Origin of the sequence: Mitsuaria sp. CC2 (assembly GCF_048957715.1) — a bacterium.
Classification (GTDB): Bacteria; Pseudomonadota; Gammaproteobacteria; order Burkholderiales; family Burkholderiaceae_C; genus Roseateles.
In genome coordinates this window covers 1-56,273 of record NZ_JARVXN010000031.1, presented here as the reverse complement: position 1 = coordinate 56,273, position 56,273 = coordinate 1, and the positions used below count along the sequence as shown (strand labels likewise).

The following is a 56,273-nucleotide window of genomic DNA, read 5'->3' as shown; positions in this document are numbered from 1 at the left end:
TGCGGCGCGTGGCGCTTGATGTGGGCCATCAGCTGCTCGAGCTGGTCTTCGGCGCGGTGCGCGGCGAAGTAGGCGATCTGCGGCTTGTACGAGCTCACCACGTCCTTGGTGGCGTCGACGATGGCGGCGCAGAAGTCGTAGATCCGGCCGGCGTCGCCCCGCCAGTGGGTCGGGAACTTCGCGGGATCGGGGTCCAGCCCGACGCACAGCAGGGAGTCGTTCAGGCGCTCGGCCGCCTGGAGCTTCGACATGAATTTCATGTGCGGTATTGTCCCGCTTTTGCTTGAGAACACATCCGGGGGCGGCTCCGGGCGCTGGGAGGCGGGAATGGACGTGTTGAGAACGGCGCGACTGCGCCTGCGGTGGTTCCGGCAGTCGGATGCGGCTTTCGTCCGCGGCCTGCTCAACGAGCCGGCCTGGATTGAGCACATCTACGACGCGCAGGTCCGCACCGACGAGCAGGCCGCCGCCTGGATCCGCGAACGGCTGGAGGCGCGTTACTGGCTGCTGGGCTACGGGTTCTGGGCCGTCGAGCGGCTGGAGGACGGGGAACTGGTAGGCCTGGCCGGCGCGATCCAGCGCGACGGACTGCCGCATCCGGACATCGGCTACGGCTTCCCGGCGCGGTTCTGGGGTCACGGCTACGCGCGGGAGGCCGCGGCCGGCACCTTCGACTACTGCCGGCAGGTGCTCGGCCTGCGGCACCTGCTGGGCACGACGGCGCCGGACAACCATCCGTCGGGGCGCGTGCTGCTCGCGATCGGCATGACCGACGAGGGCCTGCAGCAGACCGAGGCCCATGAGGGCGAGTCGCGGGTGTATTCCTGGCACGACCCGGCACCGCCCGGCGACGCCGAGGAGATCGCCGCGCTGCGACGCCGTTGGCATGCCGCGCTGAGCGGACCGGCCCGTGCGGCGCTGATGGCCTGCGTGACGCCGGAGACGGTCGAACGCGTGATGGCCAGCCGTACCGACCTGTCTCCGCAGGCGCTGGATCACCTGGCGCAGCGCTGGGCGCCGCTGGCGGACGATCCGACGCTGCGGGCCGTCCGCACGCCCGCGGGATGGCGCTTGGACGTGCCGGCGGACCGCTGAAGCCCGCACGCGTGCGCAGGCGCGCTTAAGCGTGGCTGAAGTCGGCGGGGCGGGGGCTCGCCTATGCTGGGCGCCATGGACATTCCCGCTCATCCCGCCGCGCGCATCCTGCTCATCGAAGACGACGAACGCCTGGCGCAACTGGTCGCCGACGCGCTGGCGAAGGCCAACTACGCGGTGACCGTCTGCGGCGACGGCCTGGCCGGCGAGGCGATGATGCGGCAGGAGACTTTCGAGCTGGTGCTGCTGGACGGCCACCTGCCCGGCAAGGACGGCTTCGACGTGCTGCGCGACACGCGGCGCGATTTCGCCGGCCGCATCGTGATGCTGACGGCGCGCGACGACGACATCGACCAGGTGCTCGGCCTGGAGGGCGGCGCGGACGACTACATCGCCAAGCCGGTGGCGCCGCGCGTGCTGCTGGCGCGGCTGAAGGCGCTGCTGCGCCGTGACGCGATGCCGGCCGCGCATCCCATCGGCGAGGCGCTGCACTTCGGACCGCTGACGCTGCTGCCGCAGTCGCGCGAGCTGCGCCTGAACGGCGAGCCGGTCGTGCTCACGACCGCCGAGTACGAGCTGCTGAACTTCCTGGCGCATCGCGCCGGGCAGGTCGTCAGCCGCGACGACATCATGCAGGGGCTGCGCGGACTGGAGTTCGACGGGCTGGACCGCGCGATCGACGCACGCATCTCGCGGCTGCGCAGGAAGATCGGCGACGACGCGCAGGCGCCGGTGCGGATCAAGACGGTGCGCGGGCAGGGCTACCTCTTCGCGATCGACTGATGGCCGCGATCACGCTGCGCGCCTCGCTGCTGCGGATGGCGCTGGGACTCGGACTGGCGGTGCTGGCGCTCATCCTGCTCGTCGAGGCGCTGGTGCTGATCGGCGCGTCCGAGGTCACCAACGACTACGTGCGCAACTTCATGCGCGGCACGGTGGACCTGCTGGTGCGGGATCTCTCGCCGCTCGATCCGCCGGCGCGGCGCGAGCGCGTGCAGCAGCTCGATGCGCAGTTCGACTATCCGGTGCGGCTGATCCGCACGGATCTCGCGAAGCTCAGCGCGGACCAGCGCCGCCGGCTGGAGCGCGGCGAGGTGCTGGTCACCGGCTTCAACCGGCGCATCTACGCGGCGCTCCCCGGCGAGCCCGATCAGCTGCTGCTGCTCGGGCCGCTCGATTCCAAGCGGGCCGGCGAGCTGCCGAAGGAACTCGCGGCGCAGCTCGGCGTGGCGGTCGTCATCGCCCTGGCGGTCGCGCTGATCGCGTGGTGGCAGTTGCGGCCGCTGTGGCGTGATCTGCGCGGGCTGCAACGCGCGGCTGAGCGGTTGAGCGCGGGCCGGCTCGACACGGAGCTGCCGCCGTTGAAGAGCACGCTGTTCGCGCCGGTCGCCGCGGCGACGCGCGCGATGCTGGAGCGGTTGGCCGCCGCGATGGCGACGCAGCGTGAGCTGACCGGCGCGGTGTCGCATGAGTTGCGGACGCCGCTGGCGCGCTTGCGATTCGCGGTGGATGCGCTCGTCGACGAGGACGACCGCGATCGGCGCGAGCAGGCGGTGATGGCGTGCGAGCGAGACATCGCCGAACTCGATGAACTCATCGACGCAAGCCTCACGCTGGCGCGGCTCGACATGGGCGCGCTGCAGCCGAATGTGATGCAAGGCAATCTGGGCGACATGTTGACGAAGGAGGCGGCGTCGTTGGCGCCCTTGCTCGACGGCAAGGCCCTGGACACCGATCTGCGTCTGCCGGATCAGTTGCCTTTCGATGAAAGGCTGCTGCCTTACGCGATCCGCAACGGGTTGCGCAACGCCGCGCGGTACGCGAAGGGCCGCATTCTGCTGAGCGCGTGGGTGGAGGCGGGGCAGCTCTGGCTCGCGATCGACGACGACGGCGAGGGCGTGCCGCCGTCGCTGCGCGAGGCGGCTTTCGAGCCGTTCAAGCGCCTCGAACGCAAAGGGCGCGGCACGCGCGGTTTCGGCCTGGGGCTCGCCATCGTGCGACACGTCGCGCACGCGCACGGCGGCCATGCGCGACTCGGCGAAGCGCCGCGCCTGGGCGGCGCCCGGCTCCTGCTGTACTGGTCGGCCGAAGCGGCCTGACTTCGCCTGAATCGCTGACGCAGTGGGCGTTCTCCGCCCCGCGTGAAGCTTCGTCAAGCGCCGCGTGCGCGGCTGTCATCGACCGTCACACAAGCGCTCAACTCGCGCCACAGACGCGGCGGGGTCGAATTCCCAGAATGAGCTCCATGTCGAACGAGCCTGATCACTGACCCAGGCGACCCGGAACGACAGATCGATCAACAGCTCTGAAGGAGTTCCAGATGAACAGCAACAACAACACCCGCCCCTCGATCAACGGCAAGAAGGCCGGTCTGCTGGCTGCCGCGACCGTCGCACTGACGCTGGGCGTGGGCGTGGCGCACGCCGATCCGGTGACCCCGTATTACATCGGCGGCGACGTCGGCAAGTCCTCGCAGCGTGTGGACGGCAATTCCCAGAAGCGCTCGTCGGACAGCTACAGCATCTTCGGCGGCTACAAGTTCAACGAGAACTTTGCGGCTGAAATCGCCTACACCGACCTGGGCAAGGTCGACTTCGGCGGCGTGACCGCGAAGAACAAGGTGTACTCGCTGGACGGCATCGCCCGCGCCCCGCTGGGCAAGGGCTTCGGCGTCTACGGCAAGGTCGGCGTGGCCTACGCCGAGCGCGACTTCAGCAACGGCCTGGGCGACAAGGACAAGACCGGCCTGAAGCTGGGCGTCGGCGTCGACTACGCGCTGACAAAGAACGTCTCGCTGCGCGCTGAAGCCACCCGCTTCAACAACCTGCCGGACGCCAACGGCTTCAACAAGAAGGACGATCGTCTGAGCATGGGCCTGGCCTATCAGTTCTAAGACGGCCGACTCCGGTTGACCGGTGCCGATTCCCCCCGGCACCGGCGCCTGACGGGGCTGCTCCGAGCGACACCCGACCCCCGATTCCCCGGCAGGTGCGAGGGCAGTGCAGAAATGCACTGCCCTTTTTTCATTGCGATCGGACAACCGCGATCCGTGTTCACGGTCCGTGCCGGGACCGTCGCACGCACACCCGGGTCATGGGCGTCGTCGCCCGTTCTCGATGGAATGCGAACGCGCCGTCACCCGACGGTGTGATCCATCGAATCCAACTTCGTGGATCTCCTTTTCCTCATCGAGACCCTCGACATGAACAACACTTCTCTTGACTCGCGTGACCTGGAATTCCGCGAGCTGACCGACGCGGAGATCGACACCGTGCACGGCGGCGATTCCTGGGCCGGCACGCCCGAAGGCCGCGCCACCGCGGACGGCGCCGCCTGCGCGAACACCATCCTGGCCTGGAGCGGCATCGGCGCCACCGTCGGCGGCATCGGCGGCAGCTTCCTCAGCGTGATGGGCGGCTGGGCCATCGGCGGCGGCCTGGCGGCGCAGTACGCCAAGGCATGCAACATCACGCGGTGAACGCCGACGACGCCGGACGTCCGTCGGCGCCGGGGCTGCTGCGGACCGCGGCACGCGTGATCGCCGCGAGCGCGGGCGCGCGTCTCGTGCTGGCGCTGCCGGGCTGCTGCGCGGCCTGGTCGTACCCGGAGCTCTTCCTCGCGATCATGGGCGCGATGCTGTGGGGCGCCGTCGTGTTGCGGGTGACGGCGGTGTTCCTCGCGGCCGCCGTCGACGGCACCCGTCCCCGCGTCTCGCGCAGCGCCGTCGCCCTGCTCGGACTCGTGGCCGCCGCGATCGGCGCGGAAGCCTTCTGGGCCCTCGCCGCCGCCGCGCCGGACGCCCTGGCGGGCATTGCGCTCGAGGTCATCGCCGGGGCCTGGATCGCCTGCTGCGCCGTGCTTGTCGGTCACCGCTGGCGTCAGCCCGCAGCGCCCGATCCGGACGCCTGAACGGAAGGCTTGAACGAAACCCTTCAACAGGAGGTCGATAGCAAAAGGGGGCAGTGCACGAATGCACTGCCCCCTTGTTGCGATCCGGCCGATCAACCGATCAGATCCGCTTCGCCAGCGCCTCCGCCGTGCCGGTGTAGTTCCCCGGCGTCATCGCCAGCAGGCGCTGCTTCTCGGCTTCCGGCAGTTCCAGTCCCTGGATGAAGGCCTGGATCGATTCGCGCGTGATCGCCTTGCCGCGCGTCAGTTCCTTCAGGCGCTCGTACGGGTTGGGCAGCGCGTAGCGGCGCATCACCGTCTGGATCGGCTCGGCCAGCACTTCCCAGGACGAATCCAGGTCGGCGTCCAGCGCGGCCTGGTTGAGTTCCAGCTTGTCGAGGCCCTTGGTCAGCGAGTCGTAGCCCAGCAGCGCGTAACCGAGCGCCACGCCCATGTTGCGCAGTACCGTCGAGTCCGTCAGGTCCCGCTGCCAGCGCGAGATCGGCAGCTTCTGGCTCAGGTGCGTCAGCACGGCGCTGGCCAGGCCGAAGTTGCCCTCGGCGTTCTCGAAGTCGATCGGGTTGACCTTGTGCGGCATCGTCGACGAGCCGATCTCGCCGGCCTTGGTCTTCTGCTTGAAGTAGCCCAGCGACACATAGCCCCACACGTCGCGCGACCAGTCCACCAGGATGGTGTTGGCGCGCGTGACGGCGTCGAACAGCTCGGCCATGTAGTCGTGCGGCTCGATCTGGATCGTGTACGGATTGAAGGTCAGGCCCAGCTGCTGCTCGATCACCGACTGGCTGAACGCTTCCCAGTCCTTCTCCGGATAAGCCGACAGGTGCGCGTTGTAGTTGCCCACGGCACCGTTCATCTTGGCCAGCAGCTTCACCTCTTCGATCACGGTGCGCGCGCGGCGCAGGCGCGCCACGACGTTGGCGATCTCCTTGCCGACGGTCGTCGGGCTGGCGGTCTGGCCGTGCGTGCGGCTCAGCATCGGCGCGGCGGCGTGGGCCTGGGCCATCGCGGTCATCTTCTCGATCACGCGGTCCAGCGCCGGCAGGATCACCTGGTCGCGCGCGGCCTTCAGCATCAGGCCGTGGCTGGTGTTGTTGATGTCCTCGCTGGTGCAGGCGAAGTGCACGAACTCGCCCGCGCCCTCCAGCTCCGCCTTGCCGGCGAACTGCTGCTTGATCCAGTACTCCACCGCCTTGACGTCGTGGTTGGTCGTCTTCTCGATGTCCTTGATCGCCTGCGCGTCGGTCTCGGAGAAGTTCGCCACCAGCGCCCGCAGGAATTCGCGCGAGGCGCCCGACAGCGGCTTCAGTTCCGCCAAACCCCCGTCGGACAGCGCGATGAACCATTCGATCTCCACCTGCACGCGGCGGTGCATCAGACCGAACTCGGACAGCAGCGGACGCAGCGCGGCCATGCGCGACGCATAACGGCCATCCAGGGGCGACAGGGCGGTGAGGGCGGAAAGATTCATGGCGCGCGAGGGCCGGAACCGGCCATTCAGGGGGTGGGACAAACCCGGGGATTCTACAGAGCGGGTCACAATGGCGCCGCTTCGGCCCGCCGACGCCCGGGGGAGGGCGGCCGCGGGGCCAGCGGAACGGCATAGAGGGAAGGTTCGAGGGAAGGCATGCAAGAGAGAAGTCAACGCAGGGGCGCCGTCTGGATGACCGCCCGGACGGCCACCCTGGCCGCGGCGTCCGCCGTCACGATGACCCTGCTGGGCGGCTGCCAGCCGTCCGGCGATGCGCCCCGGCCGCTGGCGCCGGTGGAGGCGGCTTCCGCCAATCCGGCCGTCAGCGCCACGCTGCTCAGGCAGAGCGACGAGGTGCTCGCGCGCTATCGCCAGATGATCGTGCTGATGGACGGCGAGTCCGCGCTCAAGCCCGCCGAGCGCGACGCCGTGCGCGCCGTCGGCATGCTGCTCTTCCACGACATGCAGGACAGCATCCGGGCGCTCGGCGAGACCGCGGGCAGAAGCACCGACCCGGCCGGCCTCGCCGCGCTGGCGGAACTGCTGGACCGCGTCGAGCAGGAGCCCTCGTGGTTCGACGCCGACCGGCTCGCGTTCAAGGAATTCCTGGCGCAGCTGTCGCAGCAGTTCTCGACTTCGCAGAGCATCGCCGGCCTGAAGCTCGCCAAGCGCGCGGGCGAGGACCTGGGCGTGCTGGCCGAGATCGAGAACGCTTACGAGCAGGAGCTGCGCGACACCTTCGGCCGCTTCGCGCAGCGCGGCATCGTGCCCAAGCGCGAGAAGTGGACCGACTATGTCGCCAAGCTCAAGGGCCTGTACGCGCGCGACCGCATCCTGAAGGACTACGCGACCATCCTGCCGGACCTGCAGGCGCGTCCCAGCGTCACGGAGGGCCCGGACGACGCCACGCCCTCGACGGCCGCCGCGCCCGCTGCGCAGAGCGCGCAGACCGCTGCGGCCCCGGCCCCGGCCGCGACCCGCGGACCGACCAAGCAGGAACGCGAATTCTTCGGCCGCCAGCTGCCGCCCAAGACGGTGCTGCTGACCTTCGACGACGGCCCGCACCCGCGCTACACCGACGAGATCCTGGAGATCCTCAAGCGCTACCAGGCGCCGGCCGTGTTCTTCGAGCTGGGCCGCAACCTCGGCAGCGTCGACGCCGACGGCAAGGTCAAGCCCGGCCCCGGCAGCGAGGTCGCCAAACGCGTGCTCGCCGCCGGCCATCCGATCGCCAACCACAGCTTCAGCCACGGCGTGATGTCGAAGTTCGAGCTCGCCAAGGTGCGCCAGGAAGCCAGCTCGACCGAGGCGCTGCTCGACGCCGCCGGCCGCGACGGCCAGGCGCTGTTCCGTTTCCCCTACGGCGCGCGCAACGACGCCGCGCTGGGCGCGATCGAGTCGCTCAAGCTGCGCTCGATGATGTGGAACGTCGACTCGCTGGACTGGTCGGACCCGATCCCGAAGTCGATCGCCGCGCGCGTGCTGGGCGAGCTCGGCAAGCAGCAGCGCGGCATCGTGCTGTTCCATGACATCCACGCGCGCACCGTCGAGGCGCTGCCGCTGGTGCTCGACCAGCTGAAGGCCGAGGGCTACAGGTTCGCGGCCTGGAAGGACGGCAGGATCGTCGCGGCCGACACGCCGGCCGCGGACGCGACGCCGCCGGATCTCGCCGGCGCGAACCTCTATCGCGACAGCGTGGCGCTGGTGATCGGCATCGACCAGTACAAGGCCTGGCCGCGGCTGCAGCATGCGGTGCGCGACGCCCGCGCGATCCAGGAGACGCTGCAGACGCAATTCGGCTTCCGGCCGGAGAACGTCACCACGCTGACCGACGGCGACGCGACGCGCGCCAACATCCTGCGCGCGCTCAACGGCATGGCGCGCAAGGGCGGCGACGGCAAGCTCAAGCGCGACGACCGCGTGTTCGTGTTCTTCGCCGGTCACGGCAGCACGCGCAAGCTGCCGAGCGGGCGCGACGTCGGCTACATCATCCCGGTCGACGCCGGCACCGACGACCTGCAGACCGACGCGATCGCGATGCCGCAGCTGCAGGAGCTGAGCGAGGCGCTGCCGGCCAAGCATGCGTTCTTCGTCATCGACGCCTGCTACTCCGGGCTCGGGTTGACGCGCGGCGGCGCGCCGGGCGGCAGCTCGAACTTCGTGCGCGACAACGCGCGCCGGCTGGGCCGCCAGATGATGACGGCCGGCGGCGCCGACCAGCAGGTCGCCGACGACGGCCCGGGCGGGCACTCGGTGTTCACCTGGACGCTGCTGCAGGCGCTCTCCGGCAAGGCCGACCTCAACGGCGACGGCCTCATCACCGCGACCGAACTGGCCGCCTACGTGGCGCCGGCGGTGTCGGCGATCGCGCACCAGACCCCGGCCTTCGGCAGCCTGCCGGGCAGCGAAGGCGGGGAGTTCATCTTCGAGCTCGCCTCGGCGCAGGAGCAGGCGCTGAGCGGTGACAGCAACCAGCTCGACGCGAAGGCCAGCGCCCTGGCGAAGCAGGCGGACGAGGCCCGCAACGCGCAGCTGCAGCCGGTGGCGCAGGCCTCCGCGCCGACCGGCGCCGCGCCCAGTTCGCCCGCGGCCAGCGCGACGTCGGTGCAGGTCACGCTGAAGGGCCTGGACGGCGCGGACACGGCGATCGCGACCAGCGCCGCGCCGGCGCCGGCCAGCGCGCGCGTCGCGGCGCAACGCGCCAACGACCGCGGCCTGCAGCTCTACAAGGAGCGCCGCTACGACGAGGCCGAGGCCGCGTTCACCGAAGCGCTCAAGCTGCAGCCGAAGTTCGCGCTGGCGGCCAACAACCTGGGCTTCATCTACTACAAGCGCGACAAGCCGGCCGAGGCCGCGCGCTGGTACCGCAAGGCGATCGAGATGGACGGCAGCCGCGCGCTGGCGCACCTGAATCTCGGCGATGCGCTGCTGCGCGCGGGTGACGACACGGGCGCGCAGGCGGCGTACCGGGCCTTCATCGAGCTCTCGCCGAAGCACGCGCGAGCCGCGGAGCTCAAGGCCTGGATCGAGCATCCGGACAGCGCGAAGAAGCCCGAACCGCCGCGGTGATCAGGGATCCCGGTCGTCGACCCGGCGGCCGGCGGAACCTCTGCGGAGGCCATCGGACGAGCGTTGGAAAGCACCGACGGCGGGCGGGTTGTCCCTGATGCGAGGGGCATTCCGCCTGCTGCTTAATCCGTCCTTTCCCGATCGGATGACCCGATCGATTGACCGCCTGGTCGGCGACTGATTACCGTTTCGTTCGATGCTTTCCCTGGCTTCCGATGGCGTCGCACCGCGCCTGATCCGCGTGCATCAGATGGATCCCCTCGCCTGGGCGCCGCTGCTCGCGGCCAGCGAGAGCGAGGGGCGGCAGATGCTGCGCCGCCTGATGGACGAATGGCGCAGCGGCGCCAACCGCTACGAGCAGCCCGGTGAATCGCTGTGGGCCTGGATCGATGCGCACGGGCAGGTGATCGCGGTGGGCGGGCTCAACGTCGAGCCGCCGCCCGGACGGGCCGGCACCGGCCGCATGCGCCGCTTCTACGTGCATCCCGACTGGCGCGGCCACGGCCTGGCGAAGCGCCTGGTGAATGCGGTGCTCGCGAGTGCGCAGGGGCACTTCAGCCGACTGCATGTCAACTGCGAAGGTGACGATTCCGCGACCTTCTGGACCCGCTGCGGTTTCGCGCCGATCGATGCGAACGTCGATGTCATCGAACGTCCCGCTCGATACACCCACGTGCGGCTGCTGCCGCGGTTCGAGGCGGCCTGATCTCCGGATCAGCCCATCACGGGCTGACCATCCACGATGATCTTGAACTGCATCGTGGGGCTGAGCATCTGCAGGCGATTCATCAGGGTGCCGTCGACCGGGACCCGCACCTCATCGATCTCGACCCGGTCATTCGCATCCAGCCGGATCTCCAGCGTCTCCACGGCAAGGTCGCTCAAGGTGCGTGCCGTGAGCTGGAGCGTATTGGTTTCGCCGTTGTCCAGCCAGAACTGTTCGACGTTCTTGATGCCCGCGCTGAATCGGGTGAGGTCGAGGGTCGCCGTCCCCGCGACATACAGCGTGTCATGGCCAGCCAGACCATCGATGCGCTTCAGGTCCTGCTCGCCGGCGTAGCTGAGGACATCGTCCTGCGCCGTGCCGATCAGGTTCTGCAGGGAAGGCGTGCTGTTGTCCTTGGCGAGGTAGACGAGGAATTCGTTGTACATCGCCTGCTGGTAGTAGGTGCGATCTCCAGAATCGTCATGCGAGGCGAGTCGCCAGCGGGAGGTCGTGGCGAACTCGCCCGGCGTACTTTCTTTCCCATGCGATGCCACACGATGACCGTTCTGGAAGATGGCTTCCGAGGCATCGGTGTAATTGAGCGCCTCATTCCCGGCGGTACGGTTGCCGCTGTGAATCTCGAAGACCATGTCGTTGGCACTGTCGAGGAGCGCTTCAGGCGCTCCTGACGTCGAAGCTGACCTTGTCCTGTGCTGGAAAGTGGACGCTCAAGCGCCCGATCTTCGCTTCGCCCAAATTGAACAAGGTGCCGTTCTGCGTGCCCTCGCTCTGCACGTTGGCGTAGATCACCGCGCTGCGCCAATCGTCGGCGGCCAAGCCGGTCGCCGTCATCGTGTCGAAGTTCTCCCCGTTGCGGCCGGCGTTGAAACTGATGGCCGCAGAGGTGTCCGCCCGGGTGACGATCTTGCCGCCGTCGACGATGACGCCCTGAAGCGCAGGCACCGACGCCGTCATGTCGCGGGAGTTTCCGGACTGGTCGTACCAGCGCGTCACGTATCCCTTTGCGCCGGAGTCGCTCCCGACGAAGTCCAGCAACTTCCGGCGATCGAGTTGCCCGTGGGCATCGAAGCCGATGTCGAGCTCCATGCTGTCAGACGATCGACGCACACAAATCGCCGGTCCATCCAGCTCCGGGTTCAAGTCCCGCAAGCCGTAGGCGGCCTGCAGGCGCGTGACGTCGACTTCATGGATCGTGCCGTCTCCCTCCGCCCGACCCAGCGTTCCAGCCACCGGATCGTGCAGTTTGACCGAGACCCGCTCGTCGGTCTCACGCAGGTAGTCGCCCTTCAGCGTCAGGCGAATGACCTGCTGGGACTCGCCAGGTTTGAATGAGACAGTGCCAGTCTGGTCTCCGACCAGCTCGTCCCTGGAGGTCGTGCTCTGGCCCGACTGGGCGGAATAGCGGACGGAGCCGCGCTGGCTGATGTCGCCCGAGCGTTGAACGAGGAAGACCAGCTCCCGCGTGCCCTCATGAGCTTCGATGACGTGAGCGTTGGAGATCGAGAATGTCGATTGAGCGGGAGCGACAGGGTCAACCGGCTTTACCGGGTCGACTGGATCCACCGGCTTCACCGGCTTCACCGGATCGACCGGCTTCACCGGGTTGACCGGATCGACCGGCTTCACCGGGTTGACCGGATCGACCGGATCGACCGGATCGACCGGCGTGACCGGGTTGAATGGGTCGACTGGCCTGACTGGATTCACCGGCTTGATCGGCGTCACCGGCGATGGAACCGCCGACGCCTTGGTGCTCGCGCCGACGGCGATGGCCCCGAGCAGGCCCACGACGCCGAGCCCGATACCGGCTTCCACCAGCGAGGGCAGAGGCGGCCGTGCCTCGCCATCCGCAGCGGACCCTCCCGCTCCCGGCCCCGACGTCGCGGCTTGCGAGCCGGTCGCATACCCCGCGGAGGCCACGGTCCACCGGCCATGGTCTGCGTCGGCCGGTGCGACGACGTCCTCCGCATCGACGGGCGTGTCGACTGCTTCGGCCGAGGCGTGCCTGGCGACAGGCGTCGGCGCGTCATCGTCTTCCTTGCGGCGACGACCGGGTGCCGGGCGGGGTGCGGGAGCGTTCTTGGATGCTGAGGAGCGCATGAGCGTTATTCGCGAGGGTCAATGAACAGCCAGACACTGTGCGGGCATGCTCAGGTTCCCAAAATTGCTCCGATAGATCGCCGGGCCCCGATCCGTGCTCATCAGTGGTGATGCCGTGGGACCTTTGAGTGAGTCCCGTGCCCTCGCCGAATATCACACCGCCGGCGTCCGCTCGCCGGACGCCGGTGGGCTCAGCCGGACTTCGGCGGCCAATGCTTCGCGCACACCGCGGGGACCTGCGGCGTCGCCTCGATGCGTTGAAGCAGCGCGAAAAACTCTGGCCGGTTCGCCTCCAGATGCTTGCGCGCGCCCGACCACTTCGACACGATCACCGCCATCGCGTCGAGCGCGCCCGGCGTGCCGCCGCTGAGCCAGGGCTGTCCGGGGAACATGTCCGCGAAGATCTCCCAATGCTTGTGCAGCCGCGCCTTGGTGCCGGCGACGATGGCCTCGCGGTCGTCCTTGTCGGTGCGCGTCGAGTAGCGCTCGGGGTAGTCGATGACGCTGATGCAGCTGTAGCAGTTGGCCGCGATGTAGACGAGGCCGCGCAGGATCTGGTCGCGCCGTGGCGTGCTGTCGCCGAGCAGGCCCGCATCCGGGAACCGCAGCCCGAGGTGCATCAGGATGGCGCCGCTTTCGGTGAGCACGTCACCTTCGGGCGTGCGCAGCGTCGGGATCTGCATCAACGGATTCAGCGCGCGCAGCGCGTCCTGCGCCGACGCATCCTCCCACGAGGACGCGTGCACGGTCCGGTACGCCTGACCGCACCAGCGCAGGCCGATCTCGACGATCGCCGAGCCGGAGCCCTGTGTGCCGTAGAGGACGTAGCCGATGTCGGAAGTCGAGGGGGAAGCGCTCATCACGATCTCCGCGGAAGTGGAACGGAGAGTGTAGGAGCGCCCGTCAGCGTTCGAAGAACCGCATCCGCTCCTCGTCCGCGGGGTGCGAGTTGAAGGCGATGCGCAGCAGCGCGTCGGCGCCGGCCTTGGCCTGCTCGCCGACGTCGCGACCGAGGCTCTTCGGCTCGGAGGCGCGGTCGGCGCGAGCCTTCGCGGAACGCTGCGCTCGCCAGTCGCCGATGCGCTCGAACAGCACCAGCATCGCCCGCGGCGACCGCCCGCTGTCGACGAGCAACCGCTTGGCCTGCACGTCGGCCGCGCGTTCGAAGTCGCGCGAATAGCTCGCCTGCATCAGCACCGCCGGCGCCCCCGCCAGCAGGCTGGAGAAGTCGCCCACGGCGAAACCGAGCAGCACGCCCATCAGGCTGGCCCGCATCGTGAGCCGCAGGCCGTGTTGTTCGCGGACGTGGCCCAGCTCGTGCGCCAGCACGCCGAGCACCGCGTCGGGCTCGTCGCCCAGCAGTGTCAGCAGTTCGTCGGTGACGACGATGTGCCCGCCCGGCAGCGCGAAGGCGTTCGGGCCAAGGCGTTTGCCCGCGTCGCGGAAGTGCAGTTCGTACGGTGTCGATTCGGCCGGCTGGCTCGCGACCATCGCGGCGAAGCGTTCGCGCCACCGCTGCTGTTCGTGCGCGGGGACCTGGCTCGGCTTGAGCATCAAACTGTCGACCTGCTCCATCGCGCCGTCGCCGATCGATTGCTCGATGGACGCGGGCAGATGCCGCGCGATCCCGTCCGCCGCCGCGGGCACGCCCCAGTGCCAGGTCGCGCCTCCGACGGCCACGACGACCGTCAGCGCCACGAGCGAATGCCGCCAGCTGGAGAACCAGCGCGCCGCGAGCCCGCCGCCGAGCCCGCGCCCCTGCGTCGCGGCATCGGCCCAGTCGTCCCAGTCGGCGGCGTCACGGGCCATCAGCACGCCGCCGTCGGGCAATTGCGCCTGCCGCTGGCCGTGGCGCGTGCGCTCCGGCCATTGCACGTCGCGGACCGGATAGCGGCGCTCGACGCCTTCCAGGTCCTGGTCGTGGACGACGAGCTGCTCGCGATCCAGCCAGAGCCGGACCGGCCGCGCGCGGGCGCTGCGGCCGTCGAACCAGTCCGCCTGGAGCGTCGCCGGTCCGTCCGCCATCACAGGCCCATGTCGATGCCGAAGAAGTCGCCGGCGAACTCGCCGGTGGCGTCCTGGTTGGCGCCGGCTTCGCCGGCCACCCAGGTCTCCGGATCGCCGTCCATCGTGAGGCTGACCGCCTCCAGCCGCAGGCGCGTGGTGTGCACGACCGCGAACGGACGGTACAGCCCGAGCGTGATCGCCATCAGCAGCCAGTTCTTCAGCGTCAGGACCGCCAGCGCGCGCATGCGCAGCTGGCTGGTGAACGACAGATCGTCGGAGGTCGTGCCGTTCCAGACCATGTTCTGCAGCCGGGCGGTGAAGAACGGGCCGACGACCACGAAATAGGCCAGGTAGCCCAACGCGATCGACACGATCATCGCCACCCCGGCGACCGCCGAGCGGCCCGAAAACGCGGTGACGCCCATGGTCAGCAGCAGGACGAGCGTGACCGCCGCGGTGACCAGCAGCCCGAGGCCCAAGGCCTTCAGGCTCAGCCAGTAGACCGCGCCGGTGGGCAGGCGCAGCTCCCCCTGCTGCGACGCGATGCGATAGCCGTTGTGCTGGTAGCGCTTGGCGGCAGCGATGATCCAGGGGGTCGCGAGCAGACCGGCGAGCATCGCACCGTTGATGATCCACATCACCTGGCTGAAGACGTTCACGAAGGCCTGGGGATCGCGCTTGAAACCCTCCAGGTAGACCTGGGTCAGGAGGATGGCGCCGCTCATGCACCAGATCGGCAGGAAGGGGGCGTAAGCGCCCTTCAGCGAGCCGGTGAAGCCCAGGCGCAGGCCGCGCCAGCCGGTGTTGCCCAGACGGAACTGCATGCCGGCACGCCACAGCGCGGGCCAGATCGCGGCCATGAGGGCGAAGGCGACGAGTCCCGCCACCGGCGAGAAGCGCCCAGCCGCCGAATACACGCCGCCCAGCACCAGCAGCAGCACATGGCCGCGGAACATCTTCCACGGGTCGCCGTGGAAGGACAGCGCGTGGCCGTCGACCAGCGTGTTGGCGTAGAAGTAGCGGATGCGCCGCGCCTTCGCGAACGGCCAGTACAGGCTGGCCGTGACGATCGTCAACAGCAGGTTGACGATCCAGATCCGGAAGTATTCGCTGCCCGACCCGGTGAACCGGATCTCCAGCTTGCGCTTGCGGTACTCCGACAACGGCCATCCGGTCAAACCGCCGGTCGCCGCCCCCTCCTCATGGTGCTGCATGGTTTCCCTCTCTCTGTCGCTGTGGTGGCCGGTCTCCTGCGGAGCCGGTCCGTCTTGTGGGCGCTCCGCTTGCCGGAGTCGCCGTCATCGGCCCTCCGGCCGCGACATCGCTGTCCCCGCCTTTTGTCTAAAGACGGGACGGGCGGGAGTGTGCGTCACCGGCGCAGGGGACGGCAATACACCCAAATGAGGGCTGCGCCACTGTCGCGTCCGGGAGTCAGTCCCCGGAGTCGACTCGCTAGAATCCCCCGACACCATGAAGCTCATCGGATCCCTCACCAGCCCCTACGTCCGCAAGGTCCGCGTCGTCATGGCGGAGAAGAAGCTCGACTACCAGTTCGAGCTGGAAGACGTCTGGGGCAGCGACAACATCCTCAAGATCAACCCGCTCGGCAAGGTGCCGTGCCTGGTGATGGAGGGGCAGGATTCGATCACCGGCGCGGTGTTCGACTCGCGCGTCATCGTGGAGTACGTCGACACGCTGTCGCCGGTCGGCCGCTTGATCCCCGAACGCGGCCGCGAGCGCTGCGAGGTGCGCACCTGGGAAGCCCTGGCCGACGGCTTGATCGACGCGTGCGTCGCCGCGCGCCTGGAGCACACCTGGTCCGGCCGCGCGCCCGCCGAGCGCAGCGACGCCTGGGTGGATCGCCAGATGAACAAGGTCATGGCCTCGCTGCAGGCGATGGCCAACGGGCTGGGCGAGAAGCACTGGTGCTCGGGCAACCACTTCACGCTGGCCGACATCGCGCTCGGCTGCGCGCTGGGCTACCTGGACTTCCGCTTCGCCCAGATCGACTGGCGCGCCGCGCATCCCAACCTCGCGAAGCACTTCGACAAGCTCATGACGCGTCAGAGCTTCCAGGACACGGTGCCGCCGGCGAACGCCTGATCCGCTGACTTCCCGCCGACGTTTCCAACTGGCCCCACAATCGACCGGTCCGGCGGGAGATCGATCCTGATCGCCGCTGTCCTGATATTCCATTGACGGATCCCGGGAGGATTGGATGGGTGTGAAGCGGGTGCTGGCGCCGGTCGGGCGCTTTTTCGGTGGCGTGTGGTGGTTCCTGAACGGCACGCGGCGCGTGGTGTTCACGCTGCTGTTCTGGGTGATCCTGATCGCCCTGATCTGGGCGGCGGTGCATGGCGGCAAGCCTTTGCAGGACAAGACGACGCTGGTGCTGGACATCCGCGGCGATGTCGTCGAGCAGTTCTCCGGCTCGCCGCGCGAACAGGCGATCGCGCAGATCAAGGGCGAGGCGCGCGCCCAGACGCGGCTGCGCGACATCCTGCGCGCGCTGGACGCGGCGGCCAAGGATGACCACATCGTGCAGGTCGTGCTGAACCTCGACCAGATGGGCAGCGCCACGCCGGCCGCCCTGCATGAGATCGAAGCCGCGCTGACCCGCTTCAAGGCCAGCAAGAAGCCGGTGGTCGCCGCCGGGCTGGCCTTCGACCAGCGCTCGTACTACCTCGCCGCGCAGGCCACCGAGGTCTACGTCCACCCGATGGGCGGCGTGCTGATCGAGGGCTACGGCCGCTACCGCAACTACTACAAGGACGCGCTGGACCGCGTGGGCATCTCGCCCAACGTGCTGCGTGTCGGCACGTACAAGAACGCGGTCGAGCCCTACTTCGCCAACGGCCCGTCGCCCGCGACGATGGAAGCCGACGCCTATCTGTACGACGAGCTCTGGGCCCGATACCAGACCGGCGTCGAGACGGCGCGCAAGCTGCCCAAGGGGTCCCTCCAGCGCGCGATCGACGAGCTGCCGGAGCGCCTGAAGGCCGTGGGCGGCGATCCCGGCAAGTTCGTGCTGGCCGAGAAGCTGGTCGACGGCCTGAAGACCGAGGACGAGGTCGAGGCGCTGCTGGAAAAGCGCGGCGTCAAGGATGAGAAGCGCCTGCGCCAGATCGGCCTGGGCGCCTATGTCGCGCAACTGCCGCCCACGCTGCCCAAGCCTGAAGGCCAGGTCGGCGTGATCGTGGCCGAAGGCGAGATCGTCGACGGCAGCGCCGGACCCGGCAAGATCGGCGGCGAGTCGATGTCCAAGCTGATCCGCCAGGCGCGCGAGGACGAGAAGATCAAGGCCGTCGTGCTGCGCGTGAACTCGCCGGGCGGCAGCGCGTTCGCCTCCGAGCTGGTGCGCCGCGAGCTGGAACTGACGCGCGCGGTGGGCAAGCCGGTCGTCGTGTCCATGGGCGGCGTGGCGGCCTCGGGCGGGTACTGGATCTCGATGTCGTCCGACGAGGTGATCGCCGACGCGTCGACGATCACCGGTTCGATCGGCGTGTTCGGCATGCTGCCCACCGGCGAGAAGCTGCTGGACAAGCTGTCCATCCACACCGGCGGCTACACGACCACCTGGCTGGCCAACGGCTATGACCCGCGCCGTCCGCTGGATCCGCGCATGGCGCAGGTGGTGCAGTCCTCCATCGAGCACATCTACGCCGACTTCACGGGCAAGGCGGCGCAGGCGCGCAAGAAGTCCTCGCAACAGATCGACGCCGTCGGTCAGGGTCGCGTGTGGACGGGCTCGCAGGCGCTGGAGCGCGGGCTGGTCGACAGAAACGGTCTGCTGGCCGACGCGATCGCCAGCGCCGCCAAGCGCGCCAAGCTGGGCGACGAGCCGACCGTGCGCTACGTCGAACCCGACCGCAGCACCGTCGACCGTCTGCTGTCGAGCATGGGCGACGCGGCGGCGCCGTCGCTGCGCGGCATGGTCATGCACGCGCTGGGCGGTATCCCCGCGATGCCGGCATTGCCGGCGCCCCTGCGCGACGCGCAGGTCGACATCACCTGGCTGGCCGAACAGGCCGAGGCGGGTCCGGCAGGCTCGAAGCCGCCGGTGCGCGCGATCGTCCACTGCCTCTGCACGGCGCCATAGCTATACTTCTCCCCGATGGCGCCGATTTGTCCGGCTTGCGGGCGCCCAAGAAATGCAGCTAAAGAGGGACACCCGATCCACGGATCGAGACCCGGTGTTCCGCTTCAAGCAGCGGCGCCGGGTTTTGTTTTTTGGGGTGTTCCATGGGATCTGTCGGTGACGTCACACCGCAGCGGCTGTTGTTCGACGAGCCGCTGAGCTTGCGCAGCGGCGCCCGCATCGGCGGGTACGAATTGATGGTCGAGACCTACGGCCGGCTCAACGAGGACAAGTCCAACGCGGTCCTCGTGTGCCATGCGCTCAACGCCAGCCACCATGTGGCGGGCACGCATGCCGGCGTCGAGAAGAGCGAGGGCTGGTGGGACAACCTGATCGGTCCCGGCAAGCCGCTGGACACGGACCGGTTCTTCGTCATCGGCATCAACAACCTGGGCTCGTGCTTCGGCTCCACGGGGCCGATGCACCTGAATCCGGACACTGGCCGCGTGTACGGCAAGGACTTCCCCGTCGTCACCGTGCAGGACTGGGTGGACGCGCAGGCGCGCGTGCTGGACCGCTTCGGCATCCAGAAGCTGGCGGCGGTGCTGGGCGGCTCGCTGGGCGGGATGCAGGCGCTGGACTGGTCGCTGCGGTATCCGGAGCGCATGCGTCACTGCATCGCGGTGGCGACCGCGCCCAACCTGTCGGCGCAGAACATCGCGTTCAACGAGGTCGCCCGGCGGGCCATCATCACCGACCCCGAGTTCCACGACGGCTTCTTCTACGAGCACGGCGTGGTGCCGCGCCGCGGGCTGCGGGTGGCGCGGATGATCGGCCACATCACCTACCTGAGCGACGACGTGATGGAGGAGAAGTTCGGCCGGCAGATGCGTTCGGCGGAACTGGGGTATTCGACCTCGGACATCGAGTTCCAGATCGAGAGCTACCTGCGCTACCAGGGCGACAAGTTCAGCGAGTACTTCGACGCCAACACCTACCTGCTGATCACGCGGGCGCTGGACTACTTCGACCCGGCGCGCGAGCACGGCGGCGACCTGAGCCGCACCTTCGCCAGCGCGCTGTGCAAGTTCCTGGTGGTGAGCTTCACGACGGACTGGCGCTTCTCTCCGGCGCGCTCGCGCGAGATCGTCAAGGCGCTGCTCGACAACAAGCGCGAGGTGTCCTACGCCGAGATCGACGCGCCGCACGGCCACGACGCCTTCCTGCTCGAGGACCCGCGGTATCACGGCGTGCTGCGCGCCTACTTCGACCGTATCGCGAAGGAGCATGAGAAGCCGATGCCGGGCGGCGCGTCCGCGCCGGTCTCCCACCGTCTGCAGGGAGTGTCGGTATGAGCGATCGTGCGGTGATGGACATGATTGCCGAGCTGGTCCCGACCGGCTCGCGCGTGCTCGACCTCGGCTGCGGCACCGGCGAACTGCTGGCGCATCTGCAGGCGACGAAGGGCTGCACCGGTTATGGCGTCGAGCTGGACGATGCGAACGTGCTCGCCTGCGCGCAGCGCGGCGTCAACGTGATCCAGCTCAACCTCGAAGAGGGCCTGGCGATCTTCGAGGAGCAGAGCTTCGACGTCGTGCTGCAGCTGGAGACGCTGCAGAACCTGCGCAACACCGAGGCGATGCTGCGCGAGACCGCGCGCGTCGGCCGGATGGGCGTGGTGAGTTTCCCCAACTTCGCGCACTGGCCGAACCGCCTGCAGGTGCTGGCGGGCCGCATGCCGGTGACGCGCGTGCTCCCGTACCAGTGGTACGACACGCCCAACATCCGCGTCGGCACCTACGCCGATTTCCAGATCCTGGCGCGCAAGTGCGGGCTGCGGGTGCTGGACAGCTTCGGCGTGCAGGACGGCCGTCAGGTCCGCGTGATGCCGAACCTGATGGCAAGCATGGCGGTGTTCAAGTTCGATCGGGATTGAGCGTCGGCGACCCCGCCCCCGCGTTCAATCCTCGTAGCGTCCCAGCCTCACCATCGTCTGTCCGCTCAGGCCGGCGCGACGCGATGGCATGATCAGGACGCACTCGTCGTGCGGCGTGCTCCATCGTCGATCGCCGTCTTCGGCCAGCGGCGTGCCGGCGTCCGGGATCACCTTCAAGTGGTGCGTCGGCACCAGGAAGCGGAACGCCGGCGTCACCGCCGTGACGCCTTCGCCGACACGCACGAGCCGCTGCTGATCGGGCGCCGGCACGCGCAGTTGCGCGTCCGCCCACGCCGAGTCGACCATCTCTAGGTGGCGCAGGAAACGCAGCGTCACATCCAGCGCCATGTCCGCGCTCGCGGGTTCCCAGTGCGAGCCGCATTCGACCAGCACCGCCTGCCGCTCGCTGCGCGGATCGCCGAAACCGCCGCGATCGATCATCCGCAGTCCCGCCGCGTGGCCGGTGTCAACCAGCAGGGTCGCCGGCTGACCCAGCGCGCGCGCCAGCGGCACGCTCTTGTCCGTCATGCCGCAGATCGTCAGCGCCGGCGCGCCCGCCTCCTGCATGGAGTGCAGGTCCAGCAGCACGTCCGCCGCGTCGACGAAGGGCGCCAGCTCGCGCGCCCGCCGCAGCTCCACCGAGTCGCGCGTGCCGCGCAGCACGGCGTCGTCCCAGAGACGGTTCATGTCCTCGTCGACGCAGCGGGACAGGAAGGGCTCCAGCGCGTTGAATCGCCCGAAGGCCTCGACGTTGGCGAAGGCCAGGATCAGCCTGCCGCGCAGCGGTCTCACGTCCTGGCGCAGCAGCGTGTCCAGCGCGATCGCGCCGCACAGCTCGTTGCCGTGCGTCAGCGCCACCACCATCGCCGTCGGGCCGGGCAGGCCGGACTCCAGCACATGCACGAACTCGACCTCGCTCCCCGGACCGTGCCGCCAACGCTCGATCGCCGGCGGCTGGAGCCGGACTTCCGGGTGGAAGGGCGGGAAGGGCGGGAAGGTCTCGAGCAAGGCGGGCGTCATCGTCTTCGACACGTGGGGTCGCCCACGACGGGTGGACGTCCCAGTCGATCCTACACTCCGGCCCCATGAAGACTCTCACCGGCCATGACGGCCTCCCGCTGCACTGGCGGGAATGGGGCGCCGACCTGTCGCTCCCCACCCGCGGCACCGTGCTCATCGTCCACGGCCTGGGTGAACACATCGGCCGCTATGAAGCCGTCGCCGGGCGCCTGAACGACTGGGGCTGGCATGTCGCCGGCTTCGACCAGCGCGGGCACGGCGCCTCGGGCGGTCCGCGCGGCGACATCCCGACGCACGACAGCCTGCTGCTCGACCTCGCCGCCACCATCGACTGCCTGCGCGCCGACGACCGCAAGGGGCGGGGACCGCTGATCCTGCTCGGGCACTCCATGGGCGGCGCGGTCGCCGCCCGCTTCGTCGCCGGCGCCTTGGAGAACGCACCCTGGTCCCGGCCGGTCGACGGCCTGGTGCTCAGTTCACCGGCGCTTGATCCGGGGCTGTCAGCGCTCCAGCGGGGCCTGCTCGGCGCCACGCTGCCGCTGGTGCCGCACCTGGCGGTCGGCAACGGACTGAATCCGTCCTGGATCTCGCGCAGCCCGGTCGTGGTCCAGGCCTACAAGGATGATCCGCTGGTGCACAACCGCATCACCCCGACGCTGGCGAAGATGATCGCCAGCTTCGGCGCAGAGACGCTGCCGCTGGTGCCGCGCTGGACCACGCCGACGCTGCTGATGTGGGCCGGCGCCGACCGCTGCGTCGCCCCCGCCGGCAGTGCCGCCTTCGCGGCGGCGGCCGCCGCGGGCGGCGCGGTGCAGGCCGTGCCCTTCCCGGGCCTGTCGCACGAGATCTTCAACGAACCTGAGCGCGAACAGGTCTTCGCCCGGCTGCGCGCCTGGCTGGGCACTCGCTCCTAGAATCGACGGTACCGACCCCGCAGGAGACTCGCATGAACGCACGTGATCCGTCGTTGCCGCTGCAGACCGATGAAATCAGCGCCCTGGGCGCCTTCGCCGAGAAGGTCTGGGACCAGGAGATCGTCCCCGCGCTGACCGACTACATCGCCATCCCCGCCAAGAGCCCGATGTTCGACGCCGACTGGCAGGCCAACGGCTACATCGAGCGCGTCGTGCGCGACGCCGCCCAGTGGGTGGAGGGCAAGAAGATCCCCGGCCTGACGCTGGAGGTCATCCGCCAGGACGGCCGCACGCCGGTCATCTTCTTCGAGCTGCCGTCGACCAAGCCCGAGAGCACCGACACCGTCGTCCTCTACGGCCACCTGGACAAGCAGCCCGAGTTCAACGGCTGGCGCGCCGACCTCGGCCCGTGGACGCCGAAGTACGAGGACGGCAAGCTCTACGGCCGCGGCGGCGCCGACGACGGCTACGCGATCTACGCCTCGATCACCGCGTTGCTGGCGCTGGACCAGCAGGGCATCCCCCGTCCGCGCTGCGTGGGCCTGATCGAGGCCTGCGAGGAGTCCGGCTCCTACGACCTGCCGGCCTACATCGACCTGCTCCGGCCGCGCCTGGGCAACGTGTCGCTGGTGGTCTGCCTGGACTCCGGCGCCGGCGACTACGACCGCCTCTGGATGACCACCTCGCTGCGCGGCATGGTCTCCGGCGTGCTCAAGGTCGAGGTGCTGACCGAAGGCATCCACTCCGGCGATGCGTCGGGCGTGGTGCCCTCGTCCTTCCGCATCCTGCGCCAGGTGCTGGACCGGCTGGAGGATTCCAAGACCGGACGCCTGCTGCCCGAATCCTTCCATTGCGACATCCCCGGCGTGCGCTTCGAGCAGGCGCAGGCCACCGCCGCGATCCTGAAGGAAGAGGTGTACAAGCGCCTGCCCTGGGCCTGCGGCGCGGACGGCGCACCGGTGCTGCCGGTGACCTCCGACCCGGTCGAGGTGCTGCTCAACCGCACCTGGCGGCCGACGCTGTCGGTGACAGGCGTGGACGGCTTCCCCGAACTCAAGAGCGCCGGCAACGTGCTGCGCCCGTACACCGCGTTCAAGCTGTCGCTGCGCCTGCCGCCGCTGATCGACGGCAACGAGGCCGCGCTCAAGCTCAAGGCGCTGCTCGAGGACAACGCGCCCTACAACGCCAAGGTCAGCTTCGTGCCGGACGGCCGCGCCGGCGCCTACGGCGCCACCGGCTGGAACACGCCGGAGCTGTCGCCGTGGCTGAGCCAGGTACTGGACGACGCCAGCCAGGCCCACTTCGGCCAGCCGGTCGGCTATATCGGCCAGGGCGGCACCATCCCGCTGATGAGCATGCTGCAGAAGGGCTTCCCCGCCGCGCAGATGATGGTCTGCGGCGTGCTGGGCCCCAAGAGCAACGCCCACGGCCCCAACGAGTTCCTGCACGTGCCCTACGGCAAGCGCCTCACCGCCGCCGTGGCGCAGGTGATCGCCGCGCACCCCTGACCGCCGCGGACCCGGTGGACGGCCGGCAGGTCGTCAAGGTCCGCTGATCGACGCACAGCGAGGCGGCCCGCGGCGACGCGGCGCCCGCCCGGAGGAGACGGGATGGATCAGGTCAAGGCGATGCGGGTCTTCACCCGCGTGATCGACGAAGGCAGCCTCGCCGGCGCCGCGCGGGCCATGGACCTGGCACCCGCCGTGGTCACGCGGCTGGTGGCGGATCTTGAGGAGCACCTCGGCGCGCGGCTGCTCAACCGCACGACGCGGCGGCTGTCGCTGACCGACGTCGGCGAGGGCTACCTCGAACGCTGCCGCCGCATCCTCAGCGACATCGAGGAGGCCGAGGCGCTGGCCTCCGCGGCGACCAACGAGCCGCGCGGCACGCTGCGCGTCCTCATCCCGCCGGCCATCGCGATCCATCAGCTGGCGCGGCACATGGCGCGTTTCCACGCGCTGTACCCGCTCGTCAGCGTCGAGCTGGTCGCGCCGGGGCCCGTCGACACGCTCGACGAGAGCTTCGACATCACCGTCATCTCCACCCGCAGTCCGCTGCAGGGCGACTTCATCGCCCGCAAGCTGGCCCGCACCGAGGTGATCCTGTGCGCGTCGCCCGAGTACCTGGGCCGGCGCGGCAAGCCGCAGCATCCGTCCGACCTCAAGCAGCACGACGTCATGCTGCCGCCCATCCATGAGCTGACCCGCGGCGTGACCTTCGAGCGCTGCGGCGCCGACGGCCTCACCACCGAGAGCTTCTTTGCGATCCCCAGCCGGCCGGTGATGACGACCTCCTCGGTCGACACCAAGTACGCCTGCGCGCTGCACGGGCTGGGTGTGGCCGGGCTGCCGTCCTTCGTCGTCGGCGACGCGCTGATGGAGGGCGCGCTCGAGCGCGTGCTGCCGCAGTGGCGCATCTACAGCTACGCGCTGTGGGCGGCGATGCCGACCCGCAAGTTCGTCCCGGCGCGCACCCGCGCGTTCATGGACTTCCTCGTCGAGATCTTCGGCGGGAAGGACGAGGATCCGTGGCTCACCGCCGCGGGGTGCCCGTCGTATCGGGCGGCGCAGGAGTTGCTGGCCGCGCAGGCGGCCAAGGCGGCCGCGGCCGGGGATTGAGGGCGCTCAGCGCAGGCTGAAGCCGACCTGCGTGTACTGCGGCTGCAGATCTTCGATCAGGCGCAGCAGCGGCGAGAGCTCGACGTAGCGCGTCGCCGTCTTCACGACGTAGGCGTAGAAGCGCGGCAGGTCCTCCGCGTAATGCGGCTTGCCGTCGCGGTGCTTGAGCCGGCAGAAGATGCCCATGATCTTCAGCTGCCGCTGCAGCACGGTCCATTCGAGGCGGCGCCAGAACAGGCCGAAGTCCAGCGCCATCTCGTGCGGGTCTTCGCCGTTCGGGTCCAGTCCGAACAGGCCGGCGCGCTTCGCGCCTTCCCAGTAGCGCACCGCCCAGTCGAGCTCCTCGGCCTCTTCCCAGGAGATGAAGGCGTCGCGCAACAGCGACGCGATGTCGTAGGTGACCGGGCCCATCACCGCGTCCTGGAAATCGAGGATGCCGGGCGTGGCGAAGGCCGCGGCATCACCGCCCCCGGCGCCCCCGGCGTTCCCCGCCGGGCAGACCATCAGGTTGCGCGGCATGTAGTCGCGGTGCATCGGCACGCGCGGCTGCGCCAGGACGTTGGCCGACAGCAGCGCCACCGTCCGGTCCCAGTACCCCTGCTGCTTCTCGTTCCAGGTCTTGCCATGGTGGGCCTGGACGCACCAGTCGACGAAGATCTGCAGCTCGCGGCGCACGAAGGCGTCGTCGAACAGCGGCAGCGCGCCGTCGGCGCGGGCCGCCTCGCTGGTCTGCCAGCGCAGCAGCGCGGCGGTGGCGTCGCGCATCAGCAGCCGGGGCAGGGCCTCGTCGCCGTGGCGCTGGGCCTCCAGCAGCGCCGCGATGTAGGACCGGCGGCCCAGGTCCTCCATCAAGGCGAATCCCAGCCCGACGTCATGCGCGATCACGCGCGGCACGTGCAGGCCGCGGTCGGCCATCAGCGCGCCGACGCGCAGGAACGCGGCCAGCTGGTTGGGTGAGGCCGGGTCGTCCATGACGATCAGCGTGCCGCCGTCCGTCGTCTCCAGGCGCAGGTAGCGCCGGAACCCCGCGTCGCTGCTGGCGACGGCGAGCGTGTCCAGCCGCAAGCCGAGCGTCTCCACCAGCGGTGCGGTCCAGGCGTGGAAGCGATCGGCGCGGGCGGCGTCGGGCCAGAGCGGAATCGCGGCGTGCGGAGCAGGAGCGGTCATCGGAAGCTGGGGGTCGCGAGCAGGGGCTCGGGCGAAGAAGCGAAAGGGCCGCTGCGCGAGCGGCCGCCAGGTCGGTGACAAGGCGCCGACGCGGTCCTGCCGGCGCGCGAGCCTCGTGGATAATGATTCTACAAACCCCCGGGCAGCGCGGCGCGATCGACGCGCGGCCGCCTGACCTCTGCAAGACGCTGCCCGCCTGATGCGCCCACCGGTTTCCCGTCCCCGTCCGATCTCGCTGGCCGCCGCGCTGGCGGTCGCGTTGCCCGCTTTCTCCTCATCGTCCGCGCAGGCGCAGGAGTCCGCCGGCCAGCCGCTGATCCTCAAGTCGGTCAAGCAGCTGCACCAGACCAAGCGCAAGGACGCCCGCCCCGCGCTGGCGCTGAGCGCCGACCGCATCACCAGCGAGATGGACCAGACCTCGACCGCCGAAGGCGACGTCCAGCTGCGCTACGGCGGCATGCTGCTGAGGTCCGACACGCTGCGCTACGACTATCCGCGGGATCTGGCCACCGCCGAGGGCGGGGTTGAACTGAGCCAGAACGGCGCCGTGCTGCGTGGCCCGAAGCTGGAGCTCTTCGTCGACAAATTCGAGGGCCAGCTCCAGAGTCCGACCTACTTCTTCGCCGCCACCGGCGGCAGCGGCAGCGCCAGGGCGATCCACTTCCTTGGCGACCAGCGCATGCGCGCCGACGAGGCGACCTACTCGACCTGCCCGGTGTCGGAAAAGGGCGAGCAGGACGCGGCCGATGCCGCCAACGGGGGAAAGGACGGCAAGGGCAAGCGCGACTGGGAACTGGTCACCAGCAGCCTGAACCTGGACTTCGACGCCGGCGAGGGCGTGGCGAAGAACGCCGTGGTGCGATTCCTCGGCGTGCCCATCCTGGCGGCGCCATCGCTGAGCTTCCCGCTCGGCGACCAGCCCAAGTCCGGCCTGCTGCCGCCCAACGTCAACATCGACAACCGCAGCGGCGTCGAGTACAGCCAACCCTTCTACTGGAGCATCGCGCCCAACCGCGACGCGACGATCACGCCCTTCGTGATGACGCGCCGGGGTCCCGGCGTCGACACGCAGTTCCGCTACCTGGAGCCGGGCCACCGCGGCCAGATCGACTACGCGCTGCTGCCGCACGACCGCGTCACCGGCATCTCTCGCTGGGACCTGCGGCTGAACGCCGACGGCGACGTGATGCCGAACTGGACCTACAACGTCCACACCGAGCGCGTCTCCGATGACGACTACTGGAAGGACCTGCGCAGCCGCATGCTGACGCAGACGCCGCGCCTGCTGTCGACGGACCTGCGCACGCAGCGCGACTTCAGCTTCAACTGGGGCGAGATGCAGACCTATGCGCGGGTGCAGAAGTGGCAGCCGCTGCAGGTCGCGCAGACGGAAGACCAGTTCGCCTCGCCCTACCAGCGCTCGCCGCAGATCGGCGTGCGGCTGCAGACCGGCGCCGATGAATCGGTGCTGGCCGGCTACCTGCCCACCGGCCGCCGCGCGCGGCTGGAAGGCGGCCTGGAGCTCGAATACAACCGCTTCGACCTGCCCGGCGGCGCGCTGGGCTCGCAGACGCAGACGGGCGAGCGGGTCCACATGCTCGGCCACGTGAGCCTGCCCTTCAGCGGCGCGGCCTGGTGGCTGATCCCGAAGATGTCGATCAACGCGGCGAGCTACCAGCTCGACCAGGCGATCGACGTCACCGGCCGCCGCTCGATCGGCCGCACCATCCCGACCTTCAGCGTCGACCACGGCTGGATCCTGGAGCGCAACACCTCGCTCTTCGGCAATGCGATGCGCCAGACGCTGGAGCCGCGCCTGCTGTACGTCAACACGCCTTACCGCGACCAGAGCGCGATGCCCAACTTCGACGCGGCGCCGCGGGACTACAACTTCGATTCGGTCTTCGCGGAGAACCAGTTCTCCGGCGTCGACCGCGTCAACGACGCCAACATGCTGGCCTTCGGCGCGACCACGCGCTGGATCGAGGACGAGCGCGGCGAGGAACAGCTGCGCCTGGGCATGGTCCAGCGCTACCTGTTCCGCAACCAGCAGATCACGCCCGACGGCACGCCGCAGACGCACCGGCTGTCCGACGTGGTGCTGCTGGCTTCCGCGCACTTGAACCAGGCCTGGTGGACGGACAGCACGCTGCAATTGAATTCCGCCGACGGCAAGGTCGAACGGACCGTGCTGCGCCTGCGGTATTCCCCGGGTCCGTTCCGGACCGTCAGCGCGTCCTACCGCCTCGCCCGCGGGCAGAGCGAGCAGGTCGAGTTCGCCTGGCAATGGCCGCTGTTCGGGCCGGATCGCAAGTCGATTTCCGGCGGCGCGGGCTGCGCCGGCGCCTGGTACGGCGCGGGCCGCCTGCAGTATTCGATGCGCGACAAGCGCTTCACCGATTCCGTGATCGGCGCCGAGTACGACTCGGGCTGCTGGATCCTGCGCATCGGCGCGGAACGCCAGGCCACCGGCCGCGCGGAAACCAACACCCGACTGATCCTCCAACTGGAGCTGGTCGGCCTGTCGCCGCTCGGTTCCAATGCCCTGAAGGTGTTGAGAGACAATATTCCGGGTTACCGTTCGCTGAGCTCCGAGCGCTCGGCTTTTGGCACATATGACTGAACTGCGTTCGATGCGACATCTCAAGCCGGTGGCGGCCACCCTTCTGTCCCTGACCGCCGCCCTGGCCGGCTCGGCATCCCTGGCGCAGACAACGCCCGCTCCAAGCGCCGCAGCCGCTGCTGCCGCTGCCTCCGCGCCTGCCGCGGCGGCCTCGACGCCCGCGGTCAACCGTCCGGTCGTCGAACAGCGGCAGCTGAAGCCGGGCGACTACATCGCGGTGATCGTCAACACCGACATCGTGGCGGCGTCCGAAGTCCTCCAGCGCACCGAGCGCATGCGCGAGGAAGCGCGTCAGCGCGGCCAGACCGTCACCAACGAACTGCTGCACAAGCAGGCGGTGGACAGCCTGGTCGACGAGCGTGTCGTCGTCACGTATGCCCGTGAGAACGGTCCGCGCGTGGACGAGCCGGAACTGGATCGCGTCGTCGGCAACGTCGCCACGCAGAACAAGCTGACGATGCCCGAGCTGCGCCAGCGTCTGGCCGCCGAAGGCATCGACTTCAAGCGTTTCCGCGAGAACCTGCGCGACCAGATGCTGAGCGAACGCGTCCGGGAGCGCGAGGTGCAGGGGCGCATCCGCATCACGGATGGCGACATCGACAAGTACCTGGACGAGCGTCAGGCTGCGATGCAGGGCCGCGCGCAACTGAACATCGCGCAGATCCTGGTGCCGGTGCCCGAAGGGTCGAACCCGGCCGTGGTGGCCGAGCGCAAGGCGCGGGCCGAGGCCGCGCTGGCCCGCATCAAGGCGGGCGAAGACTTCGCCAAGGTCGCCCGCGAGGTGTCGGAAGACGCGAACAAGAACCGCGGCGGCGAGATCGGCCTGCGCGCCGCGGACAAGCTGCCCGATGTCTTCGTCGACGCGGTCAAGGACCTGAAGGACGGCGAGGTGCGGTCCGAGCCGCTGCGCTCCGAAGCCGGTTTCCATGTGCTGAAGCTGGTCGAGCGCCAGTCCGGCAAGGCGTCGATCAACGTCGTCGTCCAGACCCACGCGCGCCACATCCTGCTGCGTCCGTCCGAGCAGCTGAGCCCCGAGCAGGCAACGCGCCGCCTGGTGGAATTCAAGCGTGCGATCGAATCCAAGCGCGCCACCTTCGAGCAACTGGCGCGCGCCAACTCGGAAGACGGCAGCGCGCAGGAAGGCGGCGACCTCGGCTGGGTCTCGCCGGGCGGCTTCGTGCCCGAGTTCGAGCAGGCCATGGACACGTTGCCGATCAACGGCATCTCGGACCCGGTGCCCTCGCGTTTCGGCATCCACCTGATCCAGGTGATGGAGCGCCGCGACGTGGTGCTCGACATGAAGCAGCTGCGCGAGCAGGCCCGCAATGCGCTGCGCGAGCGCAAGTACGAAGACGCCTACAACGACTGGATGAAGGAAATGCGCGCCCGCGCCTTCATCGAGACGCGCGAGTGGCTGGACTGACCGGCCGGGGCTGACTTCATGGGACATGTCGCGCGCAAGCGCTTCGGCCAGCACTTCCTGACCGACAAGGCCATCATCGACGGCATCGTCGACGCGATCGCGCCGGGCGAAGATCAATCGATGGTCGAGATCGGCCCGGGCCTGGGCGCGATGACGCTGCCGCTGCTGCAGCGCCTGCCGGCGTCCAGCCGGCCGCTGACCGTCATCGAACTCGATCGCGACCTCGCCGCCCGCATGCGCAAGCGCGGCGACGTGACCGTCATCGAGTCCGACGTGCTGAAGGTCGACTTCGCTGCGCTGGCCGCGGAGCGCGGGCGCAAGCTGAAGGTCGTCGGCAACCTGCCGTACAACATCTCCTCGCCGATCCTGTTCCATCTGCTGGGCTTTGTGGACCACGTCGTCGACCAGACCTTCATGCTGCAGAAGGAGGTCGTCGACCGCATGGCCGCCGGCCCGGGCACCAAGGACTTCGGCCGGTTGAGCGTCATGCTGCAGTGGCGCTACGACGTCGAGGCGCTGTTCGATGTGCCGCCAGAAGCCTTCGATCCGCCACCGCGGGTGGATTCGGCGATCGTGCGCATGGTGCCGCTGTCGGCGCCCGCCAGGATCGACGAGGCGCTGCTGAGCGAGCTGGTCGCATCGGCGTTCTCGCAGCGTCGCAAGCTGCTGCGGCATTCGCTCGGCAAATGGCTGGACGCCCGCGGCTTCCAGGGCGAATTCGATCTGCAGCGTCGCGCCGAGGAAGTGCCGGTCGACGAATTCGTCGCGCTGGCGTTGGCGGTCCAGGGCTGAGCCAAACAAAAAGGCCTTCCGTCGCCGGAAGGCCTTTTGCATCGGACCCGAAGGTTCAGTCGTTCGTCAACGGATCACGCGGCGCTGAGCCACATGGACGTGTCGAAGGCGCTGCACATCATCGGCATGTTCATGCCGAAGTTCGGATTCGGATTCGCCTTGGTGCTCTTGAGCACCGGCTTCGCCTCGGGGGCCACTTCGGTCGCCCGCTCCCAGGAACCTTGTTCCTGAGAGCGGGCTACTGAAAAGAATAGAAACACCGGAATGAGACCTTCCGCTCGGCCCAGAAATCGGCCGCCTCGCGGAAGACGTCGAGCAACTGCTCGCGCGCCTCACGATCGAATTTCGCATGGTCCGGCAACTGGTCCAGCACCACGACGAAACCCGGTTGCGTGCCCGACTTGTTGACCAGGTTGGTCATGCAGTCGTACAGCGCTTCCATGTTCTTGCCGAAGTGGGCCGGGAACAGGAAATTGCTGGCAATCAATTCCAGCACGTCCTGTTTGGTCTCCGCTGGAGACAGGTCGGCGTACAGGAAGTGTTGGCCGGCGTCCTGCGCGGCCTGCATCAAGTCCTCGACCCGGTAGGCTCTGATCGCCTGCACGATGTTGGGACGGACTGTCTGCAAAAGCATTGTCGCGTTCCTCCTAGATGGGGTTCCGAGTTCATGTCCAACCGTGCCCGCCGCCCCGGACAGAACCCGCTGGGGAGCCTGCAATCGTCGGTGGCGTGGGGGTGGTCAGAGAGGGTTAACCCTGAACTCTGAAACCGAGATGGTACAGAAACGGGCCCGAATGCTCAAGCCAGGGGGGACCAGAATGCCCTAAAAAGCGGCATTGTGAGCGTGCGCACACATACGCCGGGGGCTCTGCGGATCATGGCCGTCATCCCACAGAAATTCACTGGTGAGCCGCTACAAACTTTTTCTATAGGCCGGGGCGCAGGTCGGGTTTAAGGGCCTTCCGGCCCTTCTTCGGAGGGGCTCGGAAGGTCCTGAACCGAATATTCTTCGGTCCTCCGACGAGGCCGGTCAGCGGGCGGCGTTCGCGTCCGCGACGGTCAGCGCCGTCATGTTCACGATGCGACGCACCGTGGCCGATGGCGTCAGCACGTGCACCGGCTTGGCCGCGCCGAGCAGCACCGGCCCGATCGCGATGCCGCCGCCGGCCGCCGTCTTCAGCAGGTTGTAGCTGATGTTGGCGGCGTCGATGTTCGGCATGACCAGCAGGTTGGCCTCGCCCGTCAGCGAGCTGTTGGAGACCAACTGCTCGCGGTAATGGGGGTCCAGCGCGGCGTCGCCGTGCATCTCGCCGTCCGCTTCCAGCCAGGGCGCCTGTTCCTTGATCAGGGCCAGCGCCTCACGCATCTTGACCGCGGACGGGCAGTTGCTCGATCCGAAATTGCTGTGCGACAGCAGCGCCGCCTTCGGACGCAGGCCGAAACGCATCATTTCCTCGGCCGCCATCTGCGTGATCTCGGCGAGCTGCTCGGCGGTCGGGTCGTAGTTGACGTGGGTGTCGACCAGCATGACCTGGCGACCCGGCAGGATCAGGCCGTTCATGCACGCGAAGGTCTTCACGCCGGGCCGCTTGCCGATGACCTGGTCGATGTACTGCAGGTGCATCGCGGTGTTGCTCCAGGTGCCGCAGAGCATCCCGTCCACCTCGCCCTTGTGCAGCATCATGGCGCCGATCAGCGTCAGGCGGCGGCGCATCTCGATCTTGGCGAGCTGTTGCGTCACGCCCTTGCGCTCGGTCATCGCCAGGTAGGTCTGCCAATAGTCGCGGTAGCGCTGGTCGAACTCGGTGTTCACCACCTCGTAGTCGCGACCCTCCTGCAGGCGCAGGCCGAAGCGCTCGCAGCGCTGGGCGATGACCTCGGGACGGCCGATCAGCGTCGGGCGGGCGATGCCCTCGTCGACGACGACCTGCACCGCGCGCAGCACCCGTTCCTCTTCGCCCTCCGCGTACGCCACGCGCTTGTGCTTGGCCTTCTTCGCGATCTGGAAGATCGGCTTCATCGTCGTGCCGGAGGCGTAGACGAAGCTCTGCAGTTTTTCCAGGTAGGCCGGCATGTCGGCGATCGGACGCAGCGCCACGCCTGAGGCCTCCGCCGCCAGCGCGACCGCCGGGGCGATCTTCATCATCAGGCGCGGATCGAACGGCTTGGGGATCAGGTATTCAGGGCCGAAGCTCAGGTTCGCGCCGGCGTAGGCGGCGGCCACGACCTCGCTCTGCTCCGCCTGGGCGAGCTCGGCGATCGCGTGGACGGCGGCGATCTCCATCTCGTCGTTGATCGTCGTCGCGCCGCAGTCCAGGGCGCCGCGGAAGATGTACGGGAAGCACAGGACGTTGTTGACCTGGTTCGGATAGTCCGTCCGGCCCGTGGCCATGAGCGCGTCGCCGCGGATCGCGTGGACGTCCTCCGGCTGGATCTCCGGATTCGGATTGGCCAGCGCGAAGATGATCGGACGGGCGGCCATCGTCGCCACCATGTCCTGCTTGAGCACGCCGCCGGCCGACAGGCCCAGGAAGATGTCGGCGCCGGCGATCACGTCGCGCAGGCTGCGCTGCTCGGTCGGCTGGGCGTAGATCGCCTTGTCCGGGTCCATCAGTTCGGTGCGGCCTTCGTAGACCACGCCGGCCAGGTCGGTCACCCAGATGTTCTTGCGCGGCAGGCCCAGCTTGACCAGCAGGTTCAGGCAGGCGAGGGCGGCGGCGCCGGCGCCGGAAGTCACCAGCTTCACCGAGGCGATGTCCTTGCCCGCGACCTTCAGCCCGTTGAGCAGTCCGGCCGCGACCACGATGGCGGTGCCGTGCTGGTCGTCGTGGAAGACGGGGATCTTCATCCGCTTGCGCAGCTCGCGCTCGACGTAGAAGCAGTCCGGCGCCTTGATGTCCTCGAGGTTGATGCCGCCGAAGGTGGGCTCCAGCGCGGCGATCACGTCGACCAGCTTGTCGAGGTCGTGCTTCTCGTCGATCTCGAGGTCGAAGACGTCGATGCCGGCGAATTTCTTGAACAGGACGCCCTTGCCCTCCATCACCGGCTTGGAGGCCAGCGGGCCGATGTCGCCCAGGCCCAGCACGGCGGTGCCGTTGGAGATCACCGCGACCAGGTTGCCGCGCGAGGTGTAGCGGAACGCGTTGGCGGGATCCGCGACGATCTCCTCGCAGGCGGCGGCCACGCCCGGCGAATACGCCAGGGCCAGGTCACGCTGGTTGATCAGCTGCTTGGTGGCCGCGATGGCGATCTTCCCGGGGGTCGGGAACTCGTGGTACTCGAGAGCGGCCTGGCGCAGCTGCGCACGTTTTTCTTCGGACGTGGACATGGGGGACTCTTCTGGTTGAAACCGGTCCGCCGTCGTGGGCCGGGTCGAGGATTGTAGGAGTCCGCCCCGTCGGCGGCAGTGCGGACTATGCGTATGCTGCATGTCGGAAGGGGCGCAGGCACATACGCGAAACTGCGCATCGCCACCCGCCCGCGGGGCGCCATACTGCGTGCCCCGCACGCGCCCCCCGACTTCCGCTTGCCTGCTCCGACCATCATGCGGCCCGCCGCTCCCTTCCCCCCGATGGCGCCGGGCGCCCGACCGCGGCGCTGGCGCCGTGCGCTGCTGTGGGGAACGCTGGTCGCGTTGCTGCTGATCGCACAGACGCTGCTGCTGTCGCTGACCTTGAGCCATGAGGCGGCCCGCGCGCAGGAGGCGTCGGATCTCGCCGCCGCCGAGGTGACCGCGCGCGCCAAGCAGTTGATCGGCCGCGACCTGCAGGGGCTGCAGGGCCTGATGTGGGCCGAGGACGACGACTGGCGCGGCAACGCGGCCGCGCAGTTGCGCCAGACGCGCGTGCTGCTGCGCATCGAGCTGCGCGACTCGGAGCGCCAGGTGCGCCGCGCCGTCGACACGCCGTATGCGCCGCCGCTGTTCTCCATCCTCGCGCGCGAGCAGCTCCAGATCGAGACCGAACTCGCCTGCATCGCCGCGCTGAGACAGGGCACGCCGCTGTTCTCGCGCTCCTACTTCGTGCCGGGTTCCGGCGGCGACGGCATGGAGGTCGCCGACCTCTGCCTGCCGCGCGTGCGCGCCGGCGAGCCGCGCTCGTATGTGGTCGCGACCATGGGCCTGCGACCCTTGCTGGAGGAGTCGGTCTCGCAGGACCAGGCACGGCGTTTCGAGATGTCCTTCGTCGAAGGCGACGGGACGCGGCTGGCGCGCACCGGCCTGACGCGCGGCACCGGCTTCTACCTGTCGGAGCGCCTGCTCGACCTGCCGGGCCTGAGCCTGCAGCTGCGTGTCGACAACGCCACCGGCCGGCCGCAGCTGATCCCGAACCTGGCGACGGCGCTGGTGCTCGGCCTGTCGATGGCGCTGTTCGCGCTGGTCATCATCCTGGCACGCGACACCCGCAAGCGCGCGCAGGCGGAGCACGCGCTGGCGGAGTCGCTCGCGTTCCGGCAGGCGATGGAGAACTCGCTGATCACCGGGCTGCGCGCGCGCGACCTGGACGGCAACATCAGCTACGTGAACCCGGCGTTCTGCGCGATGGTCGGTTATCCCGCCGAGGAAGTGGTCGGCACGGGCCGGCCGCCGCACGCGCCGCCCTACTGGCCGCCCGAGTTCACCGACGAGTACTGGCGGCGCCACCACGACCGCGAGGCGCGCTGGGAGGCCGGCCTGCCGCCGCGCGAAGGCTTCGAGACGGTCTTTGCGCGCAGCAGCGGGGAGCGTTTCCCGGTGATGATCTACGAGGCGCCGCTGCTGAACGCCGAAGGCCAGCAGACCGGCTGGATGAGCGCGGTGCTGGACCTGAGCGCGCAGCGCAAGGTCGAGGAACTGTCGCGCCAGCAGTCGGACCGGCTGCAGGCAACGGCGCGGCTGGCGACGGTGGGGGAGATGGCCTCGCTGCTGAGCCACGAACTGAACCAGCCGCTGGCGGCGATCGCGAGCTACGCAACGGCCTCCATCAACCTGATGGTGCGCGAGGCCGACGATCCGCAGACGCCGGCGATGGTGCGCCAGGCCGTGACCCGCATCGCCGAGCAGGCCGAGCGCGCCGGCCGCGTGATCAAGAGCGTGCACGACTTCGTCCGGCGCCGCGAGGCGGCCCGGGAGTGGGTCAACGTCGAGCAGCTGCTGGAGGCGGTGCTGCCGCTGATCCGGCTGCAGGCGCGCAAGAGCGGCGCGCGCATCGAGATGGACCTGGCCAAGGGCCTGCCGCGCGTGCGCTGCGACCGGACCATGGTCGAGCAGGTGCTGCTGAATCTGACCCGCAATGCGATCCAGGCGATGGACGGACCGACGCCGCTGGCCGACCGGTCGCTGGTCATCCAGGTGAAACGGCTGCAGCCGCGCTGGCTGAGCTTCGCGGTGATCGACCGCGGGCCCGGCATTCCCCAGGAAGTGGCGCGCCAGCTGTTCACGCCGTTCTTCACGACCCGCACCGAGGGCATGGGCCTGGGCCTGAGCCTGTGCCGCACGGTCGTGGAGCAGCACGGCGGCGCGATGGATTTCGAAAGCCGCGTCGCGCCCGCGTCGCCGACCGGGACCGAGTTCCGCTTCAGCCTGCCGTGCGAGGATGCGCCTGGATCGGCACCGAAGTCCGGGGTCGACCGGTTCCCCATCATTGGATCTGGAGAGTCCTCCGCATGAAGCCGCAGTCCTTGCCGATGGTCTACCTCGTCGACGATGAGGAAGTGGTGCGCGACGCGCTGGCCTGGCTGCTGCGCTCGCGGCGCCTGCTGTCCGAGGGCTTCGGCAGCGCCGAGGCCTTCGAATCCATGCTGGACGGCCTGCCGCGCAGCGGGCGCGACTGGCCGTCGGCGCCCAGCTGCCTGCTGCTGGACGTCCGGATGCCCGGGATGAGCGGCCTGGCGCTGTTCGAGCGGCTCATCGAGCGCGGTCTGCTGGAGACCTTGCCGGTGATCTTCCTGACCGGTCACGGTGACGTGCCGACGGCGGTCGCGGCGGTGAAGCAGGGGGCTTACGACTTCGTCGAGAAGCCGTTCTCCGACAACGCTTTGGTGGACCGGGTGGAGCACGCGCTCGCGCAGAGCGCCGAGGCGATCGCCGCGCGCGACGCGAAGTCGGCGCTGGGGCATCGCGTCGGCGATCTCACCGAACGGGAGCGCGAGGTGATGCAGCTCGTCGTCCAGGGCCTGCCCAACAAGCTGATCGCGGACCAGCTCAACATCAGCGTGCGCACGGTGGAAGTGCATCGGGCACGCGTGTTCGAGAAGATGGATGTGAAGTCCGCGGTCGAACTGTCCAACCTCCTGCGCGGCGACAATGCCGCCCATGGGTGAATTTTCTGTACTGGGCGAGTTTGACCTGATCGACCGCTTCTTCGGCCGCGCGGGGCGCGCCGGCCGGACCGAAGGCGGCGCGGTGACGCTGGGCATCGGCGACGACTGCGCGATCTTGACGCCGTCGGCCGGCCACCAATGGCTGGTGACGGCGGACATGCTGGTCGAAGGCCGGCATTTCCTGTCGACGGTGTCGCCGCGGCGGCTCGGCCACAAGGCGCTGGCCGTGAACCTCAGCGACCTCGCCGCGTGCGGCGCAACGCCCAAGGCCTTCTTCCTCTCGCTGGCGCTGCCGCGCGTGGACGAGGCCTTCCTGGCAGGTTTCTCGCAGGGGCTTTTCGAACTCGCCGATGCGCATCGGATCGTGCTCGCCGGCGGCGACACGACGGCTGGGCCGCTCAACATCAACATCACCGCGATGGGCGAGGTGCCGTCCGGTCAAGCGCTGCTCCGCTCGGGCGCGAGGCCGGGCGACGACGTCTGGGTCAGCGGCACGCTCGGCGATGCGCGGCTGGCGCTGGAGGTGTTCCGCGGCACGCTGTCGCTGAGCGCGGCGCAGTTCGACGAGGCCCGTCTGCGGATGGAAATGCCCGAGCCGCGCGTGGCGCTCGGACGCGCGCTGCGCGGTGTCGCGACGAGCGCGGCGGACGTGTCCGACGGCCTGGCCGGCGACATCGGTCATGTGCTGAAGCGTTCCAACGTCGGCGCGACCTTGCGATTGGCAGACCTGCCGCGCTCGGGCGTGCTGGGCGCGATGCCCGAAGACATCCAGCAGCTGTGCCTGCTGAGCGGCGGTGACGACTACGAACTCGTCTTCACCGCGCCGGCCGAGGCGCGCGAGCGCGTGCTCGACGCGGGACGGCGCTCCGGCACGCCGGTGTACCGCGTCGGCGGCATCGATGAACAACCCGGTCTGCGCGTCGTCGACGGCGCCGGGCGTCCGCTGCAGGACCCGCTGCAGAGCTTTGACCATTTCAGATCATGAGCGCGGTTCGTCCGACTTTCGGCTTCATGGCGAGGCATCCCGCGCACTGGATCGCGATGGGCTTCGGCAGCGGGCTGGCGCCGAGGGCGCCGGGCACGGTGGGCACGCTCTGGGGCTGGGCCGCGTTCGCGGTCCTGAACCTGTGGCTGACGCCGGCGATGTGGGGCGTGGTGATCGCGGCGAGCATCCTGATCGGCTGGTGGGCGTCGACGGTCACGGCGGGGAACCTGAAGACCTGCGATCCCGGCTCGGTCGTGTGGGACGAGATCGTCGCGATCTGGATCGTGCTGTGGCTGATCATGCCGGCGGGGTTCTGGTGGCAGCTGGCAGCGTTCGGCGTGTTCCGCTTCTTCGATGCGGCGAAGCCGGGCCCGGTGCGCTGGGCCGATGCGCTGTTCAAGATCGAGCCCGGCCAACCGGTGACGGTGTGGCAGGGCTTCGGCATCCTGTTCGACGATCTGGTGGCGGCAGCATGTACGCTTGTGGTGTTGGCCGGCGCGAGGGCGCTGCTGCATTGAGGAGATCCCCATGCTGTTTCCCGACGAATCCGAACTGATCGAACGCATCGCCCTGGCGCTGATCCAGCGCAAGGAGCGCATGGGCACCGCGGAGTCCTGCACCGGCGGCCTGATCGCGGCGGCGTGCACGAGCCTGGCGGGCTCGAGCCAGTGGTTCGAGCGCGGCGTGGTGAGCTACAGCAACGAGGCGAAGACGGAGCTGCTCGGCGTGCCGGCGGCGCTGATCGGATTGCACGGCGCGGTGAGCGGCGAGGTCGCCGAGCAGATGGCACGCGGTCTGGCGTCGCATGCGCCGATCGATTGGGCGATCGCGGTGACCGGCGTGGCCGGCCCGGGCGGCGGCACCGAGAACAAGCCGGTCGGAACAGTGTGGCTCGCGTTGGTGCACGGCCGCCAACGCGTGCGGGTGTGGAAGGAGCACTTCACGGGCGACCGGCATGCCGTGCGCGCCCAGACGGTTCGTGCGGGCCTGGGGGCGTTGTGTGATGCCTTGGAGGATAGAGATTCCTGATCGTCATTGACGATCCGGCAAACTCAGCGGCGAAAGATGGCTTCGATGTCGCGAGCCGAATGAAGGATTCGGTGGACTCTGCCATGGTGCTCAGTCGGAGGACCTTGGTGCTCAACTCCGCCGCGAACGAGATCGCACGCCTGCGATCGTCGCGCGCGATATATGCCGTGTAGCCTCCAGTTCGGGTCCCAGATCTGCGTGAATCCTCTCGGTAGGTCCTGCAAAAGGAAATCGCTTCAGAGAGGGAGATCGCATCCCCATTCAGCGGGAGCAACTGTGAGGGACTGAGTCGCACGAGTGAGTGAATCAACCGAGCCCCGCGTTCAAGGCAGACAAGACCTGTCCCTCACAGCCCGGCCAGGATGGTGTTCGCTTGCGCATCGTTGAGGTCGGGCGGCTGCCAGTCGCGGAGCCAGTCCGTGAATTGCTCCGCCGGCATCGGCCGTGACAGGAAGTAGCCCTGGCCCTGGTCGCAGCCCAGCGTCTGCAGCAGCGTCCATTGCTTGGCCGTTTCCAGTCCTTCGGCGACCACCGTCAGCCCCAGGTTGTGCGCCAGCTCGATCGTCGAGCGGACGATCTTCGCGTCGTCGATGTCGCGCTCCATGTTCATCACGAAGCTGCGATCGATCTTCAGTTCATCCACCGACAGTTGCTTCAGATACGCCAGCGACGAGTACCCGGTGCCGAAGTCATCGATCGACAGCTTGAACCCGAGCGCGTGCAACTGCTCCAGCGTCTGCAGCGCGCGTTGCGGGTCGTCCATGATCGCGGACTCGGTGATCTCCAGGCACAGCGCCGGCGGCGGCACGCCCGCCACCAGGTCTGCCACCTTGATCGGCAGATCCTGGTCCATCAGATCGCGCGTCGACAGGTTCACGCTGATGGGCAGTGCCAGGCCTTCCCGCTGCAAGCCCATCCAGGCCTGCGCCGACGCATGCAGCACCCACGCGGTGATCTGGCGGATGAACCCCGTCTGCTCCGCGAAGGGAATGAACTCCATCGGCGGCACCAGTCCGCGCGTCGGATGCTGCCAGCGCACCAGCGCCTCCGCGCCGGAGATCTTCTGACCGTGCAGGTCCACCTTCGGCTGCAGGAACAGTCTCAGCTCGCCGGCGTCGATCGCGTGCCGCAATTCACTCAGCAGCGACAGCGATTCCTGGCTTGCCGCGTCCATGCTGGGCGCGTAGACCTCGCAGCCGCTCTGGCCGCGCTTGGCGGCGTGCATCGCAAGTTCCGCGCGCGCCAGCAGCAGCATCGGATCACGCCCATGCTGCGGATACAGCGCCACGCCCATCCCTGCCGACAGGTCCACCGTCTGGTCGTCGATGCTCAGCGCCCGCTCGAAGTCGCGCTGGATGCGTTTGCAGATCGATTCGGCCAGCGTCGCGCCGGCGCCGTCGAGCATCAGCAGGAACTCGTCCCCGCCCACCCGCGCGATCAGGCCCGCCTCGTTCTTCAGCAGGTGCTGCAGCCGGTCGGCCACCGCACGCAGCAGGCGATCGCCGAACGGACGTCCCAGCACGTCGTTGACATGCTTGAAGCGGTCCAGGTTCAGCATCAGCAGCGAGAAGCGCGCGTCGCTCTCCGTCATCCGTTTCGCCAGGGCCTGATGGAACTGCTCCCGGTTCGGCAGGTCCGTCAACGGATCCCAGAACGCGAGCCGGTTCACCTCTTCCTCGCGCGCGCGGATGCCCTGGCGCATCGCCTCGAAGGCTTCGGCCAGATCGCCGATCTCGTCGCGCGAGGGGCGCTGGACGGGTTGGGCATAGTCGCCCTGGCCGAGCCGGTGCGCCGCGCCGGCCAGGGCCTTCACCGGGCCGCTGATGCGTCGCGCCGTCAGCACGGCGCCGACGGCGAACAGCAGCACGCCGACGCCGCTCAGTCCCAGCAGCATCCATTGCAGCCGCCGGTAGGGGGCCAGTGCCTCGTCCACCGAGCGCAAGAGCAGCACGGCCACCGACTTGTCGATATCGCCGCCGTGCGCGAGCGGCTGCAGGCGGGCCTGGAACAGTTCGTCGTCCAGCGGGATGTGGAAGGTCCGCACCTCGCGATCGGACGCGGCCAGCGTCGGCAGCGTCTGCACCGCGCGCGCCGTCGCCGCCGGGTCGAGCACCGAGGCCAGGACCTGCCACTGCCCCGTCTCGGACTGCGCCAGCAGCACACCCTGGATGCGCACGATGCGCTTGAGCTCCTGCAACTGGTCGCTCTTCATCTCGAAGCCGGTGAAGATCCAGCCGCCCAGGCCCGCCGCGCGCATCCGCGCGACCACGACCTGGTAGGCCTTGCCGTCCAGCAGCAGCAACTGGCTCTGCGTGCGGCCCTGCTGCTCGCGCGTGACGCCGCGGAGCAGCGGCGTCACCTTCGCCGCGATGGCATCGGTCGCGGTGACCAGCCTGAAGGCGTCGTCCGCGTAGCCGATGAACGCGGCGTCGCCGCGTTCGCTCAGATTGGTGAAGACGTCCTGCAGCATCGCGCGCAGTTCTTCCCCCTGGATGCCGGCCGCCACCAGCTGGCGCAGGCCGTAGTCCGACTGCAGCAGATCGGCCACCAGGCCGCGCTGCTGGTTGTCCTCGTCGATGAGCTGGACCAGGATGCGCTCGCCGGCCTCAAGTTCCTCGGTCACCTGGGCACGGGCGTTGCGATCGATGCCCTGGTCGATCAGCGCGAGGTTGAGCAGTTGCACCACCAGCAGCAGCGCCAGGAACAACGCGACGATGCGCCCTTCCAGCCGCCGCAGGTTGAGGAAGTCCGGCCATCGCATCGCGGCGTCAGTCCTTCAGGTCGACCTTCAGCACAGACGCCGCTCCGGCGCCCACCGTCAGCGGCTGCGCGGTCGGCGCGGCGTTGCCCAGTCGCGTCGCCCACAGGCGCAGGCGGTGATCGCCGGGTGGCAGGTTCAGCTTGACCTCGCCCTTGGCATCGGTGACGCCGAAGACGGGCGTGTCGACGACCACGATGTGGGCGCTCATCCGGTCATGGATGTTGCAGCCCAACTGTGCCACGCCCGGCTTGTCGAAGACCACCGGCTCCGACGGCGTGCCCGAATACAGCTTGAGCTCGAACTTCTTCGTCGGCGAGAACGAATAGACGTGGTGCCGGACGGTGTCGAAGTTGGGGAAGTTCACCGCGGTGCCGGTCTGCACCACCAGCAGCTGTGGCTGGAACTGACGCTCGCGCTGGGCCATCTGCGCCGTGACGCCGGCCACCGGCCTGGCCGGCTGGCCCTTCAGCTCGACGGCGACGGCCGCGTTCGGCACCGGCGTGCCGCCTGCGTCACGGACCTGGATCGTCCAATCAGCGGCCAGGGCGGCGCTGCCGGCCGTGATGCTCGACAGCGCCATGGCCCAGGTCGCGGCGGCCATCAGCAGGGGAGCGGGACGGAAGGGGCTCATCATCGACGCCAGATGCACGACAAGCGTCAACCATAGCGGGTTTTCTGGGCTGGCGGGCGCAGGGCTTGCTCCAGGAGGAGGGCCAATCGGCTCAGCGCTTCCCAGGGGTCCGTGGGCCATTCCGGATGGCGCAAGCCCTTGACGATGCCGTCGCAGATCTGCGCGGCGACGACGAGGCGCGTCAGCGCGGCGCCGTGCAGCTGCGGCACGATGCGTTCGAAGAGGCGCTCCTTCGGTCCCCAGATGCGGGACTCCCGCAGAGCCATCGGCAGCGGCTTGCCGGCGGCCACCGCGTCATGGACGCGTTTGAGGCCGCGGATGTCCTCGGCCATCGTCCAGTGCACCAGCACCGCGGCCTCGCCCTCGGCCTTCAGGCCGTCGAGCATGCGCAGCACGCGGCCGACCTTGCCGCTCAGCAAGGCGTCGCTGAGCTTGAAGACGTCGAATCGGGCCACGTCCAGCACGGCCGCTTCGATGTGCTGCAGGCTGAGCTCACCCTTCGGATGCAACAGCGCGAGTTTCTGCAGTTCCTGATGCGCGGCCAGCAGGTTGCCCTCGACGCGGTCCGCGAAGAACTCCAGCGCCCGCTGGCCGTCGGGACCTGCCGTCACCGGCTGCCCCTGCTGCTGCAGGCGCCGGGCGATCCAGGCGGGCAGTTCGCGACGTTCGACCGGGTCGACCTTCACCGACACGCCGGCGCTGTCCAGCGCCGTGAACCAGGCGCTGCTCAGCTGGGTCTTGTCCAGGCGGGGCAGGGTCACCAGCGTCAGCACGTCGGGCGGCAGGCCGTCGATATAACGCTGCAAGGCGTCCGAACCGTCCTTGCCGGGCTTGCCGCCGGGGATGCGGATCTCGATCAGCTGCTTGTCGGCGAACAGGCTCATGGCCTGCGACGCCGCGATCACCGATGCCCAGTCGAAATGCGCGCCGCTGACGATGAAGACCTGCCGTTCGTTGTAGCCCTGCGTGCGCGCCTCGGCGCGCAGCGTGTCGGCGGCCTCCTGCGCGAGCAGGGGTTCGTCGCCGTGCACGACGTACACCGGCTTGAGCCCCTTCGCCAAATGGCCGGCGAGTGCGTCGCCCTTGATCTGCATGCGCGGTCCGTCCGGGGTCCGTGGGTCAGTTGGTCAGGTGCACTGCCGCCAGCCGGCGCATCAGCAGGCCGACGGCCTCCACCTGCATGGCCTTCTGCAGCGCCAGTTCTTCCTGCTCCTTGGCCAGCGCCGCGCTTTCGCTGTAGTTCATGTCGCGTGTGAGTCGCAGCTCGGTGCGCGGCAGCAGGATGTCGCCGCCCGGGGAGCGGAGCGAGTAATCCAGCGAGAGTCGCAGTTGCCATTCCGTGATCTGACCCGCGGCGGTCGTCGCCACCGAGGTCTTGTCGCGGATCTCGCGTTCGGCGTCGATGATGACGTCGGCGCGGTTGGGATCTTCGACGAGCCGCACGGTGCTGCGCTGCACCTGACGGCGCAGTTCCTGCGCCAGCGGCGAATGGGGGATGAAGCCGGTCAGCGCCAGCGTCTTGAAGTGATAGACCGGTTCCTTGCGCAGCTCGAAGCCGCAAGCCGACAGCAGGCCGGCGGCGCCGACAGAGCCCAGGGCGCCCAATGCGCCCCGGGAAGCGAACGACAGCAGATCACGGCGCTTCATGCTCAGACCACCACGTTGACGAGACGACCCGGCACGATGACGACCTTCTTCGGCGCCTTGCCTTCCGCGAACTTCTCGAAGTCCGGGCTGGCCAGCGCGATCGCCTCGATCGCCGCCTTGTCCGCCGAGGCCGCGACCTTGATCGCACCGCGCAGCTTGCCGTTGACCTGCAGCATCAGCTCGATCTGGTCCTGCACGAGCGCCGATTCGTCGACCTGCGGCCAGGCCGCGTCCAGCAGCTCGCCCAGTTCGGCGGCGAAGCCGAGTTCCGTCCACAGCGCATGCGCGATGTGCGGGCAGGCCGGATAGATCACGCGCAGCAGCACCGAGAAGCCTTCGCGGACCGCGGCCGACTGACCGTCGGCCTTGAAGCCTTCCAGCGCGTTCAGCAGCTTCATCGCGCCGGAAACCACCGTGTTGTACTGCATGCGCTCGTAGTCGTACGAGACCTGCTTCAGCACCAGGTGGACCTCACGGCGCAGCGCCTTGCCGTCGTCGCTCAGCGCGGCGAAGTCGGCGCCGCCCGCCTTGATGGCGTCGGCATGCCTGGTGCCGAAGCCCCACACGCGCTTCAGGAAGCGGTGCGCGCCTTCGACACCGGCGTCGTTCCACTCCAGCGTCTGCTCCGGCGGCGACGCGAACATCACGAACAGGCGCGCGGTGTCGGCGCCGTACTGGTCGATCAGGGCCTGCGGGTCGACGCCGTTGTTCTTCGACTTCGACATCGTCGTCATCTCGTACTCGAGCGGCAGGCCGTCGGCCTTCAGCGTGCCGCCTGTGGGCTGCCCGTGCTCATTGCGGATGACGTCGACCTCGTGTTCCCAGTAGTAGTTCTTGCCGGCGTCTTCCGGCTTGCGCGAGAACGCTCCCTTCAACACCATGCCCTGCGTCAGCAGGTTGGTGAAGGGTTCGCTGAAGCTGATCAGCTTCAGGTCGCGCATGACCTTGGTCCAGAAACGCGCGTACAGCAGATGCAGGATCGCGTGCTCGATGCCGCCGATGTACTGGTCCATCGGCATCCAGTAGTCGGTGCCGGCGGCGACCATCTTCTCGGGATTGGTCGCGTCGCAATAACGCATGAAGTACCACGAGCTGTCCACGAAGGTGTCCATCGTGTCCGTCTCGCGCTTGGCCGCGGCGCCGCACTTCGGGCAGCTGCAGTCCAGGAAGTCCGAGCGCTTGTTCAGCGGGTTGCCGCTGCCGTCCGGGATGCAGTCCTCGGGCAGCACGACGGGCAGGTCCTTCTCGGGCACCGGCACCGCGCCGCAGGTCGCGCAATGGATGATGGGGATCGGCGTACCCCAGTAGCGCTGGCGGCTGACGCCCCAGTCGCGCAGTCGCCAGGTCGTCTTCTTCTCGCCCAGGCCCTTGCCGCCGACCAGCTCGGCCACCTTGTCCACCGCCTGCTTGTGCGTCAGGCCGTCCAGCACGCCCGAGTTGATGCACAGGCCGCGCTGCTTGTCGCCGTACCACTCGGCCCAGGCGTCGGTCGAGTAGGCCTCGTCGCCCACCGCCACGACCTGCTTGATCGCGATGCCGTACTTCTTCGCGAAGGCGAAGTCGCGCTCGTCATGCGCCGGCACGCCCATCACGGCGCCGTCGCCGTAGCTCATCAGCACGTAGTTGCCGACCCAGACCTCGACCTGCTCGCCGGTCAACGGATGCGTGACGAAAAGGCCGGTCGCCAGGCCCTTCTTGTCCTGCGTGGCCAGCTCGGCCTCGGTGGTGCCGCCCTGCTGGCATTCCTCGATGAACGCGGCCAGCGCGGGGTTGGTCTTCGCGGCGTGTGCGGCCAGCGGGTGCTCCGGCGCGACGGCGCAGAAGGTCACGCCCATGATGGTGTCGGCGCGCGTCGTGAAGACGTAGAGCAGGCCGCCCTGGATGGGCTGGCCGTCCTCTCCGCCGATCGCATGCGGGAAGGCGAAACGCACGCCCTCGCTCTTGCCGATCCAGTTCTCCTGCATCAGGCGCACGCGCTCCGGCCAGCCCGACAGGTAGTTCGCGTCCGACGGATCGGCCACCGCGGCCAGCAGCTCCTCGGCATAGTCGGTGATCTTCAGGTAGTAGCCGGGGATTTCGCGCTTCTCGATCGTCGCGCCGGAGCGCCAGCCCTTGCCGTCGATGACCTGCTCGTTGGCCAGCACGGTCTGGTCGATCGGGTCCCAGTTCACGACCTGCGTGCGGCGCTCGGCGATGCCGGCTTCCAGCATCTTCAGGAACAGCCACTGGTTCCAGCGGTAGTAGTCGGGCTTGCAGGTGGCGATCTCGCGCGACCAGTCGATCGCCAGACCCATCGCCTGCATCTGCGACTTCATGTACGCGATGTTGTCGTAGGTCCAGGCGGCCGGCGGCACCTTGTTCTTCATCGCCGCGTTCTCCGCGGGCAGGCCGAAGGCGTCCCAGCCCATCGGCATCAGCACGTTGTAGCCCTTCATGCGCAGCTGTCGCGTCAACATGTCGTTGATCGTGTAGTTGCGGACATGGCCCATGTGCAGCTTGCCGCTCGGGTAGGGCAGCATGGAGCAGGCGTAGAACTTCGGCTTGGACGCGTCCTCGACGACGCGGTAGGCGTCGCGGGCGTTCCAGTGATCGCGGGCGGCCTGTTCGACCTCGGAGGGGGCGTATTTCTCGTTCATGGTGGCTCGGGCAACGTAGCCGTCGATTGTAGGAGGCCGCGCGCGACCGTCCCATCCTCTGTGGGAGGGCCACCTTGCGGGGGAGCGATCAGCGCTTCGGGGGTGTCGCGGCGCCTCTGTCAGGCGCTGAGCCGTCGGACTTTTCGCCGGTCTTGCCGGTCTCGTCGGTTTCGCCGGCTTCGGCGACGAACGCGATCCGGTTCAGCCCCGCCTTCTGCGCCCAGCCGATCAGCTGCGCGACCTTGCCGTAGGGCACGGACTGGTCGGCGCTCAGGCGCAGTTCGGCATCGGGCTGGCGCTGCGACAGTTGCGCGAGTTGTTCCCGCAGGGCCTTGGCGTCCAGCTTGTCCTCGCCCAGCAGGTACTCGCCTTCGGGCGTGACGGCCAGCGCGATGAAGCTGGCCCCCGGCGCGGGCGAGGCCGCATCGCTCTTGGGCAGGTCCAGCTTGAGCGCGCTGCCCATCAGCGGTGCCGCGATGATGAAGATCACCAGGAGCACCAGCATGACGTCGATCAGCGGCGTCATGTTGATCTCGCCCATGGGCTTGGGCGTTTCACGGCGTTCGAGGCGGCCGAACTTCATCGCGTGCGGGGCCGGGCGGTTGAGGGGCTCGGGCGCTCAGGCGGCGCCGAGCAGTTCGCGCAGGTCGTGCGCGAAGCCTTCAAGTTCGGCCTCGCAGGCGGCGACCCATTTGCCGAACAGGTTGTAGGCCAGCACCGCCGGAATCGCGACGGCCAGGCCGGCGGCGGTCATGATCAATGCCTCGCCGACGGGGCTGGCGACCTTGTCGAGGCTGAAGCTGCCCGTCGAGGACATGCTCATCAGCGCGTGGTAGATGCCCCAGACCGTGCCGAGCAAGCCGACGAAGGGGGCGGTGGCGCCGATCGTCGCCAGCACGATCTGGCCGCGGCCCAGGCGGTTCAACACGGCGTGCAGCGCATCGCGCAGACGGCGCGTCAATTGCGAGGTCTTCTGCGCGGACGCCGCCAGCGTGCCCGGCGCGCCATCCTGCATGGCGGCGTCGATCAGCGGCAGCATCAGCGCGCCGCGGTCGAGCGCCTTCAGCTGCTCGCGACCCTGGCCGAGATCGGGCGCCGCCCAGAACACCGGCAGCCCGCGGCCGAGATCGGTCCGCGCCCGAGCCAGCGTCCAGCTGCGCCAGAAGATCAGCACCCAGCAGCACACCGACATGGCCAGCAGCAGCAGGGAAACGAAACGGGCGACACCGTCGCCCGCTTGCCAGAGGTGGATCAGTTCGGTCATCGCGTCGCAGGCGTCTTGAAAAGGGCGACGATCAGGGGAGTGCCGCAGGCTCAGGCGATGCCGAGCACGTCGTTCATGTCGAACAGGCCGGTCTTGCGCTCGCCCAGGAAACGCGCGGCGCGCAGGCTGCCCTGCGCGAAGGTGGCGCGGCTGGAGGCCTTGTGGCTGATCTCGATGCGCTCGCCGATGCCCAGGTACATGACGGTGTGGTCGCCGATCACGTCGCCGCCGCGCACGGTCGCGAAGCCGATCGTCGACGGATCGCGCTCGCCGGTGACGCCTTCGCGGCCGTAGACCGCGCAGGTCTTCAGATCGCGGCCGAGCGCCTCGGCCACGACTTCGCCCATCTTCAGCGCGGTGCCGCTGGGGGCGTCGACCTTGTGGCGGTGGTGGGCCTCGACGATCTCGATGTCGTAGCCCTGCGCGAGCGCCTTCGACGCCTGCTGCAGCAGCTTGAGCACGACGTTCACGCCCACGCTCATGTTGGGCGCCATCATGACGGCGGCGCGTTGGGCGAACTCGCCGATCTTCGCCTTCTCATCGGGGCTGAAGCCGGTGGTGCCGATGACGGTCCGCACGCCCAGTTCCGCGCACAGCGCGAGGTGCGCCATCGTGCCTTCGGGGCGGGTGAAGTCGATCAGCACGTCGGCCTTGGACAGGCCGGCCTGGACGTCGCTGGAGATCGCCACGCCGGTCGTCTGGCCCAGGAAGGCGCCGGCATCCTGGCCGATCGTCGGGTTGCCGTCGCGGTCGAGTGCGGCCGCCAGTTCGAGATCGTCCGCTGCCAGCACCGCCTCGACCAGCATCCGGCCCATGCGGCCGGACGCGCCGGTGATCGCGATCCGCAGTCGGCTCATCGACGGGGCTCCAGCGGCGGGTAGTCGCGCGTCGGGCCGATCGGCTCCGGCGCAGCGGTCGCGGCCGTGCGCACCGGCGGCGGCAGCGCCTTGCGCTCCTCCTCCGTCAGCTCCAGCTTGGGCTCCTTGCCGGACAGCTTCAGCGTGTTGATCGACGCGATGAATTCCTTCTCCGTCGGCAGGTCGTCCGGGGCGTCGATCTTGGACAGCTGGTCGCCGTCGAAGGTCAGCAGGATGTGACGGTTCTGCGGCGCGGCGCCCTGGCGACGGATCGTGAACACATAGTCCCAGCGGGCCTCATGGAAGACGTCGGTCAGCAGCGGCGAGCCGAGCACGTCGCGCACCTGGGGGCGGGTCATGCCGGGCTTGATCGCGGCGATCTGCTCCTTGGTGACGACGTTGCCCTGGACGATCTCGACGCGGTACGGCGTGACCAGGCCCAGCACCTTGTCGCCGCTCACGGAGAGCGCGTCGAAGGTGGGCATCTGCGAGCAGCCGCCCAGCGCCAGCAGGCCGGCGGCGAGGACGGCCACGGAGGCGCCGGAAACGGACGGACGTGCAATGCGGGGGATACGGAAATTCAATGACATGGCACGTCTCGGCCGAGGCGCAAAGGCTATGATCAGTCGATTCTAGCGGCTCGCACCCACGCTTTTCCGCAGGCGCAAACCCCATGAACCGGTCAGACGAAATCAAGAACAGCGGGCTCAAGGCCACCTTGCCCCGCATCAAGATCCTCGAGATCTTCCAGACGACCCAGCAGCGGCACATGACCGCCGAGGACGTTTACAAAGCTTTGCTCGACGAGCGCGCGGACATCGGTCTCGCGACGGTCTATCGCGTCCTCACGCAGTTCGAGCAGGCAGGCCTGCTGTCGCGCAACCACTTCGAGTCCGGCAAGGCCGTGTTCGAGTTGAACGAGGGACATCATCACGATCACCTCGTGTGCCTCACATGCGGTTTCGTCGAGGAGTTCTACGATCCCCAGATCGAGGAACGCCAGCATGCGATCGCGTTGGATCGCGGCTTCCAGCTGCAGGAACATTCGCTCGCGCTGTACGCGAACTGCGTCAAGAAGGACTGCCCGAACAAGGGGGTGCGCTGACGGGCGTCGCTCCGGCGGATCCGCTGCGTCAGCGGGATCAACGGGATCTATGAGAAGGGGCTCCGATGGAGCCCCTTTTTCATCGCCGGAGGGTTCGGATCGACGCACTCAATTCGTGTCGTTGAGGCCCTGCTCGATCGCGCGCTGGTGTCGCTCGACGAACTCGCGGTAGGTGTCGATGCCGCGCAGTTGCAGGATGGTGTTGCGCACCGCGGCCTCGACCAGCACGGCCAGGTTGCGACCCGCGTCCACCGCGATCACGACCTTGCGCACCGGCATGCCCAGCACGTCTTCGTACAGGGGCTCGTAGGGCAGGCGTTCGAAATCCCGTTCCATCGTTTCCTTGCGGACCAGATGCACGATCAGCTTGAGACGCATCTTCCGGCGCACCGCCGTCTCGCCGAAGATCGCCTTGATGTCCAGCAGTCCGATGCCGCGGACTTCGAGCAGGTTCATCAGCAGCTCGGGGCAGCGGCCCTCGATCGCCGTCTGCGCGATGCGGAAGAAGTCCACCGCGTCGTCCGCCACCAGACCGTGGCCGCGGCTGATCAGTTCCAGGCCCAGTTCGCTCTTGCCCAGGCCGGACTCGCCGGTCAGCAGCACACCCAGGCCGAGGATGTCCATGAACACGCCGTGCCGCGTGGTGCGGTTGGCGCAGACATGCGCGAGGTAGGCGCGCACCAGGTCGATGACGTGGCCCGCGCTCTCGGCGGTGGTGAACAGCGGGATCTCGGCGCGGTCGCACATGGCGACCAGGCGGTCCGGCGGCACCTGGTCGTCGGCGACGATGATCACCGGCGGCTCCAGCGTGACGATGCGCGCGATCCGGCGGTCCAGCACGTCGCCGGAGGCCTGGCTCAGGTAGCCGACCTCGCGTCGGCCCACGATCTGGACGCGGTAGGGATGGATGTAGTTCAGGTAGCCGACCAGGTCGGCGGCCGACTGTGCGTCGCGCAGCGCGGCTTCGTCGAAGCGGCGCTCAGGATGCGCGTGCCCGGCGATCCATTCCCAACGCAGGGCCTCGCGGTGTTCCTCGAACAACCGGTCTGCGCTGATGGAGGTGGCTTTCAAGTGCGGCGGGCCGTGATCGTGGCAGCGGAAGGGGCGAAGGGCTGCGTCGTCGCTCAGGCGACCGACTTCAGCGGCTCCCAGTCGGCGATCAGGCGATGCACCGTCGCGGCCTCGGATTCGGTCTTGAGGCGCTCACGCAGTTCCCGGTCGGACAGCATCTCGGCGATCTCGGAGAGGATCTCGAGGTGTCTCTGCGTGGCCGCTTCGGGCACCAGCAGGAAGATCAGCAGCGTGACCGGTTCGTCGTCCGGCGCATCGAACCCGATCGGCTGCTGCACGCGCAGCACCGCGGCCAGCGGATTCTTCAGGCCCTTGATCCGGCCATGCGGGATCGCGACGCCGTGACCCAGTCCGGTCGACCCCAGGCGCTCCCGGGCGAACAGGTTGTCCGTGACCGCGGCGCGGGAAATGGAATGGTTGTTCTCGAAGAGCAGCCCGGCGTGTTCGAAGACCCGCTTTTTGCTGGAAGCGTCCACATCGACCAGCACGTTGCTGGCGGGAAGGATGGCGGCGAGACGGTTCATCGGGCATGTGCCGATCACGACGACCGGCGGGCTGGGGGAGCAGCGCTGCGCACCAGCGGGGCGCAGTTTCGAGGGTTGGAGGACAGGATTATAGGAATCCCGCTGGCGGCGGGGGGCCTGACGGATGCGACGGTCCTGTGAAAACGTCGCCCTTGGTGTTGCATTGCAACAATTCTCGGCAAAAAGGCGGCCCGATGGGCCGCCTTGCTGAGGGAACCCCGGGAAATCCCCGAGGCCCGGCGAGGCCACCGCCCGGCACATGCCGAGGCGGAAGCCCGGAATCGGTCATCCCGCGCTCAGATCCATGCGCTTGGCCGATTCGTGGTGGTGGTTCTGCACACGGTCCTTGTGGCGGCAGACCTGCCGATCCAGCTTGTCCATCAGCTCGTCGATGGCCGCGTACAGGTCCTCGTGCGAGTGCTCGCAGAAGATTTCCCGCCCCTTCACGTGCAAGGTCACTTCCGCGCGTTGGCGTCGATCCTTCTCCTTCTGCTTCTCCACGGTCAGCAGGACATTGATGTCCACAACCTGGTCAAAGTGCCGGATCACCCGGCTCAACTTGTTCAGCACGTACTCGCGCAGAGCCTGTGTCACTTCGAGATGGTGGCCGCTGATGGTCAGGTTCATAAAGCCTCCTTTCACAAGGGCTTGGTCGGAAACGGTGTCGAGTCGGCGGCGGATGCCGCAGGAAAAAAGAGCGGTTCAGGGTCTTGGGGGTAGGGATGCCTTGAAGGGTGAGGAAATCGATGTGGGTGGAAGGCCACGCCGCCGACCCGGAGGTCGGAAACGTGCGGGAAGCGGAAGGGAGGTCAGAAGCAGGTGTCGGATGAACGGTCCGCGAGGGACCCGGAAGGCCGCGAGGGCCGATGGCATGCGGGTTCTGAGGCGACATCGATGAAGAAGACGAGTCCAGTCTGCACCCGTTCCGGGCCTCGGGCAAGTGATCAAAAGCAAGGTTTGGGGGCGAATATTCCCGCCTTGCGGCATGGCGAGGTCCGTGCTCGAATGCTGGATGTTGTGCGGCGGACGCTTCCAGGCGCTCTTCCTTGCCGCCCCCGAGGACGCGATGTGATAATTCCGCGTCCCGATTACTGGAGTTTCCCTTGGACAGCGACCACTCTCGGTGGCCATCCACTCCAGCGTCAATCCGCCGCAGCCCCTGAGCGTTCCGCGTCATCGCGCCAAAACGCCGCCGCGACGCTTGTCCGGAGTGAGACGGGCCACCTTCGACCTGCATCCCGCGCGAGCGCTCTCCGGCGCCGCCCGCTCCCTGACACCTCCTGCGCCGCGACGATCCCCGAGGGTCCGTCAACGCGCACTCCGGCTTGCGCGTTCGCCAGAGCGCGTCACCGCCGACGAAGGACCTGCATGCTCAATGTTTTCACGCTGGACAACGGCCGCCTCAAGGGAGGCATGGTCCAGGAAGAGATCGCGACCGCCGCCGAACTGCTCGCGCGCACGGACGACGGTCGCGACCCGGTCTGGGTCGACCTGGAGTCGCCCACGCCGGAGGAGAAGGATTGGATCCGCGAGCGCTTCGGTCTGGTGATCCCCGAGGACATCGTCGACGAGGACCTGGAAGAATCCGCGCGCTTCTACGAGGAAGACAACGGCGAGCTGCACATCCGCTCCGACTTCCTGATCGACGACATGGAAGCGCCGCGCAACGTGCGCGTGGCCTTCATCCTGTTCAACAACGTGCTGTTCTCGGTCCACAACGAGGACCTGCCGGTGTTCCGCCTGCTGCGTCTGCGCGCGCGTCGCATCCCCGCGCTGATCGAGGACGCCAAGGATGTGCTGCTCAAGCTCTACGACGCCGATGCGGAGTACTCCGCGGACGTGCTCGAGGGCATCTACGACAACCTCGAGAAGGTCAGCGCACGGGTCTTGAAGAAGGACGTCAACGACACCGAGGCCGGCGAGGTGCTGGCGGCCATCGCGCGCGAGGAAGACCTGAACGGCCGCATCCGGCGCAACGTGATGGACACGCGCCGCGCGGTCAGCTTCATGATGCGCAGCCGCATGCTGAACGCGGAGCAGTTCGAGGAGTCCCGGCAGATCCTGCGCGACATCGACTCGCTCGATTCGCACACGGCCTTCCTCTTCGACAAGATCAACTTCCTGATGGATGCCACGGTCGGCTTCATCAACATCAACCAGAACAAGATCATCAAGATCTTCTCGGTCGCGAGCGTGGCGCTGCTGCCCCCCACGCTGATCGCCAGCGTCTACGGCATGAACTTCGACGGCATGCCGGAACTGCACTGGAAGTACGGCTACGTCTTCGCGATCGGATTGATGATCGCGTCGGTCACCGCGCCCTTCATTTACTTCCGTCGCAAGGGCTGGCTGGCCTGAGTCCGCCGCGCCCTCCCGACCTCCTCGATCCGGAAATACAAAGGGCCTCCGCGATGCGGAAGCCCTGGGTATAAAAGTAGCCTCAAGACGCCCCTGGCCAACGAGGGAGGGAGGGAGGAGGAGGAGAAAGGCCTCGGGATTGCAGCTTCACGAGGAAGCAGGTCTTGCGGCTGAAAGTGGATGCGTTGACTGTACTCCCATCGCTGCCGGGCTCGGTGGAAACCCGGAATATCCTCCCAGCCTGCTGCGCCTTCCGGTCCGTTTAAGCCTCCTCAAAGGGAGCACTGTTACGGCCTGATGACACGGCGACAGTCGTCAGCGATGTGTTGAACGAGCCGTCATGGTGCAGCGCATCGCGGGCGATGTCATCCCACCGATGAACGAATAAGTGAGCAACTGTCACCGGTGTCCCGCCTAGCCGGGACAGTTTGCAGGGCGATGACGACCTCTCGCCACAGGCGCACCGATTGCCCGATCCCGCGCCCTTCATTCAGCTTTTGCGAGCTGATTCGATGGGGGGAAATCAGAGTTTTCCGAATAGGTCCGCCAGCCCGCCGATTCCGCACCGATCACCGGGCTTGTGCGACCAGCTTGTCCACCGCCTGGGTGAACTGCGCGCTGTCCGGGCTGACGCCGGACGCGAAGCTCATGACCTGCTTGCCGTCGCGCGAGATCAGGTACTTGTGGAAGTTCCACTTCGGCGCCTGACCGGTGCGCTTGGCCAGATCGGCGAACAGCGGATTCAGGTCGGCCTTGCCGGCGGCGACGCTGCTCTTGCTGAACATCGGGAATTTCACGTTGAAAGTGTTCTCGCAGAACTCGGCGATTTCCTTGTTGCTGCCGTACTCCTGGTTGCCGAAATCACCGGACGGAAAACCGAGGATCACCAGCCCCTTGTCCGCATAACGCGCCGAGAGGGCCTCCAGCGCCTTGTATTGCGGGGTATAGCCGCAGAAGCTCGCGGTATTCACCACGAGGACCACCTTCCCTGCATACTGGCAGAGCGCCTGAGGCTTTTCGTCCTGCAGGCGGGGCATTTGCCGGTTGAGCAGTTCGGGGCAGGAGGCGCTCGACGTTGTGGGGGCTGCCGCGGTTTCCGCGGCAGGCGCCGCGAGAGCGGTGGATGCAGCGAAAGGCGCCGCCGACGCCAGCAGGAACGCGGCTCGCCGGAGCAGGGAACCGAAGGATGGGGTCATGGGGTTGTCTCCTGGGATCGGTAAATCCGGATGGGTTGAACGCAGGGACGCTGCGCAAGAAGCGAACGCGGCCGCAGGTTCGTTGGAAGTGCGATTAGGCCAGATCGCCCCACAGGCCGATGGCGTAAGGGAATGTCATGGTGCGGCCGTTAGAATCCGCCGCGCTTAACAGGACGCAGACAGATGCTTTATCCCGAACTCTTCAAGCAACTCGAGGCCGTGCGCTGGAACATGGACACGGATATTCCGTGGGACAAGTTCGACGCGTCCAAGCTGACCGACGACCAGGCGCGCACGATCAAGATGAACGCGATCACCGAGTGGTCCGCGCTGCCCGCCACCGAGATGTTCCTGCGCGACAACAAGGACGACAGCGATTTCTCGGCCTTCATGAGCGTCTGGTTCTTCGAAGAGCAGAAGCACTCGCTGGTGCTGATGGAGTACCTTCGCCGCTTCCGTCCGGACATGGTGCCGACCGAGGCCGAGCTGCACGAGGTGCGCTTCGAATTCGATCCGGCGCCGGCGCTGGAGACACTGATGCTGCACTTCTGCGGCGAGATCCGACTGAACCACTGGTACCGCCGCGCCGCCGAATGGCACACCGAGCCGGTCATCAAGGCGATCTACGAGACGCTCTCGCGTGACGAGGCCCGCCACGGCGGCGCCTACCTGCGCTACATGAAGCGCGCGATGACCAAGTTCGGGGACGAGGCCAAGGCTGCGTTCGCCAAGGTGGGCGTGCTGATGGCTTCCGCCCGCCGCACCGCGCAGGCGCTGCATCCGACCAACCTGCATGTGAACGCCAAGCTGTTCCCGCGCGACACCATCCAGAGCCGCCTGCCCGATCCGGAATGGCTGGAGCGCTGGCTGGACAAGCAGATCCAGTTCGACAGCGTCTGGGAGAACAAGGTCGTCGAGCGGATCCTGCACAACATGAGTCTGCTGATGGAGCGCAGTTTCGCC

The 56,273-nt window shown here is 68.3% G+C and carries 50 protein-coding genes (1 of these 50 running past the window's edge); 26 read left to right on the top strand and 24 right to left on the bottom strand.

The window, feature by feature from the left end; translation table 11 throughout:
• Positions 1-260 carry the beginning of an orotidine-5'-phosphate decarboxylase gene (pyrF, locus tag PV762_RS20705; RefSeq protein ID WP_421036889.1) on the bottom strand. Its footprint begins 571 nt before the window's first position, so the window shows 260 of its 831 coding nt (coding positions 1-260); its start codon is at positions 258-260; its stop codon lies beyond the left edge, outside the window.
• A 67-nt stretch (positions 261-327) separates the two neighbouring features.
• Between pyrF and PV762_RS20700 the strand changes: the two genes are divergently transcribed.
• From PV762_RS20700 to PV762_RS20675, 6 genes are all read left to right on the top strand, one after another.
• Positions 328-1,095: a GNAT family N-acetyltransferase gene (locus tag PV762_RS20700; RefSeq protein ID WP_421036888.1), complete on the top strand. Its 768-nt coding sequence runs from the start codon at positions 328-330 to the stop codon at positions 1,093-1,095.
• A gap of 75 nt (positions 1,096-1,170) precedes the next feature.
• Positions 1,171-1,878 (top strand): winged helix-turn-helix domain-containing protein, encoded by a 708-nt coding sequence (locus tag PV762_RS20695; protein ID WP_421036887.1) that lies wholly within the window; start codon positions 1,171-1,173, stop codon positions 1,876-1,878.
• Positions 1,878-3,194: an ATP-binding protein gene (locus PV762_RS20690; RefSeq protein WP_421036886.1), complete on the top strand. Its 1,317-nt coding sequence runs from the start codon at positions 1,878-1,880 to the stop codon at positions 3,192-3,194. Before PV762_RS20695 ends, PV762_RS20690 begins: the two co-directional genes overlap by 1 nt.
• A 221-nt stretch (positions 3,195-3,415) precedes the next feature.
• Entirely contained in the window at positions 3,416-3,988 is a 573-nt protein-coding gene (locus PV762_RS20685; protein ID WP_421036885.1) for a porin, read from the top strand.
• Between the two features lie 309 nt (positions 3,989-4,297).
• Positions 4,298-4,573 carry a hypothetical protein gene (locus PV762_RS20680; protein WP_421036884.1) on the top strand — a complete coding sequence of 92 codons (276 nt, stop codon included), beginning with the start codon at positions 4,298-4,300 and terminating at the stop codon, positions 4,571-4,573.
• A complete protein-coding gene (locus PV762_RS20675) occupies positions 4,555-5,004 on the top strand; it encodes a hypothetical protein (RefSeq protein ID WP_421036883.1) in 450 nt (149 codons plus the stop codon). Before PV762_RS20680 ends, PV762_RS20675 begins: the two co-directional genes overlap by 19 nt.
• Before the next feature lie 100 nt (positions 5,005-5,104).
• On the opposite strand, the gene purB is transcribed toward PV762_RS20675, so the two are convergent.
• Entirely contained in the window at positions 5,105-6,472 is a 1,368-nt protein-coding gene (gene purB / locus PV762_RS20670) for an adenylosuccinate lyase (RefSeq protein ID WP_421036882.1), read from the bottom strand.
• 192 nt (positions 6,473-6,664) lie between these two features.
• On the opposite strand from purB, the gene PV762_RS20665 reads away from it, so the two are divergent.
• Both PV762_RS20665 and PV762_RS20660 read left to right on the top strand, forming a co-directional pair.
• A complete protein-coding gene (locus tag PV762_RS20665; protein WP_421036881.1) occupies positions 6,665-9,541 on the top strand; it encodes a polysaccharide deacetylase family protein in 2,877 nt (958 codons plus the stop codon).
• Between the two features lie 196 nt (positions 9,542-9,737).
• A complete protein-coding gene (locus PV762_RS20660; RefSeq protein WP_421036880.1) occupies positions 9,738-10,247 on the top strand; it encodes a GNAT family N-acetyltransferase in 510 nt (169 codons plus the stop codon).
• An 8-nt stretch (positions 10,248-10,255) separates the two neighbouring features.
• Here the strand turns inward: PV762_RS20660 and PV762_RS20655 are convergent, their stop codons facing one another.
• From PV762_RS20655 to PV762_RS20635, 5 genes are all read right to left on the bottom strand, one after another.
• Complete coding sequence (locus tag PV762_RS20655) at positions 10,256-10,897, bottom strand: hypothetical protein (protein ID WP_421036879.1); 642 nt, start codon at positions 10,895-10,897, stop codon at positions 10,256-10,258.
• A gap of 25 nt (positions 10,898-10,922) precedes the next feature.
• The gene (locus PV762_RS20650; protein ID WP_421036878.1) at positions 10,923-12,368 is read right to left on the bottom strand and encodes a Calx-beta domain-containing protein; all 1,446 of its coding nucleotides are present in this window, start codon (positions 12,366-12,368) and stop codon (positions 10,923-10,925) included.
• A 191-nt stretch (positions 12,369-12,559) separates the two neighbouring features.
• Positions 12,560-13,228 carry a glutathione S-transferase family protein gene (locus tag PV762_RS20645; RefSeq protein WP_421036877.1) on the bottom strand — a complete coding sequence of 223 codons (669 nt, stop codon included), beginning with the start codon at positions 13,226-13,228 and terminating at the stop codon, positions 12,560-12,562.
• Between the two features lie 43 nt (positions 13,229-13,271).
• Complete coding sequence (locus PV762_RS20640; protein ID WP_421036876.1) at positions 13,272-14,393, bottom strand: M48 family metallopeptidase; 1,122 nt, start codon at positions 14,391-14,393, stop codon at positions 13,272-13,274.
• On the bottom strand, positions 14,393-15,589 hold the full coding sequence (locus tag PV762_RS20635; protein WP_421036875.1) for a YjgN family protein: 1,197 nt from the start codon (positions 15,587-15,589) through the stop codon (positions 14,393-14,395). Before PV762_RS20635 ends, PV762_RS20640 begins: the two co-directional genes overlap by 1 nt.
• Before the next feature lie 256 nt (positions 15,590-15,845).
• On the opposite strand from PV762_RS20635, the gene PV762_RS20630 reads away from it, so the two are divergent.
• From PV762_RS20630 to metW, 4 genes are all read left to right on the top strand, one after another.
• Positions 15,846-16,478 carry a glutathione S-transferase family protein gene (locus PV762_RS20630; protein WP_421036874.1) on the top strand — a complete coding sequence of 211 codons (633 nt, stop codon included), beginning with the start codon at positions 15,846-15,848 and terminating at the stop codon, positions 16,476-16,478.
• Between the two features lie 115 nt (positions 16,479-16,593).
• Positions 16,594-18,474, top strand: a complete 1,881-nt coding sequence (gene sppA, locus PV762_RS20625; protein WP_421036873.1) for a signal peptide peptidase SppA — start codon at positions 16,594-16,596, stop codon at positions 18,472-18,474.
• Positions 18,475-18,617: 143 nt separating this feature from the next.
• Positions 18,618-19,808 (top strand): homoserine O-succinyltransferase MetX, encoded by a 1,191-nt coding sequence (metX, locus tag PV762_RS20620; protein ID WP_421036872.1) that lies wholly within the window; start codon positions 18,618-18,620, stop codon positions 19,806-19,808.
• Positions 19,805-20,389, top strand: a complete 585-nt coding sequence (gene metW, locus PV762_RS20615) for a methionine biosynthesis protein MetW (protein WP_421036871.1) — start codon at positions 19,805-19,807, stop codon at positions 20,387-20,389. The genes metX and metW overlap by 4 nt, the downstream gene beginning before the upstream one ends.
• Positions 20,390-20,413: 24 nt before the next feature.
• Here metW and PV762_RS20610 read toward each other — a convergent pair whose 3' ends face one another.
• Entirely contained in the window at positions 20,414-21,421 is a 1,008-nt protein-coding gene (locus tag PV762_RS20610) for a succinylglutamate desuccinylase (protein WP_421036870.1), read from the bottom strand.
• Between the two features lie 53 nt (positions 21,422-21,474).
• Between PV762_RS20610 and PV762_RS20605 the strand changes: the two genes are divergently transcribed.
• From PV762_RS20605 to PV762_RS20595, 3 genes are all read left to right on the top strand, one after another.
• Positions 21,475-22,323 carry a lysophospholipase gene (locus tag PV762_RS20605; protein WP_421036869.1) on the top strand — a complete coding sequence of 283 codons (849 nt, stop codon included), beginning with the start codon at positions 21,475-21,477 and terminating at the stop codon, positions 22,321-22,323.
• A 32-nt stretch (positions 22,324-22,355) separates the two neighbouring features.
• Positions 22,356-23,831 carry a M20 family metallopeptidase gene (locus tag PV762_RS20600; protein ID WP_421036868.1) on the top strand — a complete coding sequence of 492 codons (1,476 nt, stop codon included), beginning with the start codon at positions 22,356-22,358 and terminating at the stop codon, positions 23,829-23,831.
• 102 nt (positions 23,832-23,933) lie between these two features.
• Positions 23,934-24,941, top strand: coding sequence for a LysR family transcriptional regulator (locus tag PV762_RS20595; RefSeq protein WP_421036867.1), 1,008 nt, complete (start codon positions 23,934-23,936; stop codon positions 24,939-24,941).
• A 6-nt stretch (positions 24,942-24,947) separates the two neighbouring features.
• On the opposite strand, the gene PV762_RS20590 is transcribed toward PV762_RS20595, so the two are convergent.
• Positions 24,948-26,108 (bottom strand): aminoglycoside phosphotransferase family protein, encoded by a 1,161-nt coding sequence (locus PV762_RS20590; protein WP_421036866.1) that lies wholly within the window; start codon positions 26,106-26,108, stop codon positions 24,948-24,950.
• Positions 26,109-26,307: 199 nt separating this feature from the next.
• On the opposite strand from PV762_RS20590, the gene PV762_RS20585 reads away from it, so the two are divergent.
• From PV762_RS20585 to rsmA, 3 genes are read left to right on the top strand one after another with little or no spacing between them, the layout of a single operon-like run.
• Positions 26,308-28,731, top strand: coding sequence for an LPS-assembly protein LptD (locus PV762_RS20585; protein ID WP_421036865.1), 2,424 nt, complete (start codon positions 26,308-26,310; stop codon positions 28,729-28,731).
• 10 nt (positions 28,732-28,741) lie between these two features.
• On the top strand, positions 28,742-30,154 hold the full coding sequence (locus PV762_RS20580) for a peptidylprolyl isomerase (protein ID WP_421036864.1): 1,413 nt from the start codon (positions 28,742-28,744) through the stop codon (positions 30,152-30,154).
• 18 nt (positions 30,155-30,172) lie between these two features.
• Positions 30,173-30,946, top strand: coding sequence for a 16S rRNA (adenine(1518)-N(6)/adenine(1519)-N(6))-dimethyltransferase RsmA (gene rsmA, locus PV762_RS20575; protein ID WP_421036863.1), 774 nt, complete (start codon positions 30,173-30,175; stop codon positions 30,944-30,946).
• A gap of 238 nt (positions 30,947-31,184) precedes the next feature.
• Here rsmA and PV762_RS20570 read toward each other — a convergent pair whose 3' ends face one another.
• Entirely contained in the window at positions 31,185-31,664 is a 480-nt protein-coding gene (locus tag PV762_RS20570) for a barstar family protein (protein ID WP_421036862.1), read from the bottom strand.
• Positions 31,665-31,976: 312 nt separating this feature from the next.
• A complete protein-coding gene (locus PV762_RS20565; RefSeq protein ID WP_421036861.1) occupies positions 31,977-34,274 on the bottom strand; it encodes an NADP-dependent malic enzyme in 2,298 nt (765 codons plus the stop codon).
• Positions 34,275-34,472: 198 nt separating this feature from the next.
• On the opposite strand from PV762_RS20565, the gene PV762_RS20560 reads away from it, so the two are divergent.
• Genes PV762_RS20560 through PV762_RS20540 form a run of 5 tightly spaced genes read left to right on the top strand, consistent with a single transcriptional unit; the run spans position 34,473 to position 39,260 of the window.
• A complete protein-coding gene (locus PV762_RS20560; protein WP_421036860.1) occupies positions 34,473-36,593 on the top strand; it encodes a two-component system sensor histidine kinase NtrB in 2,121 nt (706 codons plus the stop codon).
• The gene (locus tag PV762_RS20555; RefSeq protein ID WP_421036859.1) at positions 36,590-37,246 is read left to right on the top strand and encodes a response regulator transcription factor; all 657 of its coding nucleotides are present in this window, start codon (positions 36,590-36,592) and stop codon (positions 37,244-37,246) included. The genes PV762_RS20560 and PV762_RS20555 overlap by 4 nt, the downstream gene beginning before the upstream one ends.
• Positions 37,247-37,256: 10 nt before the next feature.
• The gene (gene thiL, locus PV762_RS20550) at positions 37,257-38,231 is read left to right on the top strand and encodes a thiamine-phosphate kinase (RefSeq protein ID WP_421037004.1); all 975 of its coding nucleotides are present in this window, start codon (positions 37,257-37,259) and stop codon (positions 38,229-38,231) included.
• On the top strand, positions 38,228-38,749 hold the full coding sequence (locus PV762_RS20545) for a phosphatidylglycerophosphatase A (protein WP_421036858.1): 522 nt from the start codon (positions 38,228-38,230) through the stop codon (positions 38,747-38,749). The genes thiL and PV762_RS20545 overlap by 4 nt, the downstream gene beginning before the upstream one ends.
• Before the next feature lie 10 nt (positions 38,750-38,759).
• Positions 38,760-39,260 (top strand): CinA family protein, encoded by a 501-nt coding sequence (locus PV762_RS20540; RefSeq protein WP_421036857.1) that lies wholly within the window; start codon positions 38,760-38,762, stop codon positions 39,258-39,260.
• Between the two features lie 346 nt (positions 39,261-39,606).
• Here PV762_RS20540 and PV762_RS20535 read toward each other — a convergent pair whose 3' ends face one another.
• The 9 genes from PV762_RS20535 to PV762_RS20495 form a co-directional block, all read right to left on the bottom strand.
• Complete coding sequence (locus PV762_RS20535; protein ID WP_421036856.1) at positions 39,607-42,021, bottom strand: putative bifunctional diguanylate cyclase/phosphodiesterase; 2,415 nt, start codon at positions 42,019-42,021, stop codon at positions 39,607-39,609.
• A 7-nt stretch (positions 42,022-42,028) separates the two neighbouring features.
• Positions 42,029-42,652, bottom strand: a complete 624-nt coding sequence (locus PV762_RS20530) for a methylamine utilization protein (protein WP_421036855.1) — start codon at positions 42,650-42,652, stop codon at positions 42,029-42,031.
• A gap of 26 nt (positions 42,653-42,678) precedes the next feature.
• The gene (gene holA / locus PV762_RS20525; RefSeq protein WP_421036854.1) at positions 42,679-43,746 is read right to left on the bottom strand and encodes a DNA polymerase III subunit delta; all 1,068 of its coding nucleotides are present in this window, start codon (positions 43,744-43,746) and stop codon (positions 42,679-42,681) included.
• Positions 43,747-43,771: 25 nt separating this feature from the next.
• A complete protein-coding gene (gene lptE, locus PV762_RS20520) occupies positions 43,772-44,299 on the bottom strand; it encodes an LPS assembly lipoprotein LptE (protein WP_421036853.1) in 528 nt (175 codons plus the stop codon).
• A 2-nt stretch (positions 44,300-44,301) separates the two neighbouring features.
• Positions 44,302-46,935, bottom strand: coding sequence for a leucine--tRNA ligase (gene leuS, locus PV762_RS20515; protein ID WP_421036852.1), 2,634 nt, complete (start codon positions 46,933-46,935; stop codon positions 44,302-44,304).
• Positions 46,936-47,023: 88 nt separating this feature from the next.
• Positions 47,024-47,518, bottom strand: a complete 495-nt coding sequence (locus PV762_RS20510) for an ExbD/TolR family protein (RefSeq protein ID WP_421036851.1) — start codon at positions 47,516-47,518, stop codon at positions 47,024-47,026.
• Between the two features lie 36 nt (positions 47,519-47,554).
• Positions 47,555-48,199 (bottom strand): MotA/TolQ/ExbB proton channel family protein, encoded by a 645-nt coding sequence (locus PV762_RS20505; protein ID WP_421036850.1) that lies wholly within the window; start codon positions 48,197-48,199, stop codon positions 47,555-47,557.
• 50 nt (positions 48,200-48,249) lie between these two features.
• Complete coding sequence (dapB, locus tag PV762_RS20500; protein WP_421036849.1) at positions 48,250-49,056, bottom strand: 4-hydroxy-tetrahydrodipicolinate reductase; 807 nt, start codon at positions 49,054-49,056, stop codon at positions 48,250-48,252.
• Positions 49,053-49,589 (bottom strand): outer membrane protein assembly factor BamE, encoded by a 537-nt coding sequence (locus PV762_RS20495; protein WP_421036848.1) that lies wholly within the window; start codon positions 49,587-49,589, stop codon positions 49,053-49,055. The genes dapB and PV762_RS20495 overlap by 4 nt, the downstream gene beginning before the upstream one ends.
• Before the next feature lie 140 nt (positions 49,590-49,729).
• Here PV762_RS20495 and fur point away from each other — a divergent pair, with 140 nt between their 5' ends.
• On the top strand, positions 49,730-50,161 hold the full coding sequence (fur, locus tag PV762_RS20490; RefSeq protein WP_421036847.1) for a ferric iron uptake transcriptional regulator: 432 nt from the start codon (positions 49,730-49,732) through the stop codon (positions 50,159-50,161).
• A gap of 108 nt (positions 50,162-50,269) precedes the next feature.
• Here the strand turns inward: fur and hprK are convergent, their stop codons facing one another.
• The 3 genes from hprK to hpf all read right to left on the bottom strand — a co-directional run bounded on the left by hprK (position 50,270) and on the right by hpf (position 52,383).
• Positions 50,270-51,232 (bottom strand): HPr(Ser) kinase/phosphatase, encoded by a 963-nt coding sequence (hprK, locus tag PV762_RS20485; protein WP_067281136.1) that lies wholly within the window; start codon positions 51,230-51,232, stop codon positions 50,270-50,272.
• Between the two features lie 53 nt (positions 51,233-51,285).
• Entirely contained in the window at positions 51,286-51,756 is a 471-nt protein-coding gene (gene ptsN, locus PV762_RS20480; RefSeq protein ID WP_421036846.1) for a PTS IIA-like nitrogen regulatory protein PtsN, read from the bottom strand.
• Between the two features lie 285 nt (positions 51,757-52,041).
• Entirely contained in the window at positions 52,042-52,383 is a 342-nt protein-coding gene (gene hpf / locus PV762_RS20475; RefSeq protein ID WP_067281141.1) for a ribosome hibernation-promoting factor, HPF/YfiA family, read from the bottom strand.
• Between the two features lie 741 nt (positions 52,384-53,124).
• On the opposite strand from hpf, the gene corA reads away from it, so the two are divergent.
• On the top strand, positions 53,125-54,114 hold the full coding sequence (gene corA, locus PV762_RS20470; RefSeq protein WP_421036845.1) for a magnesium/cobalt transporter CorA: 990 nt from the start codon (positions 53,125-53,127) through the stop codon (positions 54,112-54,114).
• A 569-nt stretch (positions 54,115-54,683) separates the two neighbouring features.
• Here corA and PV762_RS20465 read toward each other — a convergent pair.
• Positions 54,684-55,310, bottom strand: a complete 627-nt coding sequence (locus PV762_RS20465; protein WP_421036844.1) for a glutathione peroxidase — start codon at positions 55,308-55,310, stop codon at positions 54,684-54,686.
• A 183-nt stretch (positions 55,311-55,493) separates the two neighbouring features.
• Here PV762_RS20465 and PV762_RS20460 point away from each other — a divergent pair.
• On the top strand, positions 55,494-56,273 hold a 780-nt coding region (locus tag PV762_RS20460; protein ID WP_421036843.1), incomplete at its 3' end, for a ferritin-like domain-containing protein.

What these genes read in the sequence shown, in the direction of transcription:
- PV762_RS20700 (WP_421036888.1), top strand. Translation starts at nt 328, where the DNA reads ATGGACGTGTTGAGAACGGCGCGACTGCGCCTGCGGTGGTTCCGGCAG.
- PV762_RS20695 (WP_421036887.1), top strand. Translation starts at nt 1,171, where the DNA reads ATGGACATTCCCGCTCATCCCGCCGCGCGCATCCTGCTCATCGAAGAC.
- PV762_RS20690 (WP_421036886.1), top strand. Translation starts at nt 1,878, where the DNA reads ATGGCCGCGATCACGCTGCGCGCCTCGCTGCTGCGGATGGCGCTGGGA.
- PV762_RS20685 (WP_421036885.1), top strand. Translation starts at nt 3,416, where the DNA reads ATGAACAGCAACAACAACACCCGCCCCTCGATCAACGGCAAGAAGGCC.
- PV762_RS20680 (WP_421036884.1), top strand. Translation starts at nt 4,298, where the DNA reads ATGAACAACACTTCTCTTGACTCGCGTGACCTGGAATTCCGCGAGCTG.
- PV762_RS20675 (WP_421036883.1), top strand. Translation starts at nt 4,555, where the DNA reads ATGCAACATCACGCGGTGAACGCCGACGACGCCGGACGTCCGTCGGCG.
- purB (WP_421036882.1), bottom strand. Translation starts at nt 6,472, where the DNA reads ATGAATCTTTCCGCCCTCACCGCCCTGTCGCCCCTGGATGGCCGTTAT.
- PV762_RS20665 (WP_421036881.1), top strand. Translation starts at nt 6,665, where the DNA reads ATGACCGCCCGGACGGCCACCCTGGCCGCGGCGTCCGCCGTCACGATG.
- PV762_RS20660 (WP_421036880.1), top strand. Translation starts at nt 9,738, where the DNA reads ATGCTTTCCCTGGCTTCCGATGGCGTCGCACCGCGCCTGATCCGCGTG.
- PV762_RS20655 (WP_421036879.1), bottom strand. Translation starts at nt 10,897, where the DNA reads ATGGTCTTCGAGATTCACAGCGGCAACCGTACCGCCGGGAATGAGGCG.
- PV762_RS20650 (WP_421036878.1), bottom strand. Translation starts at nt 12,368, where the DNA reads ATGCGCTCCTCAGCATCCAAGAACGCTCCCGCACCCCGCCCGGCACCC.
- PV762_RS20645 (WP_421036877.1), bottom strand. Translation starts at nt 13,228, where the DNA reads ATGAGCGCTTCCCCCTCGACTTCCGACATCGGCTACGTCCTCTACGGC.
- PV762_RS20640 (WP_421036876.1), bottom strand. Translation starts at nt 14,393, where the DNA reads ATGGCGGACGGACCGGCGACGCTCCAGGCGGACTGGTTCGACGGCCGC.
- PV762_RS20635 (WP_421036875.1), bottom strand. Translation starts at nt 15,589, where the DNA reads ATGCAGCACCATGAGGAGGGGGCGGCGACCGGCGGTTTGACCGGATGG.
- PV762_RS20630 (WP_421036874.1), top strand. Translation starts at nt 15,846, where the DNA reads ATGAAGCTCATCGGATCCCTCACCAGCCCCTACGTCCGCAAGGTCCGC.
- sppA (WP_421036873.1), top strand. Translation starts at nt 16,594, where the DNA reads ATGGGTGTGAAGCGGGTGCTGGCGCCGGTCGGGCGCTTTTTCGGTGGC.
- metX (WP_421036872.1), top strand. Translation starts at nt 18,618, where the DNA reads ATGGGATCTGTCGGTGACGTCACACCGCAGCGGCTGTTGTTCGACGAG.
- metW (WP_421036871.1), top strand. Translation starts at nt 19,805, where the DNA reads ATGAGCGATCGTGCGGTGATGGACATGATTGCCGAGCTGGTCCCGACC.
- PV762_RS20605 (WP_421036869.1), top strand. Translation starts at nt 21,475, where the DNA reads ATGAAGACTCTCACCGGCCATGACGGCCTCCCGCTGCACTGGCGGGAA.
- PV762_RS20600 (WP_421036868.1), top strand. Translation starts at nt 22,356, where the DNA reads ATGAACGCACGTGATCCGTCGTTGCCGCTGCAGACCGATGAAATCAGC.
- PV762_RS20595 (WP_421036867.1), top strand. Translation starts at nt 23,934, where the DNA reads ATGGATCAGGTCAAGGCGATGCGGGTCTTCACCCGCGTGATCGACGAA.
- PV762_RS20590 (WP_421036866.1), bottom strand. Translation starts at nt 26,108, where the DNA reads ATGACCGCTCCTGCTCCGCACGCCGCGATTCCGCTCTGGCCCGACGCC.
- PV762_RS20585 (WP_421036865.1), top strand. Translation starts at nt 26,308, where the DNA reads ATGCGCCCACCGGTTTCCCGTCCCCGTCCGATCTCGCTGGCCGCCGCG.
- PV762_RS20580 (WP_421036864.1), top strand. Translation starts at nt 28,742, where the DNA reads ATGCGACATCTCAAGCCGGTGGCGGCCACCCTTCTGTCCCTGACCGCC.
- rsmA (WP_421036863.1), top strand. Translation starts at nt 30,173, where the DNA reads ATGGGACATGTCGCGCGCAAGCGCTTCGGCCAGCACTTCCTGACCGAC.
- PV762_RS20565 (WP_421036861.1), bottom strand. Translation starts at nt 34,274, where the DNA reads ATGTCCACGTCCGAAGAAAAACGTGCGCAGCTGCGCCAGGCCGCTCTC.
- PV762_RS20555 (WP_421036859.1), top strand. Translation starts at nt 36,590, where the DNA reads ATGAAGCCGCAGTCCTTGCCGATGGTCTACCTCGTCGACGATGAGGAA.
- PV762_RS20545 (WP_421036858.1), top strand. Translation starts at nt 38,228, where the DNA reads ATGAGCGCGGTTCGTCCGACTTTCGGCTTCATGGCGAGGCATCCCGCG.
- PV762_RS20540 (WP_421036857.1), top strand. Translation starts at nt 38,760, where the DNA reads ATGCTGTTTCCCGACGAATCCGAACTGATCGAACGCATCGCCCTGGCG.
- PV762_RS20535 (WP_421036856.1), bottom strand. Translation starts at nt 42,021, where the DNA reads ATGCGATGGCCGGACTTCCTCAACCTGCGGCGGCTGGAAGGGCGCATC.
- PV762_RS20530 (WP_421036855.1), bottom strand. Translation starts at nt 42,652, where the DNA reads ATGAGCCCCTTCCGTCCCGCTCCCCTGCTGATGGCCGCCGCGACCTGG.
- holA (WP_421036854.1), bottom strand. Translation starts at nt 43,746, where the DNA reads ATGCAGATCAAGGGCGACGCACTCGCCGGCCATTTGGCGAAGGGGCTC.
- lptE (WP_421036853.1), bottom strand. Translation starts at nt 44,299, where the DNA reads ATGAAGCGCCGTGATCTGCTGTCGTTCGCTTCCCGGGGCGCATTGGGC.
- leuS (WP_421036852.1), bottom strand. Translation starts at nt 46,935, where the DNA reads ATGAACGAGAAATACGCCCCCTCCGAGGTCGAACAGGCCGCCCGCGAT.
- PV762_RS20510 (WP_421036851.1), bottom strand. Translation starts at nt 47,518, where the DNA reads ATGAAGTTCGGCCGCCTCGAACGCCGTGAAACGCCCAAGCCCATGGGC.
- PV762_RS20505 (WP_421036850.1), bottom strand. Translation starts at nt 48,199, where the DNA reads ATGACCGAACTGATCCACCTCTGGCAAGCGGGCGACGGTGTCGCCCGT.
- dapB (WP_421036849.1), bottom strand. Translation starts at nt 49,056, where the DNA reads ATGAGCCGACTGCGGATCGCGATCACCGGCGCGTCCGGCCGCATGGGC.
- fur (WP_421036847.1), top strand. Translation starts at nt 49,730, where the DNA reads ATGAACCGGTCAGACGAAATCAAGAACAGCGGGCTCAAGGCCACCTTG.
- ptsN (WP_421036846.1), bottom strand. Translation starts at nt 51,756, where the DNA reads ATGAACCGTCTCGCCGCCATCCTTCCCGCCAGCAACGTGCTGGTCGAT.
- hpf (WP_067281141.1), bottom strand. Translation starts at nt 52,383, where the DNA reads ATGAACCTGACCATCAGCGGCCACCATCTCGAAGTGACACAGGCTCTG.
- corA (WP_421036845.1), top strand. Translation starts at nt 53,125, where the DNA reads ATGCTCAATGTTTTCACGCTGGACAACGGCCGCCTCAAGGGAGGCATG.
- PV762_RS20465 (WP_421036844.1), bottom strand. Translation starts at nt 55,310, where the DNA reads ATGACCCCATCCTTCGGTTCCCTGCTCCGGCGAGCCGCGTTCCTGCTG.